At 46.3% G+C, this 57,671-nt stretch carries 47 protein-coding genes; 23 read left to right on the top strand and 24 right to left on the bottom strand.

Features of this window, described 5'->3' with window-relative positions; genetic code table 11:
• Positions 1-131: 131 nt before the first annotated feature.
• Positions 132-2,081 carry an ATP-dependent zinc metalloprotease FtsH gene (gene ftsH, locus ACXAH6_RS09755; protein WP_474876476.1) on the bottom strand — a complete coding sequence of 650 codons (1,950 nt, stop codon included), beginning with the start codon at positions 2,079-2,081 and terminating at the stop codon, positions 132-134.
• Positions 2,082-2,401: 320 nt separating this feature from the next.
• On the opposite strand from ftsH, the gene yhbY reads away from it, so the two are divergent.
• On the top strand, positions 2,402-2,695 hold the full coding sequence (gene yhbY / locus ACXAH6_RS09750; protein WP_474876475.1) for a ribosome assembly RNA-binding protein YhbY: 294 nt from the start codon (positions 2,402-2,404) through the stop codon (positions 2,693-2,695).
• A gap of 81 nt (positions 2,696-2,776) precedes the next feature.
• Positions 2,777-3,553, top strand: coding sequence for an SDR family NAD(P)-dependent oxidoreductase (locus ACXAH6_RS09745; RefSeq protein WP_474876474.1), 777 nt, complete (start codon positions 2,777-2,779; stop codon positions 3,551-3,553).
• A 106-nt stretch (positions 3,554-3,659) separates the two neighbouring features.
• Here the strand turns inward: ACXAH6_RS09745 and ACXAH6_RS09740 are convergent, their stop codons facing one another.
• Positions 3,660-6,047 (bottom strand): Lon protease family protein, encoded by a 2,388-nt coding sequence (locus ACXAH6_RS09740; RefSeq protein ID WP_474876473.1) that lies wholly within the window; start codon positions 6,045-6,047, stop codon positions 3,660-3,662.
• A 234-nt stretch (positions 6,048-6,281) separates the two neighbouring features.
• Between ACXAH6_RS09740 and ACXAH6_RS09735 the strand changes: the two genes are divergently transcribed.
• From ACXAH6_RS09735 to lipA, 14 genes are all read left to right on the top strand, one after another.
• Positions 6,282-6,848, top strand: coding sequence for an SRPBCC domain-containing protein (locus ACXAH6_RS09735; protein WP_474876472.1), 567 nt, complete (start codon positions 6,282-6,284; stop codon positions 6,846-6,848).
• A gap of 127 nt (positions 6,849-6,975) precedes the next feature.
• Positions 6,976-9,573, top strand: a complete 2,598-nt coding sequence (leuS, locus tag ACXAH6_RS09730; RefSeq protein WP_474876471.1) for a leucine--tRNA ligase — start codon at positions 6,976-6,978, stop codon at positions 9,571-9,573.
• A complete protein-coding gene (locus tag ACXAH6_RS09725; RefSeq protein ID WP_474876470.1) occupies positions 9,573-10,079 on the top strand; it encodes an LPS-assembly lipoprotein LptE in 507 nt (168 codons plus the stop codon). The genes leuS and ACXAH6_RS09725 overlap by 1 nt, the downstream gene beginning before the upstream one ends.
• Positions 10,080-10,088: 9 nt before the next feature.
• Entirely contained in the window at positions 10,089-11,114 is a 1,026-nt protein-coding gene (gene holA, locus ACXAH6_RS09720; protein ID WP_474876469.1) for a DNA polymerase III subunit delta, read from the top strand.
• Complete coding sequence (gene nadD / locus ACXAH6_RS09715) at positions 11,111-11,773, top strand: nicotinate-nucleotide adenylyltransferase (RefSeq protein WP_474876468.1); 663 nt, start codon at positions 11,111-11,113, stop codon at positions 11,771-11,773. The genes holA and nadD overlap by 4 nt, the downstream gene beginning before the upstream one ends.
• Positions 11,774-11,794: 21 nt before the next feature.
• A complete protein-coding gene (gene rsfS, locus ACXAH6_RS09710) occupies positions 11,795-12,112 on the top strand; it encodes a ribosome silencing factor (RefSeq protein ID WP_474876467.1) in 318 nt (105 codons plus the stop codon).
• 46 nt (positions 12,113-12,158) lie between these two features.
• Positions 12,159-12,629 carry a 23S rRNA (pseudouridine(1915)-N(3))-methyltransferase RlmH gene (gene rlmH / locus ACXAH6_RS09705; RefSeq protein WP_474876466.1) on the top strand — a complete coding sequence of 157 codons (471 nt, stop codon included), beginning with the start codon at positions 12,159-12,161 and terminating at the stop codon, positions 12,627-12,629.
• A gap of 2 nt (positions 12,630-12,631) precedes the next feature.
• Positions 12,632-14,533, top strand: coding sequence for a penicillin-binding protein 2 (gene mrdA / locus ACXAH6_RS09700; protein ID WP_474876465.1), 1,902 nt, complete (start codon positions 12,632-12,634; stop codon positions 14,531-14,533).
• Entirely contained in the window at positions 14,530-15,645 is a 1,116-nt protein-coding gene (gene rodA, locus ACXAH6_RS09695; RefSeq protein WP_474876464.1) for a rod shape-determining protein RodA, read from the top strand. The genes mrdA and rodA overlap by 4 nt, the downstream gene beginning before the upstream one ends.
• A 2-nt stretch (positions 15,646-15,647) precedes the next feature.
• A complete protein-coding gene (locus ACXAH6_RS09690; RefSeq protein WP_474876463.1) occupies positions 15,648-16,481 on the top strand; it encodes a septal ring lytic transglycosylase RlpA family protein in 834 nt (277 codons plus the stop codon).
• Between the two features lie 162 nt (positions 16,482-16,643).
• Positions 16,644-17,837 carry a serine hydrolase gene (locus ACXAH6_RS09685; protein ID WP_474876462.1) on the top strand — a complete coding sequence of 398 codons (1,194 nt, stop codon included), beginning with the start codon at positions 16,644-16,646 and terminating at the stop codon, positions 17,835-17,837.
• A gap of 117 nt (positions 17,838-17,954) precedes the next feature.
• Positions 17,955-18,218, top strand: a complete 264-nt coding sequence (gene ybeD / locus ACXAH6_RS09680; protein WP_474876461.1) for a DUF493 family protein YbeD — start codon at positions 17,955-17,957, stop codon at positions 18,216-18,218.
• Between the two features lie 2 nt (positions 18,219-18,220).
• A complete protein-coding gene (gene lipB / locus ACXAH6_RS09675) occupies positions 18,221-18,877 on the top strand; it encodes a lipoyl(octanoyl) transferase LipB (RefSeq protein ID WP_474876460.1) in 657 nt (218 codons plus the stop codon).
• Entirely contained in the window at positions 18,870-19,832 is a 963-nt protein-coding gene (gene lipA, locus ACXAH6_RS09670) for a lipoyl synthase (protein WP_474876459.1), read from the top strand. The genes lipB and lipA overlap by 8 nt, the downstream gene beginning before the upstream one ends.
• Before the next feature lie 115 nt (positions 19,833-19,947).
• Here lipA and ACXAH6_RS09665 read toward each other — a convergent pair whose 3' ends face one another.
• The 5 genes from ACXAH6_RS09665 to ACXAH6_RS09645 form a co-directional block, all read right to left on the bottom strand.
• Positions 19,948-21,639 (bottom strand): GGDEF domain-containing protein, encoded by a 1,692-nt coding sequence (locus ACXAH6_RS09665; protein ID WP_474876458.1) that lies wholly within the window; start codon positions 21,637-21,639, stop codon positions 19,948-19,950.
• Between the two features lie 62 nt (positions 21,640-21,701).
• A complete protein-coding gene (locus ACXAH6_RS09660; RefSeq protein WP_474876457.1) occupies positions 21,702-23,450 on the bottom strand; it encodes a tetratricopeptide repeat-containing diguanylate cyclase in 1,749 nt (582 codons plus the stop codon).
• 26 nt (positions 23,451-23,476) lie between these two features.
• The gene (locus ACXAH6_RS09655) at positions 23,477-23,683 is read right to left on the bottom strand and encodes a hypothetical protein (RefSeq protein ID WP_474876456.1); all 207 of its coding nucleotides are present in this window, start codon (positions 23,681-23,683) and stop codon (positions 23,477-23,479) included.
• 182 nt (positions 23,684-23,865) lie between these two features.
• Complete coding sequence (locus tag ACXAH6_RS09650) at positions 23,866-24,657, bottom strand: SAM-dependent methyltransferase (protein ID WP_474876455.1); 792 nt, start codon at positions 24,655-24,657, stop codon at positions 23,866-23,868.
• 1 nt (position 24,658) lies between these two features.
• Positions 24,659-26,452, bottom strand: a complete 1,794-nt coding sequence (locus ACXAH6_RS09645; protein WP_474876454.1) for a DUF885 domain-containing protein — start codon at positions 26,450-26,452, stop codon at positions 24,659-24,661.
• A 151-nt stretch (positions 26,453-26,603) separates the two neighbouring features.
• On the opposite strand from ACXAH6_RS09645, the gene ansA reads away from it, so the two are divergent.
• Entirely contained in the window at positions 26,604-27,614 is a 1,011-nt protein-coding gene (gene ansA / locus ACXAH6_RS09640; protein ID WP_474876453.1) for an asparaginase, read from the top strand.
• Positions 27,614-28,459, top strand: coding sequence for a DUF2797 domain-containing protein (locus ACXAH6_RS09635; protein WP_474876585.1), 846 nt, complete (start codon positions 27,614-27,616; stop codon positions 28,457-28,459). The genes ansA and ACXAH6_RS09635 overlap by 1 nt, the downstream gene beginning before the upstream one ends.
• A 105-nt stretch (positions 28,460-28,564) precedes the next feature.
• On the opposite strand, the gene ACXAH6_RS09630 is transcribed toward ACXAH6_RS09635, so the two are convergent.
• From ACXAH6_RS09630 to ACXAH6_RS09600, 7 genes are all read right to left on the bottom strand, one after another.
• Complete coding sequence (locus tag ACXAH6_RS09630; protein ID WP_474876452.1) at positions 28,565-28,783, bottom strand: hypothetical protein; 219 nt, start codon at positions 28,781-28,783, stop codon at positions 28,565-28,567.
• A gap of 2 nt (positions 28,784-28,785) precedes the next feature.
• Positions 28,786-31,587 (bottom strand): DUF349 domain-containing protein, encoded by a 2,802-nt coding sequence (locus tag ACXAH6_RS09625; protein ID WP_474876451.1) that lies wholly within the window; start codon positions 31,585-31,587, stop codon positions 28,786-28,788.
• The gene (locus tag ACXAH6_RS09620) at positions 31,577-31,870 is read right to left on the bottom strand and encodes a YeaC family protein (protein ID WP_474876450.1); all 294 of its coding nucleotides are present in this window, start codon (positions 31,868-31,870) and stop codon (positions 31,577-31,579) included. The genes ACXAH6_RS09625 and ACXAH6_RS09620 overlap by 11 nt, the downstream gene beginning before the upstream one ends.
• Positions 31,867-32,196, bottom strand: a complete 330-nt coding sequence (locus tag ACXAH6_RS09615) for a hypothetical protein (protein ID WP_474876449.1) — start codon at positions 32,194-32,196, stop codon at positions 31,867-31,869. Before ACXAH6_RS09615 ends, ACXAH6_RS09620 begins: the two co-directional genes overlap by 4 nt.
• A 159-nt stretch (positions 32,197-32,355) precedes the next feature.
• The gene (locus ACXAH6_RS09610) at positions 32,356-34,014 is read right to left on the bottom strand and encodes an alanine/glycine:cation symporter family protein (RefSeq protein WP_474876448.1); all 1,659 of its coding nucleotides are present in this window, start codon (positions 34,012-34,014) and stop codon (positions 32,356-32,358) included.
• Positions 34,015-34,054: 40 nt separating this feature from the next.
• Positions 34,055-35,182, bottom strand: a complete 1,128-nt coding sequence (locus tag ACXAH6_RS09605; RefSeq protein ID WP_474876447.1) for a M14 family metallopeptidase — start codon at positions 35,180-35,182, stop codon at positions 34,055-34,057.
• Positions 35,183-35,359: 177 nt separating this feature from the next.
• On the bottom strand, positions 35,360-36,805 hold the full coding sequence (locus ACXAH6_RS09600) for a glyceraldehyde-3-phosphate dehydrogenase (RefSeq protein WP_474876446.1): 1,446 nt from the start codon (positions 36,803-36,805) through the stop codon (positions 35,360-35,362).
• 177 nt (positions 36,806-36,982) lie between these two features.
• Between ACXAH6_RS09600 and ACXAH6_RS09595 the strand changes: the two genes are divergently transcribed.
• Positions 36,983-37,825, top strand: coding sequence for a DUF2989 domain-containing protein (locus tag ACXAH6_RS09595; RefSeq protein WP_474876445.1), 843 nt, complete (start codon positions 36,983-36,985; stop codon positions 37,823-37,825).
• A gap of 122 nt (positions 37,826-37,947) precedes the next feature.
• Here ACXAH6_RS09595 and msrB read toward each other — a convergent pair whose 3' ends face one another.
• The 5 genes from msrB to malQ form a co-directional block, all read right to left on the bottom strand.
• Complete coding sequence (gene msrB, locus ACXAH6_RS09590) at positions 37,948-38,355, bottom strand: peptide-methionine (R)-S-oxide reductase MsrB (RefSeq protein ID WP_474876444.1); 408 nt, start codon at positions 38,353-38,355, stop codon at positions 37,948-37,950.
• Positions 38,356-38,377: 22 nt separating this feature from the next.
• A complete protein-coding gene (gene gndA, locus ACXAH6_RS09585; RefSeq protein ID WP_474876443.1) occupies positions 38,378-39,925 on the bottom strand; it encodes an NADP-dependent phosphogluconate dehydrogenase in 1,548 nt (515 codons plus the stop codon).
• A 180-nt stretch (positions 39,926-40,105) separates the two neighbouring features.
• Positions 40,106-42,193, bottom strand: a complete 2,088-nt coding sequence (glgX, locus tag ACXAH6_RS09580) for a glycogen debranching protein GlgX (protein WP_474876442.1) — start codon at positions 42,191-42,193, stop codon at positions 40,106-40,108.
• A gap of 8 nt (positions 42,194-42,201) precedes the next feature.
• Positions 42,202-44,382, bottom strand: coding sequence for a 1,4-alpha-glucan branching protein GlgB (gene glgB, locus ACXAH6_RS09575; RefSeq protein ID WP_474876441.1), 2,181 nt, complete (start codon positions 44,380-44,382; stop codon positions 42,202-42,204).
• 60 nt (positions 44,383-44,442) lie between these two features.
• Entirely contained in the window at positions 44,443-46,644 is a 2,202-nt protein-coding gene (gene malQ, locus ACXAH6_RS09570; protein WP_474876440.1) for a 4-alpha-glucanotransferase, read from the bottom strand.
• 240 nt (positions 46,645-46,884) lie between these two features.
• On the opposite strand from malQ, the gene gap reads away from it, so the two are divergent.
• Together gap and ACXAH6_RS09560 are read left to right on the top strand one after the other, a co-directional pair.
• The gene (gap, locus tag ACXAH6_RS09565) at positions 46,885-47,880 is read left to right on the top strand and encodes a type I glyceraldehyde-3-phosphate dehydrogenase (protein ID WP_474876439.1); all 996 of its coding nucleotides are present in this window, start codon (positions 46,885-46,887) and stop codon (positions 47,878-47,880) included.
• A gap of 95 nt (positions 47,881-47,975) precedes the next feature.
• Positions 47,976-48,818 (top strand): D-hexose-6-phosphate mutarotase, encoded by an 843-nt coding sequence (locus ACXAH6_RS09560; protein WP_474876438.1) that lies wholly within the window; start codon positions 47,976-47,978, stop codon positions 48,816-48,818.
• Positions 48,819-48,911: 93 nt separating this feature from the next.
• On the opposite strand, the gene ACXAH6_RS09555 is transcribed toward ACXAH6_RS09560, so the two are convergent.
• Genes ACXAH6_RS09555 through zwf form a run of 5 tightly spaced genes read right to left on the bottom strand, consistent with a single transcriptional unit; the run spans position 48,912 to position 54,532 of the window.
• Entirely contained in the window at positions 48,912-49,550 is a 639-nt protein-coding gene (locus tag ACXAH6_RS09555; RefSeq protein WP_474876437.1) for a bifunctional 4-hydroxy-2-oxoglutarate aldolase/2-dehydro-3-deoxy-phosphogluconate aldolase, read from the bottom strand.
• A 3-nt stretch (positions 49,551-49,553) separates the two neighbouring features.
• Entirely contained in the window at positions 49,554-50,507 is a 954-nt protein-coding gene (locus tag ACXAH6_RS09550) for a glucokinase (RefSeq protein WP_474876436.1), read from the bottom strand.
• Positions 50,504-52,333, bottom strand: coding sequence for a phosphogluconate dehydratase (gene edd / locus ACXAH6_RS09545; RefSeq protein ID WP_474876435.1), 1,830 nt, complete (start codon positions 52,331-52,333; stop codon positions 50,504-50,506). The genes ACXAH6_RS09550 and edd overlap by 4 nt, the downstream gene beginning before the upstream one ends.
• A gap of 9 nt (positions 52,334-52,342) precedes the next feature.
• Positions 52,343-53,035, bottom strand: coding sequence for a 6-phosphogluconolactonase (gene pgl, locus ACXAH6_RS09540; RefSeq protein WP_474876434.1), 693 nt, complete (start codon positions 53,033-53,035; stop codon positions 52,343-52,345).
• 3 nt (positions 53,036-53,038) lie between these two features.
• The gene (gene zwf / locus ACXAH6_RS09535) at positions 53,039-54,532 is read right to left on the bottom strand and encodes a glucose-6-phosphate dehydrogenase (RefSeq protein ID WP_474876433.1); all 1,494 of its coding nucleotides are present in this window, start codon (positions 54,530-54,532) and stop codon (positions 53,039-53,041) included.
• Between the two features lie 278 nt (positions 54,533-54,810).
• Here zwf and ACXAH6_RS09530 point away from each other — a divergent pair, with 278 nt between their 5' ends.
• Both ACXAH6_RS09530 and pyk read left to right on the top strand, forming a co-directional pair.
• Positions 54,811-55,662, top strand: coding sequence for a MurR/RpiR family transcriptional regulator (locus ACXAH6_RS09530; RefSeq protein WP_474876432.1), 852 nt, complete (start codon positions 54,811-54,813; stop codon positions 55,660-55,662).
• A 412-nt stretch (positions 55,663-56,074) separates the two neighbouring features.
• Entirely contained in the window at positions 56,075-57,511 is a 1,437-nt protein-coding gene (gene pyk, locus ACXAH6_RS09525; RefSeq protein WP_474876431.1) for a pyruvate kinase, read from the top strand.
• Positions 57,512-57,671 lie beyond the last annotated feature (160 nt).

Genomic DNA, 57,671 nt, shown 5'->3' with positions numbered 1-57,671 from the left:
TTACGCTCACTGTTAAATACTGCGTTGTAACATGAAGATGATTTTACATTTGTTCCAACGCGAAAATGACGGATAAGACAACGAAAAAAGCGCCAGTGGTATGCTGGCGCTTTTATTTTAAACAAGGGTAATTAACTTGGCAGGTCGCCTGGTTTACCCACCGAGGGTTTATCTACACCATCGTTGGTAATTTCACCTTCGGTTACCGGTGTGCCGCCACTGGGCTTATCACCGTCTTTAGGTTTGCGATCGTCCCAATCAGAAGGTGGGCGCACATCTACACGAGCCATTAAATCGTCGATTTGCTTCGCATCGATAGTTTCGTACTTCATCAACGCGTCTTTCATTGCGTGCAGAATGTCGATGTTATCTTCGAGGATTTTTTGCGCTCGGTCGTAGTTGTTGTCGATCAACGTTTTAATCTCAGCATCGATGGCACGTGCTGTGTCATCAGACATATGAGACGCTTTAGACATGCTACGGCCCAAGAACACTTCGCCTTCTTCTTCCGCGTAAAGCATTGGACCCATTTTGCTCGACAAGCCCCATTGAGTCACCATCTTACGTGCAATGTCTGTAGCTCGCTCGATATCGTTCGATGCACCGGTAGTCACTTCATCGTCACCATAGATGATTGCTTCTGCAATACGGCCACCAAACAAGCTAGAAATCATACTTTCTAGGTGCTTTTTAGTATGGCTAACGCGATCTTGCTCTGGCAAATACATAGTCACACCCAATGCGCGACCACGTGGAATAATTGATACCTTATAGACAGGGTCATGCTCTGGCACCAAACGGCCAACAATTGCGTGCCCTGCTTCGTGGTATGCAGTCATTTCTTTCTCGTGCTCAGACATCACCATAGTCTTGCGCTCAGCGCCCATCATGATTTTATCTTTCGCTTTGTCAAACTCTTCCATGCCCACTAAGCGCTTGTTCGCACGTGCAGCAAACAATGCCGCTTCGTTAACAAGGTTCGCCAAGTCTGCACCAGAGAAGCCTGGCGTGCCACGCGCTATTACTGAAGGCTCAACATTATCACCCACTGGCACTTTGCGAATGTGCACTTTAAGAATTTGTTCACGACCACGAATATCTGGCAGACCCACGACTACTTGACGATCGAAACGGCCAGGACGCAACAACGCTGGGTCTAACACGTCTGGGCGGTTAGTAGCAGCAATCACGATAATGCCTTCATGACCTTCAAAACCGTCCATTTCGACTAGCATTTGGTTCAGAGTTTGTTCGCGCTCGTCGTGTCCACCACCTAAGCCTGCACCACGTTGGCGACCTACAGCATCGATTTCGTCGATAAAGATGATACATGGCGCTGATTTTTTCGCTTGTTCGAACATATCGCGAACACGTGATGCACCCACACCAACAAACATTTCAACAAAATCAGAACCCGAAATCGTAAAGAATGGTACTTTCGCTTCACCCGCTACTGCTTTCGCTAGCAAGGTTTTACCTGTACCAGGAGGACCAACCATTAATACGCCTTTAGGGATCTTACCGCCTAATTTCTGGAATTTTGATGGGTCGCGTAAGAAGTCTACCAACTCGGTAACGTCTTCTTTTGCTTCATCACAACCTGCGACATCCGCGAACGTGGTCTTAATCTGGTCTTCGCCAAGTAGGCGTGCTTTGCTCTTGCCGAATGACATCGCTCCGCGGCCACCGCCACCTTGCATTTGACGCATGAAGAATATCCATACCGCAATAAGTAGCAACATTGGGAACCAAGAAATGAAGATCGATGTAAGAATAGATGGTTCTTCTGGCGGCTCGCCGACCACGCGTACATCACTGTTTAATAAGTCTTTCATAAGACCGTCATCGTACATAGGAATGTAAGTGACGAACTGGTCGCCGTTACGTCGTGTACCAGTGATTTTGCGAGAACCGCTGTCAATGCGAGCTTCGCGTACATTGCCCTGGTTCACTTCTTTGATGAATGTATCGTAGGACGTTTGCGTTCGGCTTGAATCGCTAGGCGAAAAGCTCTGGAACACAGACATCAAAACTACGGCGATAACTAACCACAAGATTAAATTTTTTGCCATGTCGCTCAATGCTACTAACCTCTGTAAAAACCCAAATGGGTGATAACTGCACCCACGCTTAATCAGTGTATGGGGGCGCTATCCCAATTTGCAACGAAATTCGTTACTTAGAGAGTACTATACTTTGTATCCGCTAGCCACCATATCCCCCTCAGTAAAATGGGAATACGGTGAATGGTGCACACCCTTTATACGACCCAATAATATAAGTTGGATGTTTCTTTTTTTGTCATTCACTAATAATGTCATTAGGATTGTAGACTCAATGGCGTTAGAATACGTCATTTCAAGATGTATCTGATTATTTAATTGTAAGAAAAACTAACTAAATGAAGCTATCTACAAAACAAAAGCAGTTTCTGAAGGGCCTAGCCCATCCTCTAAAACCCGTTGTACAACTAGGTGCAAATGGCTTAACTGAAGGGGTGGTTGCAGAAATTGACAACGCATTGTCGCATCACGAACTGATTAAAGTAAAAGTGCCCAGTGATGACAGAGAAGAAAAAGCTTTGATCATGGATGCCATCATCCGTGAAACCAAAGCAGAAAAATTGCAAGTGATTGGGCACACACTGATCCTCTTCCGCCAAAGCGAAGAGCGTAAAATTCAGTTGCCAAAATAATCTGACAAATCTAACGGGTGACACCCGCTTTAGATCTGGGCTGGGTTACACTGCAAATGATAACAACAAAAAGGAATCATTATGCAGTTAACCCACTCTACCGCCATCGTCACCGGTGGCTGTTCAGGTTTAGGCCTGGCGACTGCGACACATCTACGTTCGTTGGGCTTTCGCGTTGCGCTTTTTGATATCAATCGAGAAGCAGGCGAACAACACGTTGCCAACCTTGGCTCTGCCGACACCCTCTTTTGCCATGTTAATGTATGTGATGAAGACTCTGTTAAAAAGGGCATTCAACACACAGTCGAACACTTCGGCGATATTTACGCTTGCATTAACTGTGCAGGGGTAGTGGCAGTTGACCGCACTCTGGACAAAGAAGGCAAGGCCGCGCCACTCGCTAACTTCCAACGCACTGTCGATATAAACTTAGTTGGTACGTTCAACGTTGCTCGCTTAGCCGCTGAGCAAATAGCCTCACAACAACCAATTGATGACGACAACCAACGCGGAGTTATCATCAATACCGCATCCATTGCGGGTTATGAAGGCCAAATTGGCCAAACCGCCTATGCAGCAAGTAAAGCGGGAATTATTGGTTTAACCTTGCCGATGGCGAGAGATCTTGCGCCATTAGGTATCCGTGTAAACACTATTGCGCCGGGGGTCATGGGCACCCCGTTATTGTTAGCGATGCCAGAGAAAGTACAGGCAGGTTTGGTGAGTCATGTGCAAAACCCTAAGCGTTTGGGTTTACCCGAAGAATTTGGCAAATTAGCCGCACATATTATTGCTAATACCTACCTAAATGGTGAAACGATTCGTCTCGATGGCGCATTGCGCATGACACCCAAATAAATCGTACAAAACACGGTTGTTTAACGATGACCCCGAACCATTCGGCATAGTCCATTCTGGGGTCATTTCAACGTTGTAGTTCTTGATGAGTCAGTGCACTAGTGTCTTACTCTTCACCACCGTTCACAATCATGGCGATGTTGTACAAACGATTTAACGCATGATAATTAATGGTGTTTTTCGGGTAACGCCCGCGACTGGATAACTGCCCCGCTTCTTGTTGCATAATCAAACTCAGTGCATCATCGACAGTCGCCACAGCATAAATGTGAAACTGCCCTTTTTTCACCGCTTCAACCACTGCTTTATCTAACACTAAATTGGTGACGTTTGATTTGGGGATCACCACCCCTTGTTGCCCTGTTAAGCCGCGGTGCTGACACAAAGCGAAAAACCCTTCGATTTTTTCATTAACGCCACCAACCGATTGCACTTCCCCGTATTGGTTGATTGAACCGGTGATCGCCAACGCCTGATTAGCCGGGATTTCTGTGAGCGCTGATATTAGCGCTACCAATTCCCCCAACGAGGCACTGTCGCCGTCAATGTGGCCGTAAGACTGCTCTAACGCAATATTGGCAGACAAGGTTAAAGGAAAGTGCTGGGCATATTTATGCCCCAAATACCCAGTGAGTAGCATAACGCCTTTTGAATGAATAGGCTGCCCTAGCTCAACTTCGCGTTCAATGTCTACTACCCCATTCGCGCCAGCATACACAGTAGAGGTAATGCGCGCTGGCGTACCGAAAATTGTGTCACCCACTTCCAGCACCGTTAAGCCATTCACATTCCCCACAGCTTTACCGGTGGTGTCGATTAACACTTGCCCTTCTTTTATATCGTCGAGCAAGGCTTGGCTTACACGCCCAGTTCGCCGCTTTTTAGCCAATAATGCCGCTTCGATATGCGACAGCGCTAATTCTTGGCTTTGTGCTTTCATACAGAAATAATGCGCTTCGTTAAGTAATTCAATTACATCAGCGAAACGAGCAGATATTTGCCCTTGGTGTTCCGCCATACGCAGCGAATACTCAACCAAACGACACATCGCATTACCGGATATCCCCGACAAGCCCAACTCCGCTATTTGACGCCTAACCCGCCCGACAAAATCAAATAAGGTTTGTTTTGTGAGGGGAATCTCGTGGTCGAAATCAACTAACACACGAAATAGTTCATCAAACTCGTTATCGTAATCTTGCAATGTGTAATAAAGCTCTCGAGAGCCCAACAAGATAATTTTAACTTTTAAATCCATACTTTGCGGCATCAGTGTTACCGCATTCACCATACCGATTTCCTGTTGGGGTATTTCCATTTTCAACTTGCCGAATTTCACCGCGAGTTTTAATGCTTCCCATACATAGGGTTGTTCAAGTAAGTGATCAGCGTCGAGCAGCAAATACCCGCCATTGGCTTTGTGCAACGCCCCTGGGCGAATCATGCGGTAGTTGGTATAAACCGCACCTTGAATGTGGGTATATTCAATTTTGCCAAACAGGTTTTGATAAGTCGGGTTAGGCTCATAAATTACTGGCGCGCCATCATCTAACTTGTTACCGATTAACACATTGGGGACAAAGTGACCTTCAAATACGGCTCGACGATCAATTTCGTCAGGTTTGTCGTCTTTGCTTTCCTCAGCGAGCAGTTCAATAATGGTATCGATAATACTCGGGCGCATTTGACGCAAATACTTGAGTACGCCTAAATCATCACTGTACTTGTGTTCTAAATCTTTCAGTAAGGGCCGAATCCCTTGCTCTGCTGTTTCTCGGTTGAGCGATCGCAACTGTTCAGAACTCTCTCGCTTCCACACCGGCAGCGCAATCAAGCTCTCTGACAAGCGATTTTCCAAATCATCTATGAGACTATAAAAATGTTCGCGTTCTTGAGATGAGCACTGAGCAAATTGCGCATCTGTGATAGGTTTGCCGTCAATAATTGGCGAAAAGCTAATAGCTCCACCCTCTTCATGCATGGCGACGCCATTTGCTAGGGCATATCGCTCCAAGGCATCGATTGCATCGTCATATTTCTGCTCAAACGAACGCTCAATAGCGGCTTTTTTTCTCTGGTATCCGGGGTTATCAAACGCGGCTGGAAAGGTGTCGATTAACTCATCAACCAGCTTATTCATATCAGCAGACAACTGTTTGGCACCGCCCGGCGGTAAGCGCAATAAGTTAGGTTCGCGCTCGTCTTCGAAATTATTGATGTAACACCAATCATCTGGGGTAGAAAGCTGCTTCACTTGCCGCTCTATATAGTCTTTAACCAGGGTAAATCTACCCGTGGCATGCTCACCCATTACATATAAGTTGTAGCCTACTGCGTTAATACCCAACCCAAAGGTAAGGGCTTCACGGGCACGTTCTTGGCCGATGAAAGTAGCATGAATGGCTTGTTCGTCTTTCAATGCTTGGTTGATGGCACGACGATTTAAACTTGGTGTTAGCTGGGAAGCCGCTAGCTCTTTCCAGGTTGCAGACATGGTTTGTTATACTCGTTATTTTAAATGACTGTAGGTCTACTTCGGCAGACCGTTTAATCCTACCGCTTTCGCCGTCACTATCACAGTGATTCACGCTATTAATCATCCGATTATTCTCAAAAATACGTTGAAACAGAAACACCGGCGTAAAAACTAACCAATATCAATATTGTAGTGTCATAATCAAAGTACCGTTACCGATTTTAACCGCACAAGGTTAAGAACGAGAATAAAATGAACAACACACTCACGAAACTGAACAACCTATCGCTTTTAACCGCCCTACTAAGTATTTTTATTGGCTTATCTATGCCCGCCTATTGTGAAGTTATCTCCGCATCAAAATCTGGTTTTATAGTAGAAAATACCATTACTACCAGTGCAACAAAGGAAGCAACCTGGCGCGCACTGGTCAACAACGTGAACGATTGGTGGCCCAAAGATCACACGTGGTGGGGCGAAACGAGTACGCTGAGTATCGACCCCACGGCAGGCGGATGTTTTTGCGAATTTAATGATGATAAATCTGCTGAGCATTTACGAGTGACCTTTGTCGACCCCAATCAATCTATGCGCTTAACCGGTGGCTTGGGGCCATTACAAGGGCTAGGCATGTATGGTGCGCTGAGTTTTACGCTCACCCAAGAGCAAGGGGTAACCAGCGTGGCTATGCGCTACCATGTGCAAGCCTATTATGAAGACGACCTGCCAGGGTTAGCGCGTATCGTCGACCAAGTTCAAGCGCTGCAATTAAATGGCTTAAAAAGCTTTTTAACGCCGAAGGATCAAGAATCCGATTAATTCTTCAACAATTGACGTGTTAAATGCGACCAAATCGCCTTATGCTATTGTGACTTAAGCCGCCGCTGGGGTATTCTATGCGGCTTATTGCTGTAATTAGAATTTAACACGCGGAAGCCCGATTTACATGGCCGAAAATCAATACAACCCTCAAGAAATTGAACAGGCTGTTCAACAGCACTGGGAAGAAAATCAGTCATTTAAGGTTAGCGAAGACGCTGACAAAGAAAAGTTTTACTGTTTATCAATGTTCCCTTACCCAAGTGGCCGACTCCACATGGGTCACGTTCGCAACTACACAATCGGTGATGTGATCAGCCGATTCCAACGCATGCAAGGCAAAAATGTCATGCAGCCTATGGGTTGGGATGCTTTCGGTCTTCCTGCAGAAAATGCCGCGATCAACAACAACACGGCTCCCGCTAACTGGACGTATTCCAACATCGATTACATGAAAGGCCAGTTGCGTTCACTCGGTTTTGGTTATGATTGGGACCGCGAAGTCACCACCTGTACGCCGGAATATTACCGTTGGGAGCAATGGTTCTTTACCCGCCTTTATGAAAAAGGTTTGGTATATAAAAAGAATTCAACCGTAAACTGGGACCCAGTTGATCAAACCGTATTAGCCAACGAGCAAGTCATCGACGGGCGCGGTTGGCGTTCAGGCGCATTGGTTGAGCAAAAAGAAATTCCACAGTGGTTTATCAAAATCACCGATTACGCTGAAGAATTGCTTTCTGATCTAGAGCAGCTTGAAGAATGGCCAGAGCAGGTTCGTGCCATGCAAGCGAACTGGATTGGTCGCTCTGAAGGTGCCGAAATCACCTTTAAACTTAGCGATACAGTCGCAGACACCGAAACACTTTCAGTTTATACCACTCGTCCAGACACACTTTACGGTGTGACTTATGTGGCAGTAGCTGCACAACACCCTATTGCTGAAGCAGCCGCTAAAAACAATCCTGAATTAGCCAGCTTTATCGATGAGTGTAAAAACACCAAAGTTGCCGAAGCCGACATGGCAACAATGGAGAAAAAAGGTTTTGCTACAGGCTATACAGTTATTCACCCACTCACGGGCGAAGCCTTGCCTGTGTGGGCTGCTAACTTTGTATTGATGGATTATGGCTCTGGTGCCGTGATGTCAGTACCGGGTCACGACCAACGTGACTGGGAATTTGCAACCAAATATGATTTACCCATCAAGCAAGTTGTTACACCGAGCGATGACGCAGAGTTTGATTTAACCCAAGCTGCACTCACCGAAAAAGGCGAGCTAGTGAACTCTGGGGAGTTTGACGGACTTAATTTTGAAGCCGCATTCGACGCCATTACTGCGAAGCTTGTTGAACTAGGCCAAGGCGAGCGCAAAGTCAATTATCGTCTACGCGATTGGGGTGTAAGCCGCCAACGTTATTGGGGGGCGCCTATCCCTATGTTGAATTTGGAAAACGGCGAGTCTGTGCCCGTCCCTGCTGACGAGTTACCCGTTGTATTGCCAGAAGACGTAGAAATGAACGGCGTAACATCGCCGATTAAGGCAGACCCAGAGTGGGCAAAAACCACTTACAACGGCGAAGCAGCGTTAAGAGAAACCGACACCTTCGATACCTTTATGGAATCGTCTTGGTATTACGCCCGTTACGCTTGTGCGCAAAACGGCGAAGCCATGCTAGACCCAACACAAGCCAACTATTGGTTGCCGGTTGACCAGTACATCGGCGGGATTGAACACGCCATCTTGCACTTGTTGTATTCGCGTTTCTACCACAAACTCCTTCGCGATGAAGGCTTAGTGAGCTCTGACGAGCCGTACAAACGCCTATTGTGTCAAGGAATGGTACTGGCCGATTCTTACTACAGTGAAGATGAAGCTGGCAAGAAAACTTGGTATTCACCTGCTGACGTGAGTGTTGAGCGTGATGAAAAAGGTCGCATTACCAAATCATGGCTAACCTCTGACGGTACACCGGTTGTTCACGGCGGCATGACCAAAATGTCAAAATCGAAGAACAACGGTATCGATCCGCAACAAGTGATTGACCAATATGGTGCCGACACTGTGCGCTTGTTCACCATGTTCGCTGCGCCACCAGAGCAAACACTCGAGTGGGTAGATTCAGGTGTTGAAGGTGCCAACCGTTTCTTACGTCGTATTTGGAAACTAGTACAAGATCACATTGCAGCAGGTGAAGCGACTGCCCTCGATGCAAGTGCGCTGAACAAAGACCAACAAGCGTTGCGTCGTGAAGTGCACAAGACCATCGCTAAAGTCACTGATGACCTAGGCCGCCGTCAAACCTTTAATACTGCGATTGCGGCGATCATGGAGTTGCTAAATCATCTTCAAAAAGCACCTCAGGAGAGCGAATCAGACATTGCACTCATGCGTGAAGCTGTAGAAGCGGTGCTGAAAATGCTTAACCCAATTACACCACACATTAGCTATACGTTGTGGAAAGCATTGGGTCACAGCTCTGAAATTGAAAGTACGCCTTGGCCAGAAGTTGATCAAAAAGCCTTGGTTGAAGATGAAAAGCTCATCATTGTTCAGGTTAATGGCAAAGTACGTGCAAAAATTACTGTTGCCGCTGATGCAAGCAAAGATGCTGTGGAAGAAGCAGCCAAGTCACAACCTAACGTACAACAATTTACTGAAGGTAAAACTATCCGTAAGGTTATTGTCGTACCCGGTAAACTTGTGAACATCGTGGCAAACTAATGAAGCTATTCAAGACGTTACTCGTTCTTGTTACCACACTCAGTGTTGCTGGGTGTGGTTTTCACTTGCGTGGCAGCCAAACGCTGCCACAAGGTGTGGAATACGTGGCGCTGATTGCCGCCAGTGAACATTCAGACCTAGTAAGAGCCGTAGACAAGCGTTTAGACTTATATGAAATTCACGGCGGCTTTGGCTTGCCTGATTCATACAAAAAAACAGCAATTGTCATGCAGCTCGCGCCTGAAAAGCTTGATCGTCGATTACTTTCTGTTTTTTCAACCGGTCAGGTAGCTGAATACCAGTTAGTTTATACCGTAAAATACACGGTCACCTTCCCCGATGGAAAGCATGTGCCCGCCACAATCGAAGTGTTGAGAGAGTATCAAGACGACCCAGATCAAGTGTTGGCTAAATCAAGAGAACTCAATTTGGTTCTTGACGAGATGCGTGTTGAAGCAGCCGACCGAATGATCCGCTTACTCTCTAGTCAAGCTTCAACGCTTTAATCCAACGCTATGCAGGTCTATCCCAATCGATTCACAACAGAAATAGCGGGAGGCTTGAAATCCTGCTATCTCATTTTTGGTGATGAGCCACAACAAAAGTTTGAGATCCTCAACACTATTCGCGCCCATGCTAAACAGCAGGGCTTCGACGAACGCACCGTTCTAGTCGCCGACGGCGACTTTAGCTGGAATAGTTTGATTGAAGCCACTCAAGCTCTGTCGTTGTTTTCCAGCAAACAGCTCATTGAACTTGAATTACCTACGGGCAAACCCGGTAAAGAAGGCGGTGCAGTGCTGTCGGAGTTAGCTGGGCAACTGTCTGCAGACACCCTTTTGGTCGTGCACGGGCCACGCATTGGCAAAGACGTACAAAAAGCAAAGTGGTTTAAAGCCCTTGATGCTATTGGTGTTCACAGTATTTGTTACCCACTCGAAGGTAAACAGCTCCACAGCTGGATTCAAAGCCAGTTAGACGCCCATCAATTGCGTTACACCCAAGGCAGCGTTAAGTTTATTGCTGATTTTTGCGAAGGAAACCTGCTCGCGGCTCATCAAGAAATTGAAAAGTTGAGTTTGCTTTTCGCGGATACACAAATCGATGAAGCGAAACTAGAATCAGCCTTAGTCGATCAGTCGCGCTTCAACGTGTTTCAATTAATGGATGTGATGTTAGAAGGCAACGCTCAGCGATGCGTTAAGATGCTGTATCGCTTAGAAAGTGAAGGTATTGAGCCGAACATTGTCATTTGGGCGCTGATTAGAGAATGGCAAAACCTAGTTACCTTGAAGCAACAGCAACAAGACGGCAATATCCAGTGGCAAAAACTGGGGATATGGCGCAACCGACAAGGGTTTTACCAAGCCGCTATGCAACGACTTAGCGACGCCCATTTGCGTGACATTCAACACGCTCTCAGCGCAGCGGACCTCGCATTTAAACAAACCACCATTCAGCGTCCTTTTGTTAAATTGTGCCATTTGTGCATGTTGTTTTTAGCGATGCCGGTCGCCCATTTTTCTGTTTCTGATTCATGAGTAACGCCATAGCACTATTAGGCGGGACGTTTAATCCCCCTCACTTGGGCCATATCCAACCAGCTTTAGAAGTTACAGAATTGCTCAATGTAGCGCAGTTAGGGCTAATGCCGTGCAAATTGCCGCCGCATAAAAGCACCAATGGCATCGATGAAACACATCGGGTTGCGATGACCCAACTGATGTGTGCGCTAGATCCACGCTTGTATGTTGAAACCATCGAGCTTAGCTTGCCATCGCCCTCATACACGGTAAAAACCTTGCGTGAATTGCGTCGGCGTAACCCGAAAACGAGAATACACTTTCTGATTGGCGACGATTCACTGTATAATCTACCCACTTGGTATGAATGGAAGGCATTATTGGATTATTGCCACCTGGTTGTCATGAAACGTGACACCGGGCCGTTAAAGCCCGATCCGGCTTTGCATTCTTGGTTATCGCAACACCGCGTTGATCATGTTTCGCAACTTGCAGCATCGTCTCACGGACATGTCTTTCTCGCGAATACGACACTCACCACAGTGTCATCCACTGAGATAAGACAAACCATTGCACAACACAATGTGCAACACCTAACAAGTCACGCCAACGGTATTATTGATTCCGTAGCAGACTATATCAGACGCCATCACCTGTATGGCAGCAATACTGATTAAAATAAAATTTGAGGAGAACTTTTGGACCACGCAACACTCAAAGCGTTTATCGTTGACAAAATCGACGATATGAAAGGCAGAGACATAGTAGAACTCGACGTACAAGGCAAATCTAGCATTGCAGATACCCTTGTGATCTGTTCGGGCAACTCGAAGCGTCACGTTTCGTCCATTGCAGAGCACGTTATTGTTGAAGCAAAGCACGCAGGCCACCCACATTTAAATGTAGATGGCAAAGCCGCTGGAGAATGGGTACTCGTTGATTTTGGCGACATTATTCTTCACGTGATGCAGGATGAAACCCGAGATTTCTATCAGTTAGAAAAACTCTGGGGCTAAGTGCGTTAGCCGTACCGACCACTCAGCAGTAAGGACGTTTATACCCGTGCGAATACAGATTGTAGCCGTTGGAACAAAAATGCCAGATTGGGTTACCACTGGCGTGAACGAGTTCCTACGTCGATTTCCCGCTGACATGCCTGTGTCATTTGTCGAGATTCCCGCCGGTAAACGAGGTAAGAACGCGGATATAAAGCGAATACTGCAAAAGGAAGGTGAGCAAATGATTGCCGCGATTGGTAAAAACCATCGCGTTGTCACCTTAGAGGTGTTGGGACGCCCGTGGGATACCCCAACACTGGCTAAACACCTGGATAACTGGAAAATGGACGGCCGAGATGTGAGCTTGTTGATTGGCGGTCCTGAAGGCCTGGCGCCTGAATGTTGCGCCTTAGCAGAGCAACGTTGGTCGTTGTCACCACTTACTCTCCCCCACCCTCTGGTGCGTATTATCGTTGCTGAAGGCTTGTATAGAGCCTGGTCTGTTACCCAAAACCACCCCTACCATCGAGAATAAGCATGGCCAGAAAACGCCAAGCCATTCGCGATCATTCTGCTGAAGCCAACTTATTTGCTCGAAGAGCAATAGTTGCCATGCTATTTGTGCTGTTTGCGTTGGGTTTAGTCGTACACAACTTATACGTGCTGCAAGTTGAAAAATTTACCGACTACCAAACCCGTTCAAACGGCAACCGAATTAAAGTACTCCCCGTCGCCCCCAACCGTGGCTTGATATACGACCGCAACGGCGTGTTGTTAGCTGAAAATAGGCCTGTTTTTAGTTTGGAATTGGTGCCTGAGCAAATTGAAGATTTGCCACTGACTTTGCATCACCTAAAAACACTGATGGGGATCACAGATGAAGAAATTGACGATTTCTACGACGACCTAAAGGGCCAACGACGCTTCAAACCTGTGGCTTTACGCACCCGGTTAACGGAACAAGAAGTGGCGCTGTTTTCTGCACGCGCTCATCAATTTCCTGGGGTGAGTATTGAAGCACGCCTATCACGGTTTTACCCTTATGGTGAATTGCTCACCCACGCGTTAGGCTACGTAGCAAAAATCAATAAAAAAGACCTGCAAAAGCTTAACGAAGCGGGGCAAGAAGCCAATTATGCCGCTACCTACGACATTGGTAAGCTCGGTATAGAAAAATATCACGAAGAATTACTCCATGGCCAAGTGGGCTATCAGCAAGTTGAGGTGAACAGCCAAGGCCGTATTATTCGTACGCTGAGTGTTGATCCTCCTGTTCCGGGTAAAGACATCGTATTGAATATCGACATTCGCTTGCAAATTGCGGCGAAAAAAGCGCTCGAAGGTTCTCGTGGTACCGTGGTGATGGTGTCGCCCAAAACAGGCGGCGTGTTGGCCATGTACTCGAATCCAAGTTACGACCCCAATCTTTTTGTTCATGGTATTAGTAATAAAGATTACTCACGCTTGCTGAATTCACCCGACCGCCCGCTGATCAACCGTGCAACCCAAGGTCAGTATCCCCCCGCGTCGACCATCAAGCCTCACCTTGCATGGTTAGGGCTGGAAGAACAAGAAATTACCCCTGAATCCACCGTTTATGACAATGGTCGTTATCAACTCCCCAATGTGAAGCATGTTTGGCGAGACTGGAAACGCGGTGGCCATGGAAAAGTGAATGTCACCCAGTCTATTGAACAATCCTGTGACACCTTTTTTTATGACCTCGCCTACAAGTTGGGTATTGACCGTATTAGCGACGCAATGTCTGAATTTGGGTTTGGTGATTACACCGGTATTGATTTATACGAAGAATCAGACGGTAACATGCCCAGTCGAGGCTGGAAACGTGCAAGGTTCAATCAACCTTGGTATATCGGCGATACTATTCCGGTTGGGATCGGGCAGAGTTTCTGGACCGCCACGCCCATACAACTAGTGCATTCAGTTACCGCGCTGATTAATCATGGTGAACGCGCCGTACCACAGATCTTGCGAGGCTACTGGCACAATGGCAATGTTGAGTTTGAAGCGCCCAAAACACTGCGCCCCATCGTCGCAAAAGATGACAAAAACTGGCTGACGGTACTAGACGCTATGTACGGCACAGTGAACCGCTCCCACGGCACAGCTCGGCACGCATTTCACAATGCAGAGTATATTTCTGCTGGTAAAACAGGTACCGCGCAGCTTTTTTCTGTGGGTCAAAATGAAAAGTACGTTGCTGAAGACGTTGAAGAGCGCCTAAGAGATAACGCTATGTACGTGGGTTTTGCGCCCTACGACAACCCGCAAGTTGCCATTGTGGTCGTGCTTGAAAACGCCGGCGGTGGTAGCTCTAACGCAGCGCCTGTGGCGCGTACCATGCTGGACCAGTATTTTGCTACTTTTCCAAAAGAACCAACCACTGATGAAGTCAGTATGTCAGGGGCCAGTCGGTGAAAAAACAACAACTACACACCAATAAAACCACACTGCTTCAAAAGCTGCACATTGACGGCGTGTTATTGCTCGGCTTACTCACGTTAATGGGAGTGGGGTTAATTACCATTTATTCTGCCGGAGGCCAAGATATGGCCTTGGTCGAACGCCAAGTCATCCGCTTGGGCATCGCAACTTCAGTGATGTTTGCACTGGCACAAGTGTCTCCGCTTACTCTACGCGGTGTCTCCATTTACGTGTTCAGTAGTGGCGTTATTATGCTAATGGCCGTACTTTTGTTTGGAGACGTCGGCAAGGGCGCACAGCGCTGGCTCGACCTCTACTTCATTCGATTCCAACCCTCAGAAATCATGAAACTCGCGGTTTCAATGGCGGTGGCTTGGTACATCAGCAAATACACTCTCCCACCGACGTTAGGGCAGATTGTAATGGGCTTTATGATTGTTGTTGTACCGACCTTGCTTATTGCGAAACAACCCGATTTGGGTACCTCATTATTAGTTGCCAGCGCTGGTATTTTTGCGTTATTCCTGGCGGGAATGAGTTGGAAGTTGATCGGTACGGTAGGCGTACTGGGCTGCTGCTTCTTACCCATTATGTGGCTCTTTTTAATGCAAGATTACCAAAAGCAGCGGGTGTTAACTTTCTTAAACCCAGAGAGTGACCCGCTAGGTTCAGGTTATCACATTATCCAATCACAAATTGCCATTGGCTCAGGCGGGTTAGAAGGCAAAGGCTGGCTAGCAGGCACGCAGTCACAACTTGAATTTTTGCCAGAGCGCCATACAGACTTTATCTTCGCCGTATTCAGTGAAGAATTTGGTTTACTGGGCGTATTAGGTTTATTGTCGATTTATATTTTTATTATCGGCCGAGGCATGATCATCGCCGCCCGCGCTCAAGACCCCTACAGCAAGTTACTCGCGGGAAGCATTACCCTTACCTTCTTTGTTTACGTTTTTGTGAATATGGGCATGGTTTCGGGTATTTTACCTGTAGTCGGCGTACCCCTGCCGTTAGTGAGTTACGGGGGCACTTCAATGGTGACATTAATGGCCGGTTTTGGCATGCTGATGTCTATCAGTACTCAGAAACGGTTTTTGGCTCGGTAACCATGCGTTTATTTGCTCTTGCTATCGCTTTATTCTTGCTAATTGGTTGTACCAACTCCAGCCGCTATACACAAAAAACGGATTCTGCGCCAAACTTTACCTACCCCACACTTGCTCTGGTTGACGCCATCCCCAAATACGAGCCATATCGCCCGTTTAATTTGCGACGATACGAAGTATTGGGCAAAACTTATACGCCGTTAAAAACCGGAAAAGGCTTCGTGCAAGAAGGATATGCGTCTTGGTATGGACAAAAATTTCATGGTCACCTCACCTCGATTGGTGACACCTATGATATGTTCGCCATGACCGCGGCTCATAAAACATTGCCGCTTCCGTCGTACGTTAAAGTCACCAATCAAGATAACGGTAAAACCGCCATTGTGAGAGTAAACGACCGCGGACCATTTCACTCCAATCGCATTATCGATTTGTCCTATGCGGCGGCGAAAAAGCTCGGTTTTCATCAACACGGCACAACCAAAGTTAAACTCGAAGTGATTCACTTTGACGAAGACAACCAGGTTACCGTAGGTAACAATCCAACCGTTCCTTACGACGTATATGCGGGCATTGCACCGGCGGAGCCAGTTGAGGTGGTCACTATCCCTGGCTATTACATTCAAGTCGCCGCACTATCAGATAAATCACAAGCCGAGTCCATCTCTTCTGGTTTGTCATCGCTCTATCAAGTACCCAGTGAAACACCGCTTATCGACAATATCTATAAGTTGCGTTTAGGCCCCTTAAAAGACCGTTTTAAAGCCAAAATGTTGCTCGACGAATTACGTCAAAATGGTTACCCCGGCGCGTACACTGTTGAAGTCAATTTATAGGTGATGAAAAAACCGCCGTTACCAAGCGCTATTTTCCCTTATCCCAACTTATCTGGCTTGCAAAAGAAACTTTTGAAGCCAACCCTAGTCCTACGTTGATGGTTACGTTAAACTTTCGACGTATAAAGATTTCTTTTTAGTAATACAAACACGGTAATACCAATGCATAATAATTCAAACTGCGCTAAACCGTCGACATGGGCAGCCTGGCTCACTGTTTTCACTTTCTTGCTTTCAGCGCTCACATTCAGTGCGCGGGCGGCGGTGGTCATTCCCCCTTCACCCAATGTTGCAGCCAAAGGCTTTGTGCTTATGGATGACGCAACAGGGCACGTCATTGCGTCACAAAACGCCGATATGCAGCTGGCACCAGCTAGCTTAACGAAAATCATGACCATTTATGTTATTGGTAAAGAACTTCAAGCGGGCAATATCACCCTAGACGACGAAGTGACCGTGTCTGAAAATGCATGGGCTAAAAACTTCCCCGACTCGTCAAAAATGTTTATCGAAGTTGGTACCAAAGTAAAGGTTTCTGACCTACTACAAGGTATTGTGGTGCAATCGGGCAACGACGCCTGTGTTGCCATGGCAGAACACGTAGCTGGCTCTGAAAGTGCTTTCGCAGCAATGATGAACGCGCATGCTGCAAATTTAGGCATGACAGCGACACACTTTATGAATGCTCATGGTTTGCACGACCCAGACCATTACACCTCTCCTCGAGATATGGCTATTTTGTCTCGTGCGCTTATCGACGAAACGCCGGAGATGTACAAAATTTACAGCCAGAAAGAATTCACTTACAACGGTATTAAACAATACAACCGCAATAGCCTATTGTGGGATCAAAGCCTAAACGTAGATGGTATTAAAACAGGCCATACATCTGATGCGGGCTACAGCTTAATCACGTCAGCTAAACAAGGTGATATGCGTTTAATTTCTGTTGTTATGGGCACAGAAAGTGAGCGAGCGCGTAAAGTAGAAAACAAAAAGCTGCTTCGCTATGGCTTCCGCTTCTATGAAACGGTCACCCCTTACAAAGCCGGCGACAGTTTTGTTTCTCACCGCATTTATATGGGTGATCGCGAAACTGTAGACCTTGGAATTAATCAATCTACCCCCATTACCATTCCTCGTGGTCAAGCTGGCAACCTTGAAGCGAACTTCGAGTTAGACGAAAAGCTAGAAGCACCGTTGGCGAAAGGTCAGGTTGTCGGTACGCTCTACCTACAATTGGATGGTGAAGACGTTGCACAATATCCACTGGTCACACTTCAGGAAGTGAAAGAAGGTGGATTTTTTGACCGAATGATTGATTACTTGATGTTAAAAGTAGGCATGGATGACTAAATAGTCTCAAAATCTACAAACATCACGGCCAGTACGATAACAGTACTGGCTCAGGGACGGCCAGATTTGTTACAATCCGGCCGTTTTTATTTTTATAGCTTGTTTAAAGGATATCTCATGGATACCCGTTTCGACGAATTACTCGACTTCCCCACTTTCCAAACATTTAAAGTGATGGGCATTGCGCACGAAGATTTACCCACTCACGTAGTAACGTGTTTGCAAGAGCATGCGCCCGGTGATTATTCGCCAACTGTAAAGCCAAGTACCAAAGGCAACTACCACTCTGTATCAGTTAGTGTGCGCGTAACGAGCAAAGAACACATGGAGCTGATATACACCGAACTTGCTAAACTTGAACTAGTTCGGGTTGTATTGTAAACATGACCGACGCCTCTTACCCTGTGATCATACGTCAGCTTGGGTTGCAAGATTACGAGCCAATATGGCAAAAAATGCAGTCGTTCACCGATGAACGCGACGCCAATGTCGATGACGAAATCTGGTTAGTTGAACACAATAAAGTGTTTACCCAAGGGCAAGCAGGCAAAGCTGAACATATCTTGATGCCGGGGGATATTCCCGTGGTCAATGTCGATCGCGGTGGTCAAGTCACTTATCATGGGCCAGGGCAACAAGTAATCTACTTGATGCTGAATATTAAAAGGCGCAAACTAGGCGTAAGAAACTTAGTTACAGCGATGGAAAACGCTGTAGTCAGTACCATGGCCGACTTGGGTATCAGCGCCTACGCGAAACCCGACGCGCCAGGCGTCTACATTGATGAGCGCAAAGTTTGCTCATTGGGCTTAAGAATTCGAAAAGGCTGCTCATTCCATGGGTTAGCCCTTAACGTTGATATGGACCTTGCGCCGTTTCAACGCATTAATCCATGCGGTTATGCCGGCATGGAAATGACAGATTGTATTCGAGAAGGTGCCAACACCACCCTCTCAGCAGCTGGTGAGCTTTTAGTGAAACATCTGCTCGTCGAGTTGTCTATCGCACACACACAACGCAAAGAAGGTTTTGATGAGTAACGCACGACCGAAAGCGGGGATAAAACTCCGTGACGATGAAAAAGTCAAACACATTCCTATTACGATCATTCCGACCGAAAAGGAAGAGATGCTTCGTAAACCTGAGTGGATTAAAATTAAGTTACCGCGTACCACAGATCGCATTGATCACATAAAGCAGACATTGCGCAAAAACAAACTTCACTCTGTGTGTGAAGAGGCCAGTTGCCCTAACCTCGCAGAATGTTTTAATCACGGTACAGCCACCTTTATGATCTTGGGTGATATTTGTACCCGCCGTTGTCCTTTCTGTGATGTTGCCCATGGTAAACCACTTCCACCAAGCGCAGAAGAGCCTGAAAAGCTGGGTAAAACGATCAAAGAAATGGCGCTTAAGTATGTGGTCATTACCTCTGTAGACCGCGACGACCTGCGAGACGGTGGCGCGCAACACTTTGTTGATTGTATCAATGCCATTCGCGAACACAGCCCATCTACCACCATTGAAGTGCTGGTACCTGATTTTCGTGGCCGTATGGACCGAGCATTAGAGATATTTAAAGCTGGGCCACCAGATGTATTCAACCACAACTTGGAAACCATTCCTCGCTTGTATCGCGAATGTCGCCCCGGTGCGAATTATCAATGGTCGCTTGATCTGTTGAAGAAATTTAAAGAACAACACCCCACTATTCCAACAAAATCAGGTTTGATGATGGGAATGGGTGAAAACAAAGATGAGATTGCCGGTGTGTTACGCGATTTACGCGCACACAACGTCGATATGCTGACTTTGGGGCAGTACTTACAGCCAAGTAAGCATCACTTCCCATTGAAGCGCTATGTGCACCCGAACGAATTTGATGAACTCGGTGATTACGCTAAATCTATTGGGTTTACCCATGCCGCATGTGGCCCAATGGTACGTTCTAGCTATCACGCTGACCGTCAGGCCGCTGGTCACGAAGTGAAATAAGCTGACCCAGCCAATAATAGATAACAAAAAGCGCAGCCTGTTCAGGTACTGCGCTTTTTTATTGCCTATTACATCAATTATCCGTCTGTAAGGCTTTTTTCATCAGGCTTAGAGATTACGCAGACTGTAAATATTGATAACAATGCACTTGGTTCCTACCGCCAGATTTTGACTGATACAACGCTAAATCTGCACCCTTGAGCAAATTTTCCAATGCGTACCCCACGTGCTTAGTATTCGCTAAGCCAAAACTCGCCGATAATGTAAAACTGTGACCAGTTTCAGCAGTGCTTATCCCTTGTATTCGTTGTCGACAAACACTGGCCACCACATCGCCGTCGTCAATCTCACCGCGAATTAATACCACAAACTCCTCGCCACCTATCCTAGCCACGATGGGCTCCATATCTTCACATAGATGACCCAAGGATTCCGCCACAGCACATAATGCCCAATCACCTGTCGCTTGCCCAAAGGCTTCATTAATTTGGCTAAACAGGTCTAGGTCGAACAACATCAAGGTATAATGTTGGTCTTTTTGTTTACCTTGCACAAGCCTTTTGGTCACGTGATAAACAAACGCGCGCCGATTGTATAACCCAGTTAATGGGTCGTGCTGACTGGTATGGCGCAACTCGCGGTTGTGTTTCAGTTGCAGATACACACTAACAGACACAATCACACTAAGCACTATGACCAACAAAGTACCTAATACGCCGTTATTACTGTTGATTTGCGCTAACGCCACCTTAGTTTTTAGATTTTGATTGTGTGTGTTTAATGACGCTATCGCTTGCTTCTGCTTACGCAGTTCACCTTGAACCCGCGAAATAGCGAGTTGTTGGATCACATTATTGCTTTGGTCCTTTGCTTCCAGTTCACTGACAATCTCACCCCATTTTAGCGCAGCCTTTAAATTACCTGTATCGTGAGCAATATCTCTTTTTAGTCGAGATACCTTTAAATACGCTTCCAAATATTGTTTGGCATTGGGTGTTGATAAGATTTTATCGGATAGCGCATCTGCGGCTTCCCATTCGCCTAAAAACCACAACGCTTGTGCCTTGATGGTCTCCAGCGCTATGGTTTGATGAACATATTGGAGCGGTGCAATAGTAAGTATTGCCTTATCGATGAAAGGGAGCACGGCTTTGTATCGCTCACTCGCCAACAGATGCTCAGCATAGTAATAATCCGCATGCCGTGTAAACGCCGACACGGGCAAGGTATCGCAAAGCTCGGTCGCCCGTTTATAGTCGTTATCAGTGATAACTTCAGACTGGGTAGTCACATGTATAGAGAACACAGTAGACAACAACATACAGCGCTGCTCGGGGGTAGCAAACTCGTTAATCGAGCGCAATGCCATCTGTTCGGCTTTGTCATAGAGCTTTAAGTGGAAATAAAAAAATACTAACCCCATGCCGGCTTGAACGGTTGTCTCACTTTCAGGGTAGCGCGTAATATCTTTTTGCAACGTATTCGCTGTTCTCAACCCCGCTAACCAGTCTTTGCTTCCAGCTTGCAAGCTTAAAATCGTCGACATAATTCGGATCCGTAACCGTGCATTTAACACCACGGGTAGCATCATAGTTAGGTCTGATAACGCACTTTGTATATCACCACTAAACGCCGTATTTACAGCGAGTAGATAGCGTTTTTCATGGGCTTGAGCTGAGGTTAATTGACTATCGAGAAGAGAATCCAGCAAAGCTTTCGACCCTGCTGCGTCTGAAATTCTGATGCGGTCTGCCCTTGCGAGCACGTCGCCAACATCTTGAGCAAATAACGGTCCCTGAATACTCATTAAAGTCATCCCTAACAACACCAATGGTATTAATGACTTTTTCATATTTGTGCTAAAACTATTCAGGTTACTTTACCGTTGTATTCGTACACCTTATTGCGGCCGAATTGCTTCGACTGATACAGCGCTAAATCAGACGCCGAAAACAAGTTATCAAGCGTATAACCAACGCTCGCTGTATCGCTCACACCAAAACTTGCCGTTAACGACATTTGATGCCCTGAGGCTGAAGTATCAATACTTTCAATACGTTTGCGGCATAGTTCGGCTAACGCTTTCGCTTGTTCGCATGTGGCATGGTTCACTATTACCCCAAACTCTTCGCCGCCAATGCGCGCAACGGTGCATTCAGTCGTACAGGTTTTTAACAACAATCTTGATACTTCTCGTAACACCCAATCGCCCACCTGATGACCGAAGCTGTCGTTGATCCGCTTGAAATAATCAAGATCGAGTAATATTAGTGCCACCGGGTGGTTTTGCTCTTTGGCCACTTTAAGAATGCGCCGACCATTTTCGGTAAAATAACCGCGATTAAACAACTCGGTTAATGAGTCGGTTCGCGCCAATGCGGTTAGTTTGCGTTGAATTTTTCGCCCTCTGTATGCCCAAAATAGCAACGCCGCCAATAGCAAAGAAGCGAGGCTGAGTGCCAATAGAGAGTTTTGCAGTTGCTTAGACGACAATTCCCGCTCTGTCTTTAGCAACGCGTTTTCTTTATCCAGCAGCGTGATTTCACTCTCTTTACTCGATAATTCATAACGTGCTTGTTGAACCGCTAATTCCTTCGCCACTTTTTCATCAAAGTACGACATTTTCTCAATACTGATTAACGACAAATAGTGATAAGCGCGGGCGTAATCTTGATGGCGTTTCGCTACATCTAACAATACTTCGTAGGCTCGAATATGCGCATCAGGGTACTCGCCATTTTCGTCTTGTACCCATGTCTCAACACGAGAGGCATAATCAAAAGCATCTTCTTCATTGCCGTTTTCCAGTAACACTTTCGCGTACAGAGAATAGAAACTGTATAGATGAGGAGCAAATTGCAATTTTTCGGCGAGGGTTACGCCTGTTTGCGCAACGCTTAGCGCTTCTTGATATTTCTCGACGGCAAATAAATATTGGATCAGATAATAGGTGATGCTGGACACATAGATTTCGAGGCCATTTTGTTCACAATACGTGATGGCATCATCAAACTGTGCATATCCTATTTGTTCAAACAGCTTTTGTTCCGTCTTAGTCGCAATGTTTAACATTCTTGCGCCGCAACGGGTTTGTACACTAGCGTTGTTCGAGTCAATAATCTTTTGCGAATAAGACAGCACTAACTCACTGTAGCCTAAATTGTGATAGAAACTGGTGAGTGCGAGGTAAATGTCGTTCGTCACGTCATTGTCTGAGCGGTCGTCTACGGCTTCTTGAACAGAATCTGCCAGCAACAAGCCTTTGTCCCAATTTCGGGTAGCGCCGTACAAATTTAACAACGACAACATCACGCGCAGTCGCAATTCGGGATTGCTCACGTCTGGCAACAACTGTTCGTAGTGGGATACCACCGTGTTTACGTCGCTGTCGAATGTAGACACAACAGTATTGATATATCGATAAAGGTTTTTTTCGTAGTACGACAGCTGTTCTTGCGGAATATCCGCAAGTATGGCTTTCGCTTTAGCAGGATCGCGAATACGCAGATCATCCGCCTCAGATAACTGTGCTTGAAATGCCCCACCCAATACATTACTGCTTAACAGCAGTATCAGACACAGCGCTACACCTCGGTTCATTATCGCTAACCACTTCATAGCAATCTGAAATTAAACGTTACCGTTTATGCCACTGACTCGGGTACCGGCTCTTCTTCTGGCTCTCGGTTTGGCTCATCAGGATCACTCGGCTCAATCACAATCATTGTGGTATTTTCAATCCGCAACGACTTAGTTAATGCGTCGACGTCTGCAATTTCTTGTGATGATAGGTCATCGATGCTGGCTGAAGGATCAACCCCAAGCTTCTCAAGTAATGAAATAGCGGTCATTATCGGGTTCCTTGTCGGAATATTATTATTTTACGTCTTACAACGCTGTTTTTGCGTTCAACATGGGTTTTTCACACTGAAATTCCAGTGAATAGCCCTTCGGTAAACTAATTTATAACAGAAATCGTGCGTATAAACAGTGTTTTGTACCCACGAAAATAAGATAAATACAGATTATTCAGCTATTGCACTATTTTTGCCGCTAGTTTGAGCTTTTCAACAAGGTCGTGATTTGGCTTCAAACGTTGAGACGGCGGTACCACTAATGTGGTTATTGGCGTCAAATTTGCGCTGTCTAACTCTTTCAGTAATACCCATTCAATTCGCGTTTTATCCGTCATTAAGAATGGGCATTCGTAAAGCGCGACCTTATGTTCTGGTGGATACCATTGCTGCAAATGTTCCACCAACACCTTTCTCTCAGCAGCGCTGCTTACCGTTTTAGACAGAGAAATATCACCTGCTAACCCAACCTGCCACAGTATTAAATACGCAGAGGGGTCGAGTTGTCTTTGGTAAAACAACAACTGACTGGCTTCGTAGTGCTGGCAACCGTATGCGCCAGGATCGATCCCCATATCGGCGTACAAACAATCTTCGGCTGAAATACCCGGTTCCATATGGGCGCTGTAGCCCTCTTCTTTGGCAGTTTGAATAACCTGATGGGGCACTTGCGCAAACACACCCGGATGACCATAAAACACACCGACGACTTTTTTCCCTGCACGCACTTCGTCCATTATCAAGGTGTGCATTTGTCGGTAAGTCTGGCGTCGGTCCTTACCCTTTTCATACAGGTGTTGTAGCGAGCGCACATCACTATTCATCGTGGCAATCCACTGCTCCATCACAGGGTGGCAATTACTAAATACCACCTCAGCTTGGGCAATGTGATTACGGCAACGTTGTGAAATATGAGCACCGAGTGTCATTCCCGGGCCCACACACACTAAAGAGCCATGTTTTTCAGCCATACTACTTTGTCTCTGCGATCCAATGATTGATTTTTTCACTCAAAATCGGCATCGGCATTGAGCCATCTATCAGAATTTGACGATGGAATGCTTTGATATCGAACTTGTCGCCCAACGCCGCTTTGGCTTTCTCTCTCAAACCTCGAATATGACGCTCACCCGACTTGTAGGCCAATGCCTGACCGGGCATAGCAATGTAGCGTTCGACTTCCGCAATAACGTCTGATTCTGCCATAGACGAATTAGCCAGCATGTATTCTATGGCCTGTTCTCGTGACCAACCAAATGCGTGAAGACCGGTATCGACCACCAACCGCATTGCTCGTAGTTGTTCATCAGACAAGCGGCCGTACCACATATAAGGGTCGCTAAATAAACCTAGCTCTTTGCCTAAACTTTCGGCATATAAGGCCCAACCTTCAGCAAATACCGTATACCCGCCAAACTTACGAAAACGCGGCATGCCCTCTACTTCTTGTTGTATCGCAATTTGAAAGTGATGACCGGGCGCCGCCTCGTGTACGCTCAAGGTTTCCATTAAGTATTTGGGCTGTGCCTTCAGGTTATAGGTATTAATGTAGAAAATTCCTGGGCGTGAACCATCAACCGCTGGCGGCATATAACTGGCGCCCGCGGCAGATTGCGCCCGATACGCCTCAACCGGCTTAACGACATAATCGGCTTTAGGAAAAACAGAAAACAGCGTGGGCAAACGACGATCGATATCGGCTTTGATATTAGTGTAAGCATCAATCACCGCTTGTTCGTTATCAAAGAAAAACCGATCATCTGTACGCAAATATTCAAAAAACGCCGCTAGGTCGCCGTTAAAGCCGACTTGCGCTTTCACTTGTTTCATTTCATCTAAAATTCGCGCGACTTCACTCAATCCATACTCGTGCAAAGCTGTGGCTGTCAGAGGCAAGGTTGTATGCGTTTTTATCATATACTCGTACCACGCTTTGCCATTTGGCAATGCTGATAAGCCAACCGTGTCTCTCGCGTTTTTTAAATAATCAGTTGCCATGTATTGATAAACACGCTGATACGATGGGATGATCACCCTTTCAATCATATTGATATATTGCGGTTTTATGCGCGCTTTATCTTGCGCCGAAATACCGTCGTTCGTATCAAGTGCAGCAACCGGACCATAAAACAAACTTTGAGTGGGGTCGTCAACGATTTGCGCCTGCAATTGCGGTAATACTTTTTTCACCAATACTTTTGGTAGCACAATGCCTTTCGTTACCCCTTCTTGCATGGCGGCAATAGTACTGCGCATATACACCGCAAACCCTTGTGCTCTGCGCATAAAGTTGTCGTAGTCTTGCGCGGTATTAAAAGGTTGTGCAGACTGGCCTGAACCTAAACTTGCAAAGTAGCTTGGCACACCGCCAAACTGGTCAATCGGCATCAACTCACCGTGAAATTGAAAACCTTGCAAATCGTGCTGTAAGCTCGATTTTAAAATGGCGTAGTTAAGCCAATCTTGTCCGTGTAGCGAGTCAGCATCAATAACAGCGAGTAAATCTAAATATTTGCGGTAGTACGCTTGCTGTTGAGCAAGGCTTGCCTCTCCAATGGGAGCATTAAATTGCCCATTATACTGAGATGCACCGACAAACGTTGCCATTAAAGGGTTAAGGGCTAAACCATCATCAAAATAGCTGCGGGTAATCGAACTCAATTGTTCCGCTGCGCTGGGTTCTGGCACTTCGATTTCTGTTTTATTTGATGAACATCCCATCACTAATGTGGTGGATAAAGCCCAGATAATTAGCCCACGTTTCATGTTTTTTCTCGTTATTTCCATTGTGAGGGCAAATTAAAGCACGCCCGTGCATCCGGCACAACTTGTTGTCATTGCCGATGAGACACGCATAGCGGTATCGGACGGCACGAGGGACTGCTAGAATACGCTCTAAAAAATAAGGCCGTTTGCTATGAGAAAACACATTTACATTGCCTACACAGGTGGCACCATTGGTATGCAACCTTCGGATCACGGATATATCCCTGTATCCGGATTTTTAGGCGAAACACTGGACAATATGCCAGAATTTCACCGAGAAGAAATGCCGTTGTATACCTTGCACGAGTACGACAACCTCATCGACTCTTCTGATATGAACCCTTCTGATTGGCAGCGCATTGCTGATGACATTGCCAGTGTTTATGATCAGTACGACGGTTTCATCATCTTGCACGGCACAGATACAATGGCGTACACCGCGTCTGCGCTCAGCTTTATGTTAGAAAACTTGTCGAAGCCTGTGATTGTGACAGGTTCGCAAATTCCCCTCGCAGAACTGCGTTCTGATGGACAGGTTAATTTACTTAACGCTCTGTATATCGCTGCCAACTACCCCATTGCCGAAGTTGGGTTGTTTTTCAATAATCGCCTACTTCGTGGTAACCGCAGTCGTAAAGTAGATGCGGACGGGTTTAATGCCTTTGATTCTCCCAACTTTCCACCGCTTCTAGAAGCAGGCATTAATATCCGATTAAAAGCCGGTAAATTGGCCGAGCCGAATCACCAGCCTTTGCAAGTGAGTCCGGTAAAAGCTCAGCCCATCGGTTTGGTGAGCCTGTACCCTGGAATAGCACCTGAAGTAATTAAAAACACACTTCAGCAACCGGTGAACGCGTTAATTTTACTGAGCTACGGTGTGGGGAATGCACCACAACAGCCTGCGTTGCTAGAACAGCTCCGCTACGCTGAATCCCGAGAAATTGTGGTACTCAACTGCACACAATGCCTGCGAGGCCGTGTCAACATGGGCGGTTATGCCACTGGGCACGGCTTACAAGAAGTTGGAGTGATTTCAGGCAGCGACATGACGCCCGAAGCCGCATTAGCAAAACTTCATTATTTGTTGAGTAAGTCGTTACCGTTCGACACCCTTAAGCAACAACTCACACAAGACTTACGTGGAGAGATGAGCAGCTTATGATGACAGAATATCAGGGGAACTTGGCCAAAATGCAGGTAGAGATGAATGACCAAGGCGTGGCTAGCTACCGTTTACCCATCGGTGAATCTCGTGTTGATATGAACGCGCTTGTGGGCCAATCGGTTTCCGTTGTTTACAACAATACCATTCACTGCGGGCACTGCGGTAGACTCACGAAAAAGAGCTTCAATCAAGGCTATTGCTACCCTTGCTTAATGAAGCTGGCCCAATGCGATACTTGTATCATTAAGCCTGAACTATGCCATTACCATGAAGGCACCTGTAGAGAGCCGGAATGGGGCGAAACACACTGTTTAAGCGATCATTTTGTATATTTGTCAAATACAGGCACCACCAAAGTCGGCATTACCCGCCATGTCACTGACGGGGTATCCAGCCGTTGGATTGACCAAGGTGCAACCCAGGCGATTGTTGTGATGCGCGTGCCGGATCGCTTGACCAGTGGAGAAGTGGAAACCATTTTTAAAGGCCACATCGGCGATAAAACCAACTGGCGAACTATGCTCAAAGGCCAGATTGATACCATTGATATGGCTGAATTACGTGACATTCTGTTTGAAAAAGTTGCCGCAGATCTTGATGAACTGGCGAATAAAAAAGGATTGCAAGCTTTCACTAAGGTCGATACCCCAGCGTTAACGATCGATTATCCTGTTGATACCTATCCGATAAAGATCAAGTCAATTAATCTAGATAAAACACCAGAATTTTCGGGCACGTTAACCGGAATAAAAGGCCAATACTGGATGTTGGATGGTGATAGAGTGATCAATATCAGAAAATACGCGGGTTACGACGTTACCCTGTCAGTGCAGTCACAGTGAAATAACAGAGTTTAAGTAATAAAAAAGCCAACTGCGCTCACCAAAGGTGACAACGATGTTGGCTTTTATGAGAAGTGGTGCATATGTTGTTGCCGGTTTGGCAGGTTAATGTACCTCTTCTCCTTCCATCTCACTGGCTAAGTCATCAAGCCGCGCTAACATGTCATCAAAACCGTCTTCTCTGATTTTGTATCGCACACGCACATGATAATTATCACGGCCGTATTTCACTGATAGCTGTTCGGCCTCTAAGTGACTCGCGGTATTTAGAAACCGATAGGCTTGAGGCTGTGTTAGAAACACATATTCAACACTATTAAACACGGTTAACGCTCCAACGCATGACGTACAATACGCTCAAAGCGATCTTGAAAACGCTGTTGTTCACTGGTTAACGGGCCACACCCGAGCCATTGCAACACCAACTCGTCGACAGAAGCCGCCTCGCCTTGCTCCATTTTGGCAGTTAACAACGCCAACTGACGAGTTTGACGCAGAGAATAATCCTGCTCTGGACTGTCTAATCCAAGCAATATTTCTAACTCAACCGTTAATTGATGGCGTAAATCTGCGTTTCCTTGTCCATTGGCGATGGCTTGCTGCCATACACGAGGGATTTCTGCCCAGTACTTTCCGTCTTCAACCTGGTCGGCGGGCTGTGATTCAGTCCAATTTGCCAACAGGTTAATCAAAGCGCCAAGGTGCAAATCTAGCTTTCTTTGTTCCGCTTCAGCAATACGCACATTCAGTGTTTTGGCTATGCCTTTGAGCTTGCCATCAACGCCCGTGGTTTTTGTGTTTTTCAGCGTGCGTTGGAGGTTTTTCCACTCGTCTTGTAAATCATCTAATTGCACACTTACTTCACCAATAGGCGCTGTTTTAGCTGTCTGTGCAAGTTGCGTTACCTTGTCGATGAAAGCGTCTAACTCAGTTTTTTCAGACTGTCGTTGAGCAACCCGATTGGCCTTTGCTTGCGCAAAAATGTCGTCGTTTGCTTGTTTGAATTGCTGCCACAACCGCCCTTCATAACGGCGACCTGCATGTCCAATTTCCTTCCATTGAGCCTGTAATTGCTGAGCTGAAGCAACCACATTATTATCGTCTTGCGCTTGGTTGAGCTGCTTAGCTTTGTCTATTAGTGTTTGTTTCGCCGCGCGATTTTCTTGATGCCACTGGTTCACAACCACCATGACACTCGCAAGTGCACTATCCCACTGAGCACGAAGTTCGGCATAAGCTGTACGGTCAACTTGCCCCGCATTGCGCCACGCCTGTTTTAGCGTTTCACTCGCTTTATACACTTCTTCCGGCTGTTGAGTAAGATCTAGCGCCTCGAGCTGCTGAATCAGCATTTGACGCTCACTTTTTGCCGTCTCTCTTTGTTTTTCTTGTTCAGCGAAAAACAATCGACACGGCTCAAATGCGTGCTCCAGCGCCTCATCAAAAGCTTGGTTTAACGCATTATCCTCTGCGTCGTCAGTTGCCCCTAAACTCTGCCACTGCTTACGCAAATATTTAATTTGCCTTACTCGAGCTGGAATATCGTCAGCGGGTTCAGACAACAAGCGTTTCGCATCTTCCAATAACGCAGGCTTGCGCGGCGCAGCAAGATAACTCTGCCAGCCCTCTAACCGACTGATTTGTTCTTTGGTTTGGTCAAAACGTCGTTGCAATAACGCCTGTGAGCTTTCGGGCAAGGTAGAAAAATCTTGCTCTAAGCGTGTGAAGCGTGCCATTGCACCGCGAAACTTTCCTTGCTCAACCATAGAACCAATAATATTGAGGTGCTTGCGACAGTGCTTTAAATGCTGCTGTTGCTCTGCCTTGCGCTGTTGATTAAGGTCGCGCCATTGCGACTTTAATTTCTTCCAACGACTCAACAAGTTCTCAGGTAACGATGGCATTGCATCGGTGAGATCTCGCCACTGTGTTTGCAGTAAATCCCACTCATTTTTAGTTGCGAGAATCTGTTCTGGGTCTTGCTTATCAAATAGCGCTTCCGCCTGCTCTACAATCACTTGTAGCTTTTGAGCTTGCTGCTGACAAGCCGGAAAACTATCTAGCGCACGCTGGCACTGAGTAAGTTGTTCTGAAAACCGTACATCAACATGCTCGTGTTCTTTTAACGCAGTTACAACTGCCTCGGCTTCCTGAGAAATCTCAACAACATTTTGTACATCAGCTAATGTAGCGCTAAACAACTTGTGCTCAAACAACACATCGAGTTCACTGCGCAATTGCTCGACCTTGTTTTTCACTTCGGCGAGCAAGCTCTCGCGAATCTGAGCCTTTTCTTGTTCGTGCCAATGAGGTTTTAGTCGCGCTAGATGCCTCTGTATTCGGGTAGATAACGCCTCAGCCTTATCGTTAAAAGACGTGGCTAACTGGGGGTCGAGACAATCAAACTCTCTACTCGCCTTCATGAACGATTGAGACAGCTCATTGAATTGCGCTTCAACGCTTGGAAAATCCGACTTATCAAGTAAAGCTTTGATCTTCGCCAAGATAAGTGTGACGTCTTTTTCAATTTGTATTGGTTTTTGCTTTGCGATATCAATAGCGGCAATCCGTTGATTTGCCAATTGCACGAGCGCTTCATCAGCGGCTTTCTTCGCAATTTTTTGCAGTAAATCGACGTCTTGTGTGCTGGTGATAATCTGTGACGCTAACTCGCTGTTATCATAATTCAAGCACACGTGTACTACCGTTGCTTGACGCCCAACCTTGTCTAACAGCTGAATCACGAGCTGGGTGTGCTGTGTTAGATCTTGCCCCTGCATCAACACACTGTGCACTAAATCTGACGAAGCCGAATTAAGTAGGAAATCAGTACGTTCACGTTCTGAAATATCAGCCGTATCCGATAGTATCGCTTCGTTAACCCATTTTTGTGCGCGCTGTTTCACCTGTGCATCAGACGCAATCTGTGACATCTTTTGCCACAACGCGAATGAATTGAGCTTTTCTAGCGCCGCAAGGCTGACTTCACGGTTATCATCATTAAATGCAAGTTCATGCAAAATGCGTTTTTCATTAATCGAATCTGGTGAAAGCTTTGCGATAGATTCAATACGTGTTTGAGGATTTTCGCTGGCGTGTGCCGGGGTGAAAAAACGACTAAATATCATCCTGTTTAAACCGTGCAATAGGTTGACTTGAAAGCTGTTGCTCGCGTAACTCTTCTCGAAATTCGCGTTTGCTCTTATGAACAATGTCGCCGTCTTCGTTTACCGTCATGTGTTCATTAGATTTGGCAACTTTCGCTTGATACAAAAGCACAGCTTGCATGCTGTTTTCTTTTTGTTCTTCGGTCAACGGCGTACCGTCAGGCCACTTGCCTGTTTCAACTGCCTGACGTAACCGTTCATATACGTCGGGGGTCATTGCTGCTAAAAGCGCATCTACATTCATGAGGAAAACCGTTTGATATACAATATGCGTACGCGATTGACTACGTACCAAACAAAACCAACAACAGCGCCAAGAATGGCTAAGTTGTGTTGCATTTCGCCTGCGCTCACACCGCCCCAAGACATAACCCCAAAGCTCGCGATAAAAATCAGCATCGCCAACATTGATTGGTTTTGAATACCGTGTAGCTTTTTGTGACGATTTAAATTTTCTTTGCGCTGAATATCTTCGGCTGACGCCTCACCAATTGCGAACTCGCAATGCTGGCACACTTCCGCTTTATCAGAAATTTTCTTTTTACAGGCAGGACAATCGATTAATGCCATATTTTGCTCCCGTTTTTTACTACTCGACTCACTAACTGGGTAGCCTTTTATTATACCCTTTGAGAAGGTGTTTTAGATCAGAATGCCAGATACAAAAAAGCGGTGCCCACTGACTCACTAATACAGCGAGAAAGCTGACACCGTTTCCTTTGAAGAGCCTTACTTGTTTACTTTATCCCAGTACTCGTTCATGGTCTCTTTCATTTCTTTACAGAGTAACATAATCCCGAACAAGTTTGGCAGTGTCATCACAACAATTGCAACTGCTGACAATGCCCAAACCAAAGTGGTGTCTGAGAATGCTGCCCAAATAAAGCCTGCCACATAAAAAACGCGGTATGGCATAACAGAGCGAGGGCCGAATAAATAGGTCATGGCGCGGTCACCGTAGTAAGACCATGCAATTGCCGTTGAAAAAGCAAACAGCAGCAAACCTACACTGACAATATATTGCCCGAAGTCACCAAACCAGCCACGGGTAAAGGCGATAGTGGTTAATGACGCAGAATGCACCAATGACTTACCTTTGATAATAATACTGTCTTTAACAGGCTTACCGTCTTTCACTTTTAACGTACCGGTGAACAAGTCGTCGTCACCAACCATGTAGGTCACGTCTTCTGCAACTGAGCGCGCATTAATCAACGTAAAGCCACCACTCACTGCAGTACCATTCACAATAGAAATTTCACCGTTGAATTCTTCAACTTTGTGGCCTTCTTGCTCATTGAGATACTGAAACAACGCAGTCTTGTCGGCTTCGTTAGCGTCTGAATAGGTACCAACAACAAATTCCATATCTGAACGGTCAAACACGTTTTCGTGTTTTTCTTTCCACACACCTGAAGACAAAATTACCAAGCCTGTCACCGTACAAATTAAAATGGTATCGATGAAAGGTTCGAGCAATGACACCATACCTTCTGATGCCGGCTCTTTCGTTTTGGCAGCTGCGTGAGCAATAGGCGCAGAACCTTGACCAGCCTCGTTTGAGAACAAACCACGGTTTACGCCTCGGTTAAAGGCATAGGCCAACGATGCACCTAAGAAGCCGCCAGCCGCTGCAGAACCGGTAAAGGCATCGCCAATTACCGCAGCAAAGGAAGGTAGAATATTTTCAGCGTTAGCCAAAATAACAGCAAGGGCGCCAATTAGATAAATAACCGCCATGAAAGGTACGATTTTAGAGGTCACTGCAGCAATGCGCTGAATACCACCTAAGATCACCAACGCCAGTAAAATCCCTAGCACGCCGCCCACAATCATTGGGTCGAAACCGAAGGTCGCTTCAATACTAGTAGCAATACCGTTACTTTGCGGCAAGTTACCAGTACCAAACGAACTGATTACCGTTGCCACTGCAAACGCCACCGCCAACCACTTCATGTTCAAACGACGGTCCATGTAATACATGGGGCCACCTGCCATAGTGCCATCTTCGGTTTGCACGCGATATTTATGCGACAAGGTCACCTCAACAAACTTGGTAGTCATACCAAAGAATGCTGTTGCCCACATCCAAAACAACGCAGCAGGACCACCCAAGTAAATAGCAAAGGCCACACCACTGATGTTACCCGTACCAACCGTACCCGAGAGGGCCGTGGTTAATGCTCTGAAATGAGTAGTATCACCAGGGTCGTTATCGTGATCGTACTTTCCTGTCACGATTTTCCAAGCGTGCTTAAAAAAGCGGATCTGTGGGAATTTTAAATAGATCGTAAAAAACAAACCCACACCCAGCAGCGCGAACGGGAACCAACCGGCTCCCCCTAGCATGCCATCCAATGACACTAAAAAGTTATGTAAAGCTTCCAAAAATGTTCCCCTTTGTTCTTATTATCGCTTGTTATTGTTGTTAGCGTAACTTTGATACTACGGCACGGGTTGCGACCAGTAAATCCTCACCAAGTTGCAAACAGCGCTGTACAGACCAGCCGTAAACGGGGTCTGGTAGATTATTATTATCTTTAAATGGCATTTCGAAGGTGTACGCTAAGCAATCGAATTGTTGCCCCACTGCATTAGAAGCAACGGTTAAATTCGCTTTGCCCGGTTCGTCCTTAGCGTAACCAAATTCATCTTGAAACTCTGGTGTCACTGCAAGTAAGGTTTGTTTAAACAAATCTTCTAGCGATTGAAGGCGCGGAGAATAAGCAGGAATACCTTCACTGCCTGCCACGAAGTTGTATGGTAGAGCCTCGTCGCCGTGTAAGTCGAGGTACATATCCACGCCAGTCTCTTTCATCTTATTCAATACGAAAAATACTTCTGGGCTTTTTTCCAAACTCGGCGTCGCCCACTCGCGATTCAGGTTCACCCCGACAGCATTAGTGCGCAAGTGACCGCGTGCTGACCCATCTGGGTTCATATTGGGGACGATATAAAAAACGGCTTGTTCGAGTAGTTCTCTGCTCAAACCGTCTTGAGTGTCGAGTAATCGGTTAATTAAACCTTCTGCACACCACTCAGCCATGGTTTCACCAGGATGCTGACGAGCTGTTATCCAAATTGCCTTTTTCTCTTCTGATGGCTCACCCACCACCAATAAATGCATGTCTCGGCCGTCTAGGGTTTGCCCTAACAATTCAACGTTACAATCAGGTGCCATTTGCGCATCACTGACCAAATCAAGGTGGCGTTCGTAGCTGTAGGGAATAAAGTAGGCGAAGTAAACAATGGGTTGTTCGAGGGTGAGCGAGAAAGAGAGGTCGTTTCCGGTAAAGTCGCTGTCGACTCTGAACCATTCTTTTCTGTCGTAGGAGGCGAGTACATCGTACCCTTCCCACCCTTTTGGATACGCTGACTTTTCTAGGTCAGTGATAGTTAATTTGTGCTCTACAAAAGCTTCACTGTAGAGGCGGAAATGAAACCATTGATAAAAGTCAGACTGGTTGTCTTTATTAATCGTAAGTTGGATGTCGGTTGGATCTGTCGCGCGCACAACTTGGATGTTGCCACTGTCAAATTGACTGGATATCTGCATCGTTCGTGAGTTCGTGTTGTTATTTGCGGGTTAATTTATCATAACCAATAGGGCAAATTCTATTGTACTTCGGAGCGTTTAATCAGTTAATTGTCGAAATTGGTAACAAAGCCTGTACAAAAAAGCCGGCACCCACAAGGATACCGGCTCACAACCTAGCGAAAGATTGTATAAACCTTACACAGGCAAGCTTGGGAAAGTTACCCCAGCCATATCTCGCACAACGCGCATTACCTGGCAACTATAACCAAACTCATTGTCGTACCACACATACAAGGTCATGCGGTTGTCTGCCGCAATCGTTGCTTGAGAGTCAACGATAGATGCAGCTCGAGAGCCAACCAAATCTGTAGATACAATTTCCTTCGACGAGGTATAGTCAATTTGGTGCTGCAATTCAGAAAAGAGTGCTTTATCACGCAAAAACTCATTAATGGTGAGTTTATCGACCGGTTTACCCACATTCAGATTCAATATGGCCAACGACACGTTCGGGGTGGGTACGCGAATTGCGTTGCCCGTAAGTTTACCCGCTAACTGTGGATAGGCCTTTGATACCGCTTTCGCCGCCCCTGTTTCAGTAATTACCATATTCAACGGTGCACTGCGTCCGCGACGATCAGCTTTGTGATAATTATCAATGAGGTTTTGGTCGTTGGTGAATGAGTGTACGGTCTCAACGTGGCCACTTTCAATGCCATATTCTTCATCCAGCGCCTTCAGCACAGGTGTAATGGCATTCGTAGTACAACTAGCCGCCGACAGAATCTTGTCTTCAGGTGATATATCGCCGTGATTAACACCATGTACAATATTTTTGATATCGCCTTTACCGGGTGCGGTCAAAAGTACTTTGCTGGTTCCTTTGGCTTTTAAGTGCTGTGACAAACCGGCTTCATCACGCCACATACCCGTGTTATCAACCACAATGGCGTTGTCGATGCCATACTGAGTATAGTCAACCTCATCAGGACTGTTCGCGTAAATCACTTGAATAAAAGAGCCATTGGCTTTGAGCGCGTTTTGCTCGTGGTCAACCGTGATACTGCCATTAAATGGGCCATGAACAGAATCTCGGCGCAATAAACTCGCGCGCTTTTCAAGGTCGCCATCTTTACCACCACGCACCACGATCGCACGTAAACGCAGCTTGTTTTGTTTGCCTTGGCGCTCAATCATCAAACGAGCCAACAGACGTCCAATTCGACCGAAACCATAAAGTACAACGTCTTGTGGCGCCTGTTCATCGGCTTTGTTTGCCACCATTGCTAGTTTGTCATCTAGGTAAGCTTGCAGATCTGTTTGGTCAACCGCCGCCCCGTAATGAAAATCGAAAGCGAGTTTGCCTATATCAATTTGGGCTGGCGCTAAATTCATTTTGCTCAGCGCTTCTAAAATTGGATAGCTCTCGCGCAAACGAAGTTTGATCCCTTCGTGTAATCGTACTTTACGATGAGCTTTGATTACGTCGATCGCACTTGCATTCAACAATTCGCGACCATACACAGAGATTTCTACCGCATGATTTCGATATAATTTACCGATCAGTGGTAGCATCATTTCTGCGTATTCTTGGCGTTCTTGCCAGCTACTTTGCAATTCTTGCTCAAACGTTTGGTTCATGCTTTTGCCTTCAATGTTTCATAGGGTTTTCATTTGAGTGCGTCATGATGGGCCAAGTTAGGGTACACTAGGTGAGCATATGGCTCCTCAGACTTGTCGGGCGCCATTCTAAAAGAACAATAAGGGAACACCAAATTGTTGAAAACTTTCAGAAAATCAATTTTGAGCGGTAATAAAATGCGATTATTTGGTAATTTTTCCACAACTATTGCAAAAGCGTGTGTGTTGGGAGTAACACTCAGTCAGCTGGCAGGATGTGGTGATTGGTTTGAGCCGAGCGTAGCTGAAATCTGTAATAAAAATAGTGAGATGTGTACTGATTTAAACCCCGACAACTGGTGTCGGGCAGAAAAAGCAGAGATCATCAAACATCGATATCGATACGAAGGCGATGACGACCCTGATGCCACCTATCGCATGATGTTGCTCTGGGAAACCTACGAAACCTGTATCGTCAAAGCGTCGGGTATTCGCCACATTAAATACCGAGAAAAAGAAGGCGGTCGTATGAAAGGCGTGTTGACCGCTCAGCGAGAACTGCACAAACTTGCCTTAGCTACTCGCCAGTCTACCTATCCGCTATTAGCGTATTATCAATGGTCGCGATTTGGTCATAAGGATGCCCTTAAGCTGTTCTTAAACGCCGCTAATACAGGTAAATTAAACACCCCGGAAGAGCTTATCGCACTGGCGAGTATTCAATACAAGCAAGACTATCAGCGTACTCAAAATACCTTGTTTAAAGCCCTTTCGCTTTACCAAGATTCTGACGACATAGATAAAGAAATATTCACCAGTTTGACGACGGTAAACATAGATAAAGAAAATTACAAAATGGCTTACGTGTGGTCTGCTGTAGCGAATCATTTTGACAGCAGTGTAGACGAACAAACACAGGTTTATTTAGCCAACAAATATGCGCTACCTGTCGACTTGTTGGACGAGCTTGCAGCCGATATTGTCAGTGCACTAGAGAGTGAAGATTTTGATGCAAAGCAGTTAGGTATTGACCGTTTGTAGGCCCAAACTGAAATTTTGTTTCAACAAAAAAAGTCGTATTTTTTTTCAAAAATACGACTTTTTTCATTATAAGCAGCAGAAATGCCCATTAGCTCGGTGATAAATCAGCCGATTGAACAGGGTTAACCTTTGATGAGTGTCGCCTCGCCTTCCGGCTTGAAAGACAATGACACTGAATTAACGCAATAACGCTGCCCTGTCGGTGCAGGCCCATCGTTAAATACATGCCCCAAATGAGCTTCGCATTGCTTACAGTATATTTCTATACGCTGCATGCCGTGACTGTTATCGTGACGATAGCCCACGTTGTCATGATCAGTTTGTGAATGGAAGGAAGGCCACCCACAATGAGACTCGAACTTGGCGTCCGCACCAAACAACGGCGCTTCGCAGCATTTACACACGTACTCACCGGAACGAGCTTCGTCGAGTAATATTCCAGTAAACGGACGCTCAGTCCCCGATAAACGACAAACGCGATACTCTTCGTCAGACAGTGTCTGTTGCCAATTTTTATCCGTTGTCGTCATCGAATTCCCCTCGTTAGCCTTGTTACTTGATAGTGACAAGCGGACGCGCTGGATCACTCCATTCTACGTGATACTTTTCGTCAGCTGCTTTGTCTAAGCGCGCAAACGTGTGAGCGCCGAAGAAGTCACGCTGACCTTGTAAAAGGTTAGCCGGTAATACTGCTGTGCGATAAGCGTCAAAATAACTCAATGAAGCCATCATTGCAGGCACGGGAATACCCGCGATCGTTGCCTGCGCAACAGATTGACGCCAATCAGCTTGGTACTTAGCAATCTGCTCGACAAAATAAGGGTCAACCAACAAATTATCGAGTGAAGGATTGTTTTGATAAGCCTGAGTGATCGACTGTAAAAATACAGCACGAATAATACACCCTGCGCGCCAAATTTTGGCGATTTCGGCAAAATCAAGATCCCAGCCTTGCTCTTTTGCTGCAATATCCATCAATTGGAAGCCTTGCGCATAAGCACAAATCTTTGAGCAATACAGAGCATTTTCAAGCTGTTTGATTGCCGTTGCCTTGTCGGCATCAGACATCTCAACACGAGCTGGCCCAGCTAATTTTTCGCTGGCTTTCACGCGTTCGTCTTTGAGGCTAGACAACGAACGGGCAAACACGGCGGCTGCGATAGTTTGAGCAGGGCTGCCCACTTGCAACGCACTCACGGCCGTCCACAAGCCTGTACCTTTTTGACCCGCTTTATCCACGATGACATCAACAAGTGGCACTTTTGTCTCTGGATCTAGCTGCTCTAACACCTCAGCACTAATTTCAATCAAATAGCTGTTGAGCGGCCCTTTGTTCCAATTACGAAATACTTGAGCAATGTCAGCTGGCGCCATACCCAACGCATCACGCATAACCTGATAGGTTTCGCAAATCAATTGCATATCGGCATATTCAATACCGTTGTGTACCATTTTTACATAATGGCCAGCACCAATAGGACCAATGTAGGTTGCGCAAGGCTCCCCTTCCGTTACCGGCTGACCAGGCGTACTAGATTCGATTGGCAAACCTGTTTCAGGGTCAACTTTAGCGGCAATAGCAGTAAGAACAGGCTCAATACGAGACCACGCAGCCTTGTCGCCTGACGGCATCAGTGACGGTCCAAAACGCGCGCCCACTTCACCACCAGATACGGCTGTTGAAAAGAATATAAAGTTGTCTTTGTATTGGGCTTCTCGTTCAACCGAGTCAGTCCATAGGCTGTTACCAGTATCAATAACAACATCGTCTTTGCTAATACCTGCATCAATCAAGTTTTGACATACAATTTCAACAGGCTTACCCGCAGGCACCGAAAGAATGATAATAGAAGGGCCGTCTAGCTGCTCAAGCAAAGCTTGATATGTAGAACACGGAACGACGCGAGCGGGTTTGTCACCGCGCTCTTTTTCATCTTGAGTGACGATGGCATCAATCTTTTCCTGGTCGAGATCGAAACAAGCGATCTTGTATCCATTATCGGCTAAGTTCAGTGTTAGGTTTTTACCCATCACACCCAAACCAATAAAACCAATATCGCAAGGCTTGTTTGCCCCAACGTTGCCATCTTCTCTTTGCATGAAAGTACACCTTATTATTTGATGGTCGCGAATAATACCACTCGCTAATACAATGAAAAGTCCTTATCAGGAATTTTTTCAAAGGATGAGAATAGAATGCGAAAAAACGCGTTAAATTACCTATTTGTACGACAAATAGATAGTCATGAATGCGCCACTTACAACAGTAAGTGGCGAAAATTAGAACGAATACTCACTATATCGGAACACAGCTATACTCTGTGATGCCTGCATAAACATGTGTTGCATGCATATTTGAGGCTGGTCATCTACCGACGGGTAACGGGTGTCCAACACCAATTCCCACCCTCCTCTCGGTGACAACACGGGAATGTGGAAACGCACATCGTTCTCGCTGGCATTGAAACACAACAACCAGTGTTCTTTCTCAGTGCCCGCATCTGCAACACCACGAATTTCCAGCGCAAAAGCCTGATTGTGTTGTTCCTGCCAATCTTTTGATGCCTTATATGAACCGTCCGCCTTGTACCAATGCACCGAAGCAACATTGGGCGTTAACACAAAACTGTCGTCTTCAAGCAATAAATTAGACAACAATTGACTCTCTTGGCGCAGCGCGATCACCCGTTGACAGAATGTCAGGAAATCCTGTTTTCGTTTGTCCATTCGCCAATCGACCCAGCTCATTTCATTGTCTTGGCAATAGGCATTGTTATTGCCTTGCTGAGATCGACTTAACTCATCTCCACCTAACACATGGGGCGTGCCCTGCGATAGAATCAGCGTGGTGAACAAATTGCGCTTTTGACGTTCTCGAACGGCAATAATTTTCGTGTCTTTGGTGTCACCTTCTTCACCGTAATTCCGCGATAAGTTGTGACCATGACCATCGCGATTGTTTTCACCATTGGCCTCATTATGACGTTGTTCATAGCTAACTAAATCTTGCAACGTGAAACCGTCGTGGTAAGTAACATTGTTAACCGACGTATTCGGATGTCTACGCTTCTTCGGAAACACATCGCGCGAGCCCATCAAACGCGTGGCAAAATCAGCCGTTAACCCGTGATCACCACGCCAAAAAGCGCGCACGGTATCGCGATATTTATCGTTGCATTCTAACCAACTGATGGGAAACGCCCCTAACTGATATCCACCTGGGCCTATATCCCAAGGCTCAGCAACCAGCACCCGATGTCGCAATACTGGGTCTTGGTCGATTGCGCGAAGCAACCCCGCGTTGCTATTAAACTGTTGTGGGTCACGCCCAAGGCAAGGCGCAAGGTCAAAACGGAATCCATCAACGCCAATCACTTCTACCCAATAACGCATGGCGTCCATGATAAGGGTCATCATCACAGGCTGTGCGGTGTGGAAAGTATTGCCACATCCCGAGTGATTACTATAAGCCAACGAACCGTCAGAGGCTTGTTCCATCAAATACGCTCTAAATGGGGTCAAGCCTTTAAATGATAATATTGGGCCGCCTTTACCGCCTTCGGCAGTGTGGTTAAACACAACATCAACGATCACTTCCAGTCCTGCTTCATGAAAGCCTTCGACCATTTGAATACATTCTTCTATGGCGTCTTTCTCTGCATAGCGAGGCTCTGGCGCAAAGAAGTTTATGGGGTTGTAGCCCCAATAGTTGGTCATGCCTTTACCCGTAATGTAGGGCTCGGGCATAAAAGCCGCAATCGGCATTAGTTGCACTGTCGTTATACCTAAGTCTGTTAGGTGTTTAACAACACTGGCGTGAGACGCGCCCAGATATTTTCCTTGCTGCGCTTTTGGCACATCCGGGTGTAATTTAGTGAGACCTTTGACATGGGTTTCGTAAATAATACGCTGGTGTTTTTCTATTACCGGTCTGGGATGACGGGGTCGAGCATAGGCCGCTTCATCAACCACTACGCTTTTTGCCACCATAAATTGGCTGTCACCGTGGTATTGGCGTTCATTCCAACACAGTGGACGACTGAGCTTTTTAGCATAAGGGTCGATGAGTAGTTTATCTGTGGGTACGCTGAGTAATTGGCTTTCACCCCGCTCTACGCGATAACCATAAAGCTGACCGGGCTTCACCCCTTTCACATACGCATGCCATACATAGCCTGTTTTGGCTGGTAACACGAACTCTTCGAGGGTTTCTTCGGTATCGGAATGAAAAAGACAAAGGATAACAGCCCTCGCATCAGGACTGTACACAGAAAAATTGCAGCCATTGTCATCAATAGTAGCGCCTAGAGGATAAGGCGCACCGTTAGTAACAGTCAGGCTAGTTGACAAATTGGCTTGCGTATCCACGCAATCTCCTATTCATGAATAATGAACAGCGTTGCCAATGGTGGTAGATTCAAGACAATTGAATCTGGTTGATGATTCCATGGCTTGGCTGTTGATGAGACACGCTCAGATACAGGATAACCACTCCCCCAATACTGTTTGTCGTCAGTATTAAGCAATAAGCGATAGTTGCCGGCATCTTGCACGCCCATACGGAAGTGTTCTCTCGGCACGGGTGTCAGGTTGCAAATGACGTACACCTTTTGACGTTGATCTTTTGATTTACGCACAAAGGAAATAACACTTTGCTCTGCGTTTTCGTGATCAATCCAACCAAAACCGTCCTGACTATGGTCGAGCTCGTGTAGCGCTGGGTACTTAACATAACACTGATTCAACGCTTTATACAACGATTGCACGCCTTTGTGTTTATCATATTCCAAAAGGTGCCAATCTAAACTTGCATCATGGTTCCACTCACGAGATTGCGCAAGTTCATTACCCATAAAATTCAATTTTTTACCCGGGTGCCCATACATGAAACCCGCATACGCACGAAGATTAGCGGCTTGTTGCCATTCGTCACCCGGCATTTTACCAATTAAACTGCCTTTTCCGTGCACCACTTCATCGTGCGAAATCGGTAACACAAAATTTTCATCAAAGGCATAAACCATACTAAATGTCATTTCACCATGATGATAATGCCGGTATGCGGGGTCTTTTTGAATATAGTGCAATGAGTCATGCATCCACCCCATATTCCACTTGAACCCAAAGCCTAAACCGCCGTCAAAAACGGGGCGAGACACTTTCGGAAACGACGTGGACTCTTCCGCAATCGTCATCGCATGGGGGAAGTGTTTGTACACTTCTTCGTTCATCCAGCGCAGCAGGCTAATGGCTTCGTAATTTTCGTTACCACCGTCGACATTGGGGATCCATTCTCCGTCATTGCGGGAATAATCGAGGTATAGCATCGAAGCGACAGCATCTACGCGTAAGCCATCGATATGAAAATGCTCTAGCCAAAACAGCGCATTAGCGACCAAAAACTGTCGAACCGTTTGTTTGCCAAAGTCGTAAATGCACGAATTCCAATCAGGATGCCATCCCTTGCGCGGGTCGTCGTATTCATACACGTGGCTACCATCAAAGCGTGCCAAACCATGGCCATCTTCAGGAAAGTGTGCTGGAACCCAATCAATAATCACACCGATTCCAGCTTGGTGGCATTGATCCACAAAGTGCTTAAATTCATCAGGGTCACCGTATCGGCTCGTGGGCGCGAATAGCCCAACCGGTTGATAGCCCCAAGAGCCGTCAAATGGATACTCAGATACAGGCATGAGTTCGAGGTGTGTGTACCCCATCTCTTTCACATAAGGGATAAGGTCATCGGCCAATTCACGGTAGCTCAAATATCGCTGTTCTGCATCAGCCTCTGGACGTTTCCAAGAGCCAAGATGTACCTCATAAATTGCCATTGGCTGTTGATACACTTGTGTCTGCTCTCGCTGCATCCACGCAGCATCGTGCCACTGATACACCGAGTGGTCATAGACTTTGGATGCGTGAGACGGATATTGCTCAGCGTGAAACCCGAGCGGGTCGGCCTTATGAGGTAAATCATGGCCTTGAGCATCTTTTATTTGATACTTGTATCGTTCGCCAGCACCTAACTCTGGCACCACCAACACCCAAAACCCTAGGTCAGTCTTTTGCATGGGATGACTGCGGCCGTCCCATTGATTGAAGTCGCCGATAAGAGAAACGGCGGCTGCATTCGGCGCGTAAACTGCAAATCGCGTCGCGGCGATCGCCTCCCCTTCTGCTTCCAGCGTGATCAATTGAGCACCGCCTTGGCGATACAAATTTTGCGGTTGATGATCAATAAAATGCACAGCGTGAAACGCTTGCTCACTAAATTGATAGGGGTCTATAACCTCGTGCCATTCATTGTTAACTTGCACATTGAGAACGTAAATGCTCGCTTCGCTTAACCCTGGTACAGCGCCAGAAAAAAGACCTTCGTCAGATTGCAACGCGAGTTCAGCGAGTATTTCATCACGCCCACGCAATTTCACTTGTACACGAGACGCAGTCGGATGCCAACTGGTAACCACTGCCCCTTGTTCTGAATGGTGAGCGCCTAAAATTGAAAAAGGTGAAGCGCAGCGAGCTTCAGCTAGTTCCCATTTACTGTGCATGGTGTACTCCTACATCTTGGTAGCCACGGGAGCGTGGCTACCAGCACGACATCGAGGGGGTTACTGACTGGCTTGTTGACGGCGAGAGGTCAATTGATGTGCCAATTGCATAATTTCTTGGTCTGCAAATATCTCTTCTAGGTTGCGACTTAACTTGCGTCGCCAGTTAGGATATTCAGTAAACGTACCCGGAATATTGACTGGTTTGTCCATCTGCAACCAATCTTCTAACTGCAAGCTTAGCAGAGCACTAGAGCCTCCTGCCATATGTATTTGCATGCCATAGTTAAGATTTTTGCTCATTCCGGTATAGTTTACGTCTCTGCCCACACTGTCATCAACAGAGTGATGGCCGTGCAAAGTGTCGAGTATCGCTTGTTTATTTTCGTGGCGATCTTGATACAGCACACTGAGTATTTCATCAGTGGGATAAAGTCCAAGCTCTTTGCCCAACTCCAAATCCAGACAATGCCAAAACCCGATTAACGTTGGCATATCATGGGTTGTCAGTGTCGACATAGACTGAACCGGATAATGGCTCGGCGAGTAAAAACCGCCGTCTTCCGCTTGCTCAAAAAAGAACACGCGATAGGAGTACACGCCGTTATCCGCCAATTGTTCTCGAATTTCGTCGGGAACCGTGCCTAAATCTTCGCCAATGACTAAACTCTGGTGACGATGACTTTCCAGCGCCAAAATAGCTAGCAGATCATCAACTGGGTAATACACATATCCACCGTCTTTGGCATGGTCACCTTTCACCACCCACCACAAACGCAATAGCGCCATGACATGGTCAATACGCAGTGCACCAGACGACTCCATATTAGAAGCAAACAAATCAATAATGGGTTGATACTGCTGCTCATAAAGTTTTTTGGGGTCCATTGGAGGCAAGCCCCAATTTTGTCCCAAAGGACCAAGAATATCAGGTGGCGCTCCCACACTGGCATCGGTGCAATACAAGTCTCGATTACCCCAAATTTCTGCACTGCCTTCACTTACGCCTACCGCTAAATCGCGGTACAAACCTATTTGCATGCCCGCTGCATCAGCTTTATCGCTGGCTTGCTTTAACTGCTCTGCGGCTTGCCATTGTAGAAATTGATAAAAACGCACGCGATCGGCGTTGGCCTTAGCAAAGGCTTTTACGTCTGGCTTATGGTATTCGTTGAGTGATTCAGGGAAGACAGGCCAGCCCCAGGCAGGTTTATCTTCTACTTTTAACGACGCTTGGATAGCATCGTAAACACAAAGCATATCTAAGCTCTCTCCGCCTGCTTCAACAAATTGTTCGAATGCGGCTTTTTCAGGAGTGTCCGCGACAAAGTATTGTTGCGAGTACACTTCAAACACCGCGTTGAGTGCGGCTAACTTAAGTTCAGCTACGGTGGCGTAATCTACGTACTCAACCGCGCGGGCGTGCTGTAACTTTTGTTGAAACTCGTCGGCGTTTACTACGGCTTGTACAGATTTAGCGTTAAAACCCGCGATGTTGGCAACGTCAATGTACAAATAATTCAACCAGCGACGCGACGAAGGGCCATAAGGGCTACATGTATCTGCATTAGCAGGATACAAGGCGTGAATAGGGTTCAAGCCAATGAAATCAGCACCTTCTGCGGCGGCTTTCTCTACCAGTAAACTCAAATCGGAGAAGTCACCAATTCCCCAGTTGTTTTCACTGCGTACGCAGTATAACTGAACACTGAGACCCCAGATTTTTTTACCTTGGGCAATAGTCTCTGGAATATAACAAGCTTTAGGCGCAACAATGAGCCGCGAAGAAGCCAATGGCTTCTTACCTCTAGCTTTAGTGAGCACCAAGTCGTGATAGCCTAACTCAAGTTCAAAAGGCAGTGTAATTAGGTATTCCTGAAACTCAACACCCTCGAGTTCACCCGCATTCACTAGGTTTTCATCAACTGGCACGAAAGTGTGCTTAAACACCTCGTTTTGCTCAGTTGTAACCGTTAACGCAAACTTGTCGTTTGCTAGTTCAATCGGTAAACGCAAGGCAATGTGTTGTTCATCGCCAGTGCGAAACACACTCACTGGATCGAGTTTAGATACCCAAAAGTGCTCTGCTTCTACGGCAAGTTGAGCTGCCATTGCAGCCTCGTTGCTCGTGTCGTAGCCCAACACTTCAAGTAGTTTCGCTTTACTTGTTTCTGCAATTGTCGCTGGCTTGCCCCACGCGTCAACGTAGTGAGTTTCGATGCCTCGCATTTCCACAAGCTTTTGCAGCACGTTATTCGTCATTCACTGGTTCCTGCTTATTAAATAGTTGCAAATGAGATCGTCATTCGCCTGTAACCGAACAAATTTTTAACATTATTGTTTAACTATCGACTTTGCGAAACTGAATACGTTTGCAATAGACGTTTTTTGTAATTTTGCAACATAAAGTGGATTAAGCTTTGCCAATTATGCCATTTTGATCCATACTTTACGTAATATTTTTTCATTTCTATCACACACAACACGATTACGAGGCATGTTATGACAATTCGCATCGGTATCAACGGCTTTGGACGTATCGGCCGACTGGTAATGCGCGCTGCAGCAACTCGCTCAGACCTAGAAGTGGTTGCTATCAATGACCTGTTAGACCCAGATTATATTGCATATTTGTTAAAGTACGATTCAACTCACGGCACCTTTGATGCTGATATCAAAGTTGACAACGGAGCGTTGATCGTAGACGGCAAAACCATTCGTGTCACTTCTGAGCGCGACCCTGCTAACTTAAAATGGAACGAAGTTGACGTAGACGTAGTTGTTGAATCAACTGGCTTGTTCCTAACTAAAGAAACAGCAAGCAAGCACCTTGAAGCTGGTGCGAAAAAAGTCGTCATGTCTGCTCCATCTAAAGACGACACACCAATGTTCGTTATGGGTGTGAACCACGATAGCTACGAAGGTCAAACCATCGTATCTAACGCGTCATGTACCACTAACTGTCTTGCACCACTGGCGAAAGTACTAAACGACAACTTCGGTATCGTTGATGGCTTGATGACCACTGTTCACGCAACAACTGCAACACAGAAAACCGTTGACGGTCCATCTGTTAAAGATTGGCGTGGTGGTCGTGGTGCTGGCCAGAATATCATTCCTTCATCAACAGGCGCGGCTAAAGCAGTGGGTAAAGTTATCCCTGCCCTAAACGGCAAGTTGACAGGTATGGCTTTCCGCGTACCTACGCCAAACGTTTCTGTTGTTGACCTAACAGTTAACCTAGCAAAACCTGCTAAGTACGAAGAAATTTGTGCAGCAATGAAAGCTGCGTCTGAAGGCGAGCTTAAAGGCATTTTAGGTTACACTGAAGATGCGGTTGTTTCTAATGACTTTATTGGCGAATCAAAGACCAGCATCTTTGATGCTACCGCTGGTATCGCACTCACTGACACCTTCATTAAAGTTGTGTCTTGGTACGATAACGAGTGGGGCTACTCAAATAAAGTATTGGATCTGGTACAACATATCAGTAAATAATACGTTTAGCACATCAGTATTATTATAAGGTGCACAAAAGTGCACCTTTTTTTTATCTGTAAGGTCGATACTGTGTGATTATTCAGGGAGATACTATGACCTTTCCTTCATCAATTACCAAATACCAAAAAGAAGGCATTGAAGTCCTTCTTATTGACAATGAAAAAGCGACCTGTGAAATCAGTTTGTTTGGCGCGCATGTCTTATCTTTCAAACCTAAAAAAGACAACCGAGAGCGTCTCTGGGTAAGCCCTCATGCCATTTTAACAGGGAAGAAACCCATTCGAGGGGGTATTCCGTTGTGTTGGCCGTGGTTCAGTGATGATCACGGTCAGGAAAAAGGCGCTTTGCCCTCTCACGGCTTTTTACGCACGCAAACATGGACAATCGGGGCTGCGACAGAGAACCAGGGTACAACAGCAATTACCCTGCACCCAGAAACCAGCAAAGGCGACGGTTTTGAGTACGACACCGACGTTAGTCTCACGTTGCTGGTTGGCGATACGTTAAGTGTGTCGTTAGAAACCACAAACCTCGGAGACGCCCCAATAACCTTTAACAGTGCTCTTCATACTTATTTTAACGTGGCAGATATCCATCACACTACCCTCATTGGCGTAGATGGCCCCTATAAAGATAAGCTTGATCGTTGGTTAGAAAAGTCAGCCCCTGTGCCTTATACATTCCATACAGAGACTGATCGCATTCACCAATGTGCGCCTGCGCGCGTTGAAATTGAGCAGGCAGAGGGTAAAACTGTCGTTGATTCTCTTGGACATGACAGCATGGTGGTATGGAACCCTTGGCAAAGTGCGGCGAACATTGCAGATATGGACCCATTTGGCTATCGACATATGCTGTGTGTTGAAACTGCTATCACGAATGGTTGTACGCTTGAGCCTAAAGCCACACACACGCTTACCCAAGTCATAGGTTAGAGCACCACACCATACGACACAAAAAAAGCCGGTAACGTGAGCCCACACAGTGAGCACATTTACCGGCTTTTTAGCAAGCGAGGTTAACTGGCTTTATTTTACGCCAGCAACTGCCTCTTTCGCTAATTGCGTGATGCGGTCCCAATCGCCCGCAGCAATGGCATCATCTGGTGCCAACCATGAACCACCCACACAACGCACACTGTTAAGCGCTAGATAGTCATTGTAGTTAGCTGGGCTAATGCCGCCTGTAGGACAAAATACGGTATCAGGGAAAGGACCACTGATCGATTTAATCGCTTTTACGCCGCCAGAAGCTTCAGCAGGGAAGAACTTAAGGTGCGTATAACCTGCGTCTTTCGCTTTCATCAGATCAGAGATTGAAGAAATACCTGGAATTAGCGGAATGTCAGCCTCTGCGCCTGCTTTCAACAAGTCATCGGTCATACCAGGACTGATAGCAAATTTAGCACCCGCTTCGATCACAGCTTTTAACTGCTGTGCGTTGGTTACTGTACCTGCGCCAATTAACGCGTCAGGCACTTCTTGAGCAATCTTCTTAATTACGTCTAAAGCAACTGGAGTACGTAAGGTCACTTCCAATACCTTGATACCGCCAGCCATTAAGGCTTTAGCTAAAGGAACAGCAGCGTCTAAATCGTCTATTACAAGTACGGGTACTACTGGACCTGCAGCAAAAATTTCGGCGGGTGAATATTTCCAATTCGTCATGTTTTAACTCGCAGTCTGTTGTTTCAAATACGCTGCAGCCCCTAATAATCCGTGATCAGGCTCAGCGATTAAATAAGTTGGGATATCTTTTACGTAGTGTTTCATTCGGCCTTTCGCATCGAAACGCGCTCTAAAATCACTGTGCAACAAGAAATCAGTAAAACGGCTGGCGATGCCACCACCCACAAAAACACCACCCGTTGTGGCAAGGTTGAGTGCTAAATTACCAGCAAAACTACCCATTATGCGGCAGAACTGATTTAGCGCAGCAACACAGATTTCGCACTCTCCTGATAACGCATTCGCGGTAATATCAGCAGGGTCAGAAAACTTAACTGCTTGGCCCGCGTGTTCACTCAAAGCCAAGTAAATATTAAGTAAGCCACGGCCACTCATCACATCTTCGGCAGAAGCGCGATCATGGTGCTTTTGCAGGTAACGCCAAATCACAATTTCAGTTTCATCAACTGGGGCAAAGTCAACATGCCCACCCTCACCATCGAGGGTTTGCCAGCCTTTGTCTGTGATTGTCATGTGTTCAACGCCTAGGCCTGTACCTGGGCCAAACACAACAACATTACCGCCTTCTTGGCTAGTTCCATGACCAATTTGAATTAATTGATCGTCCTTTAACACAGGGAGTGAGTGCGCCACCGCAGTGAAATCGTTGATGACGTATAAGCTTTCTAGCTTCAATTGTTCTTTTAATGCTTGTTGCGAAAATGCCCAACTGTGGTTGGTCATTGACACTTCGTCGCCCGTTACCGGACAAGCAATAGCAATGCAGCCAGCAGTGAAAGACTTTACAGCGCTATCGCGAAAGTATTGTAAAAGCGCAAGGTCAATGCTGGCGTAATCCGCACACAAATATTTGCGAATATCAGACAATCCATCTTCAGTAATTGTGGCTACACGGATGTTCGTGCCGCCAACATCTGCAACGAAGTATGCACTCATGCACTATGCTCCTGCGTATAAAATAACGTACACGCACCTTCTTCAGCGCCCGTAATCACACCGCGCATGCCACCAAACATTTCTCGGCCCATGCCGTTTTGATGTTGGCTAAGATTGGCAACAGCAGCTTCTCGAGAATCTAGCTCTGCGTCATCTACCCACAGTTTTAACGACCCGGTTGACGTGTCTAGCTCGACAATGTCACCCGTTTTTACTTTGGCTAGTAGACCGCCTTTATAGGCTTCCGGTGTTACGTGAATAGCAGCCGGTACACGACCAGATGCCCCTGACATTCGACCGTCGGTAACGAGCGCCACTTTGTATCCACGATCTTGTAATACACCTAGAGGTGGCGTTAATCGATGCAGTTCCGGCATACCAACAGCGGCCGGCCCTTGGAAGCGCACAACAACGATACAATCCTTGTCTAGCTCACCTGACTTAAACGCTACGTCAAGCTCAAACTGGTCTTCAAATACAACCGCGGGCGCTTTAATGTGACAATTAGGCTCAGGAAGAGATGATGTTTTGATCACTGCACGACCTAAGTTGCCATTGAGTACACTCAGGCCACCATCTGGTTTAAACGGTGTCGCAACACTGGCAACGACTTCTTTGTCGAGTGATTCTGTTGGACCATCGCGCCACTCCAACTCGCCGTCGCGTAGTACGGGTTCTTTGGTATAGCGCTCAAGGCCGTCACCACAAATCGTTTTAACGTCGTTGTGCACCAAACCTGCATCTAACAACTCTTTGAACAACAACGACATACCGCCTGCAGCGACAAAATGGTTAATATCAGCAGAGCCATTAGGGTAAATACGCGTAAGTAAAGGAACGGCGTTTGAAATATCTGAGAAATCGTCCCAAGTCACGATGTAACCAGCCGCTCTAGCCACCGCAATTAAGTGCATAGTGTGGTTAGTAGAACCACCTGTAGCGAGTAACGCTACCAAGCCATTTACTATTGATTTAGCGTCAACCACATGACCAATTGGCGTATAGTTGTCACCCAAATCGGTTAAACGTGTGGCTTGAACCGCCGCAGCCTTGGTCAATGCGTCTCGAAGCTCAGTACCGGGGTTAACAAACGAAGAACCCGGTAAGTGTAGGCCCATGACTTCAACAACAAGTTGGTTACTGTTAGCAGTACCGTAGAAAGTACATGTACCCGCAGAGTGATAAGACTGTGATTCTGCTTCTAACAGCTCTTTGCGCCCTACTTTTCCTTGCGCATACTCTTGACGCACACGGGCTTTTTCTTTGTTAGGCAAGCCAGAAGGCATAGGTCCAGCAGGAACAAAAACAGTGGGCAAATGGCCGAAACTCAAAGAGCCAATCAGTAATCCGGGGACAATTTTGTCACAGATACCGAGCATTAGCGCACTATCAAACATATTGTGTGACAAGCCAACCGCGGTGCTCATGGCGATAACATCACGACTCAATAAGCTCAAGTCCATACCTGGCGTACCTTGCGTTACACCGTCACACATTGCAGGTACACCGCCAGCAAACTGTGCAACACTGCCAACTTCACGTACCGCTTGTCGAATAATGTCAGGGTAAGTTTCGTAAGGTTGGTGCGCTGACAACATATCGTTGTAGGCTGAAATAATCGCCACATTCGCTTTGGTCATGCTGCGCAAGTCAGCTTTGTCTTCGCTTCCGCACGCCGCAAAACCATGCGCCAAGTTACCGCATGACAACACACCTCGGTGTGGCCCTTGGGCACGCGCACTCTCTATTTTATCAAGGTATGCCTTACGGGTGTCACGACTGCGCTCAATAATACGCTGAGTAACTTCTTGTATCTGTGAATTCATCTTGGCCTCCTAGGGTGCCCACATCAGTGTAACCGGCGCTCGGTTAATCACTGCTGTAATCGGCTTCTCTGTCTCTGCGGCATTGGCCACCGCATCGTCGAGTACCTGCATCTTCTTTTCGCCTGTTAGGTGCAGGAAAATATTTTTACTGTTTAACAACGCAGGCAATGTCAAAGACATGCGTTGATGGGGCGCAGTAGTGGGTTGAGTAGCGATACACGTGCGCCCGCTTTCCATATCCAATCCCGCAACTAATTGCGCTGAACAAGGAAATAAAGAGGCTGTGTGCCCGTCTTCGCCCATCCCAAGAATGAGCGCGTCAAATGGCTGCGCCATCCCAGCAATTAAGGCTTCTACTTCTTCGACTGCGTTTTCGGCGTTGTCTTGTGGGGTTTTCATGACAACAAAATTCGCGGCCGCTGCCTTATTTTGGATCAAATGTGTTTTCACTAACTTGGTGTTACTTGCATCGTCGGTTTCGTCAACCCAACGCTCATCAGCAAGCGTAACATCCACTTTAGCCCACTCTACATCTGCATTGCTCAGTTGTTGGAACAAAGCAACCGGTGTACGGCCGCCGCTTACAACTAAACTTGCACGTCCGTTTTCCGCTATCCCGTTTTCAAGGATTGCGACTAACTTTTCAGCAAATGCAGACGTCAACGCGTCTGCATTTTCATAAATAGATTTGATGAGTGCCATCAGTTACTTCTTCTTCGTTGTACGACTTTCATACCAGCTACGGTCAGCGCGCGCCAGCAAACCAATAGAGTCGACTGGACCCCAAGTACCTGCCTGGTAAGGCTCAGGTGCTTCATTGGTGGCTTTCCATGCTTCGAGAATTGAGTCTACCCAAGTCCATGCTTGTTCAATTTCATCGCGACGTACGAACAACGCTTGGTTACCCAACATCACTTCTAGCAACAACTTCTCGTATGCATCTGGAATACGCTCTTCGTTAAACGCTTCAGAGAAACTCAAGTTAAGCTTAGATTTCTGCAAGTCCATTGAACCAGAGCTGGTTAAACCTGGTACTTTGTTCATTACGGTAACTTCTACGCCTTCATCAGGCTGTAGGCGAATAACCAATTTATTTGGTGGCAAGTTTTTAAAGCTGTCGCCGAATAAGTTATGCGGCTGACGCTTGAAGTAGATTACCACTTCACTCACTTTGGTTGGCAAACGCTTACCGGTGCGAAGATAGAAAGGCACACCCGCCCAACGCCAGTTATCGATATCTGCACGTATAGAAACAAACGTTTCTGTTTTACTACGCGTGTTCGCATCTTCTTCTTCGAGGTATCCAGGCACTTCTTTGCCCTTCACGAATCCAGACGTGTATTGACCGCGCACTGTTTTCTCAGCGATATTACTTGAGTTAATTGGGCGCAGAGCACGCAATACTTTCAGCTTTTCGTCTCGAATAGAGTCGGCATTCAGGTTTGCAGGCGGTTCCATTGCTACCAAACTCAAAATTTGTAGCAAGTGGTTTTGAACCATGTCGCGCATTTGACCTGCATCGTCAAAATAGCCCCAACGCCCTTCAATACCTACAGACTCTGCAACCGTAATTTGCACGTGGTCGATGCAGTTGTGATCCCAGTTAGTTGCGAAAATAGAGTTAGCGAAACGCAACGCAATTAGGTTGAGAACCGTCTCTTTACCTAAATAGTGGTCAATACGATAAATTTGGCTCTCGTGGAAGTACTCAGCAACTTGGTTATTGATCACCATAGACGACTGCAAGTCGTGACCGATTGGTTTTTCAAGTACCAAACGCACGCTTGAATCAATAATGTTGCAACTGTGCAAGCCACGACAAATGTCACCATAAATAGAGGGAGGCGTAGCTAAGTAGCACACCATAGTGCGGTCAGGATTAACCGCTTGCTCTAATACAGCGTAGCTGCTTTGGTCTTTCATATCGATTTGCGCATACTTAAGGCGAGCAGATAAACGCTCCCATGTAGCTTCGCAAATTGTCTCGCCGGCAAACTCTTCCAAGTTACCGCGCACTTCAGTGACATATTCTTCGTCACTCAATGCTTGACGAGCAACACCAATAATTTGTGTGTCTGCATGAATCAGTTCAGCTTTTTCTAACTGATAAAGAGAGGGTAAAAGTTTGCGTCGAGACAGATCCCCCTTGGTTCCGAATAGTACGAAATCACAGGGTTCAAAAGAATTGTCCATTACCATTTTTGTCGACCTTCTTAGCTTATAGGTAGCTGGTGTATGGATTGAGTTGAGGCATCAACACCAAATCCGGCCTTGTTGTTACCAATAGTTAACAACAAATGTAGTAAAATTACAACTTCTGTATGCCCTATATTTGCTATTCATGAGGCTAATTTACACCCCAGACGAATATGACGGGCATATGTCAAAAAATTACATTTTTCTTGTTACTTGCGTCACTTTAAGTAGTATATTTACCGAGCGGTACCCTCAGTAATTTAGAAAACACTATTATCTCTATGAATATACTTGAAAAAATAACGCAAAATAAAACAGCATTCAGCAAATCAGAACGTAAAGTTGCGGAAGTCATTCTCGCAAATCCTCAGACTGCGATCCATTCGAGTATAGCAACCTTGGCGAAAATGTCGGATGTCAGTGAACCCACGGTGAATCGTTTCTGCCGACGGTTAGACACGAAAGGCTTTCCTGACTTCAAATTGCACTTAGCGCAAAGCCTTGCAAATGGTACGCCTTACGTTAACCGGCATGTGGATGAAAGCGACGGTCCAGAGGAATACACAAACAAAATTTTCGAATCGACCATGGCCTCACTGGAAGTGGCACGCCAATCGATTTGTGTAACCTCAGTCAATCGCGTAGTCGATCTATTAACACAGGCTCAACGCATTTCATTTTTTGGCTTAGGCGCATCGGCTTCAGTTGCTCACGATGCTTTGAATAAGTTCTTTAGATTCAACGTTCCCGTTGTGTATTTTGAAGATATTCTAATGCAACGTATGAGCTGTATGAACTGTGGTTCTGGCGATGTAGTGGTGCTGATTTCTCATACCGGGCGTACCAAAAGTTTGGTCGAAATTGCACAAATTGCGCGTGGTAACGACGCCACTGTCGTCGGCATTACGTCTGCAGACAGCCCCTTGTCTCGTGAATGCAACTACGTGTTGTCGCTAGAAGTACCGGAAGATACCGACATGTACATGCCAATGGCGTCGCGTATCGCGCAATTGACCTTGATCGATATTCTCGCCACAGGGTTTACATTGAGACGAGGCAACAAGTTCCGCGAAAACCTCAAGCGCGTTAAAGACACGCTCAGAGGCTCGCGTTTTGAAAAACGCGGCGATTAATTAAAAATCTCTATACGTTGGCTGCAAATTAGGCAGCCAACCCGCCCAACTGGTCTGAACAGTTAAAAAACTCACACGGCTTCTCACTCCAATTTGTATGACAATTCGTTGTAAACTTTCAAAATTACCACAGTGACTTTCACTGTACTCACCCACATAAATCAAGGTCTATAGCGACATAGGCTAATTTTTACGGTAAATATTATGTTAAAATTAGTTTGCCTTAACGTAAGGTTTCAAAAAAAATTACAGTTTAGCTTCGCCATTATTTTTTAATCGGGCATTCACAATTTTGTCAATTTAGACTAGTATTTTGTAATAAAATTACGAAACGTAATTACAAGCAAAAATATTGTTATATAAATGCCATTTTGGCGACAAAACTCCTCTACCTGATTAAGCGACAATCATTATGACACGACGAACTAAAATTTTGGCGACACTGGGGCCAGCAACCGACTCACTAGAACGGATTGAAGCAATCATCCGCGCTGGTGCAAACGTAGTGCGAATGAACTTTTCACATGGTCAAGCTGAAGACCATATCGAACGCGCTAAGCGCGTACGCCAAGCAGCAAAGAACGCAGGAAAGTACGTAGCCATTTTAGGCGATTTGCAAGGCCCTAAAATTCGCGTTGCGCGTTTTCAAGACAACGCAGTGCATCTTGATGTTGGCGCTCCTTTTACTCTAGACGCGGAACTTGACCGTGACGCGGGTGACACAACTCAGGTAGGTATCGATTACAAAGCGTTGCCTGACGACGTAGCTGAAGGCGATATTCTGTTGTTAGACGACGGTCGTATTCAACTACAGGTAACAGGTGTTGAAGGCCGTAAAGTACTAACGAAAGTGACTGTTGGCGGCAAATTGTCGAACAACAAAGGAATTAACCGCTTAGGTGGTGGCCTTTCAGCCGAAGCGCTGACTGAAAAAGACAAGCGCGACATCATTACTGCTGCTGAAATTGGCGTAGACTATTTAGCTGTGTCTTTCCCTCGCAGTGGCGCCGACCTTGACTACGCTCGTGAACTGGCTGTTGCCGCTGGTTGCCATGCCAAGATTTGTGCAAAAGTAGAGCGTGCGGAAGCGGTAGCAACTGACGACGCGATCGACGATATCATCAGAGCTTCTGATGCAGTAATGGTAGCACGTGGTGACCTTGGCGTAGAGATCGGCGATGCCGAGCTAGTTGGCGTACAGAAGAAGTTGATTGCACGCTCTCGTCAGCTAAACCGTGTTGTTATTACAGCAACACAAATGATGGAGTCGATGATCGACAGCCCAATGCCAACTCGTGCCGAAGTAATGGACGTGGCAAACGCCGTATTAGACGGTACTGATGCGGTAATGCTGTCAGCAGAAACAGCAGCAGGTAACTTCCCAGTTGAAACCGTTGCAGCAATGGCGCGCGTATGTGAAGGTGCAGAAACTCACCCAAGCATTAAAATGTCGAAGCACCGTATGGACGATTTATTCTCGTCTGTCAGTGAAACGGTTGCATTGTCTGCTGTTTATGCGGCTAACCACTTGCCAGGTGTTAAAGCGATTGTTGGTTTAACAGAGAGCGGTAACACTCCACAATTGATGTCTCGTATTACTACCTCGTTGCCTATTATCGCCCTATCACGCCATGAAGATACGCTAAACTCTATGGCGCTATACCGCGGTGTTAAGCCTATCTACTTTGATTCTCAAAACGTTGCGGCCGGCGAGCTGAAAAACGATGTCATCGCGACGTTGAAAGAGCATAATCAAGTTGAATCTGGCGACATCATTATTTTGACTCACGGTGAGCGCATGGAAACAATCGGTGCGACTAACTCATTTAAAATTGTAGAAGTCGAATAAGCAAACGGTATTTGCTCACGCTTTATGAAAAGGCCCATATGATATGGGCCTCAGACTGTTGAAAAAGCCCTAGACGAAAGTCTGGGGCTTTGATCTAATAGGCATAGTGAAATTCGGAGTGTTCACCATGCTAACCCCAAAATCCCCACAACAATACGAG

The sequence above is a fragment of the Alteromonas sp. ABE4_545 genome (assembly GCF_056161325.1).
Note: the sequence above shows the minus strand (reverse complement) of the source record. Positions and strands in the feature narration are given on the sequence as shown.

Excerpts from the sequence above, each read along its gene's own strand:
- msrB (WP_474876444.1), bottom strand. The coding sequence starts at position 38,355 with ATGACGACAACGGATAAAAATTGGCAACAGACACTGTCTGACGAAGAG.
- ACXAH6_RS09555 (WP_474876437.1), bottom strand. The coding sequence starts at position 49,550 with ATGACGAATTGGAAATATTCACCCGCCGAAATTTTTGCTGCAGGTCCA.
- lipA (WP_474876459.1), top strand. The coding sequence starts at position 18,870 with ATGAGTAACGCACGACCGAAAGCGGGGATAAAACTCCGTGACGATGAA.
- pgl (WP_474876434.1), bottom strand. The coding sequence starts at position 53,035 with ATGGCACTCATCAAATCTATTTATGAAAATGCAGACGCGTTGACGTCT.
- ansA (WP_474876453.1), top strand. The coding sequence starts at position 26,604 with ATGAGAAAACACATTTACATTGCCTACACAGGTGGCACCATTGGTATG.
- ACXAH6_RS09560 (WP_474876438.1), top strand. The coding sequence starts at position 47,976 with ATGACCTTTCCTTCATCAATTACCAAATACCAAAAAGAAGGCATTGAA.
- ACXAH6_RS09655 (WP_474876456.1), bottom strand. The coding sequence starts at position 23,683 with ATGACCGCTATTTCATTACTTGAGAAGCTTGGGGTTGATCCTTCAGCC.
- ACXAH6_RS09600 (WP_474876446.1), bottom strand. The coding sequence starts at position 36,805 with ATGAACCAAACGTTTGAGCAAGAATTGCAAAGTAGCTGGCAAGAACGC.
- ACXAH6_RS09650 (WP_474876455.1), bottom strand. The coding sequence starts at position 24,657 with ATGGCTGAAAAACATGGCTCTTTAGTGTGTGTGGGCCCGGGAATGACA.
- holA (WP_474876469.1), top strand. The coding sequence starts at position 10,089 with ATGCAGGTCTATCCCAATCGATTCACAACAGAAATAGCGGGAGGCTTG.
- ACXAH6_RS09605 (WP_474876447.1), bottom strand. The coding sequence starts at position 35,182 with ATGCAGATATCCAGTCAATTTGACAGTGGCAACATCCAAGTTGTGCGC.
- ACXAH6_RS09690 (WP_474876463.1), top strand. The coding sequence starts at position 15,648 with ATGCGTTTATTTGCTCTTGCTATCGCTTTATTCTTGCTAATTGGTTGT.
- glgB (WP_474876441.1), bottom strand. The coding sequence starts at position 44,382 with ATGCACAGTAAATGGGAACTAGCTGAAGCTCGCTGCGCTTCACCTTTT.
- ACXAH6_RS09660 (WP_474876457.1), bottom strand. The coding sequence starts at position 23,450 with ATGAAGTGGTTAGCGATAATGAACCGAGGTGTAGCGCTGTGTCTGATA.
- edd (WP_474876435.1), bottom strand. The coding sequence starts at position 52,333 with ATGAATTCACAGATACAAGAAGTTACTCAGCGTATTATTGAGCGCAGT.
- gndA (WP_474876443.1), bottom strand. The coding sequence starts at position 39,925 with ATGCAAAGAGAAGATGGCAACGTTGGGGCAAACAAGCCTTGCGATATT.
- ACXAH6_RS09635 (WP_474876585.1), top strand. The coding sequence starts at position 27,614 with ATGACAGAATATCAGGGGAACTTGGCCAAAATGCAGGTAGAGATGAAT.
- ACXAH6_RS09595 (WP_474876445.1), top strand. The coding sequence starts at position 36,983 with ATGCGATTATTTGGTAATTTTTCCACAACTATTGCAAAAGCGTGTGTG.
- ACXAH6_RS09740 (WP_474876473.1), bottom strand. The coding sequence starts at position 6,047 with ATGTCTGCAACCTGGAAAGAGCTAGCGGCTTCCCAGCTAACACCAAGT.
- zwf (WP_474876433.1), bottom strand. The coding sequence starts at position 54,532 with ATGGTAATGGACAATTCTTTTGAACCCTGTGATTTCGTACTATTCGGA.
- pyk (WP_474876431.1), top strand. The coding sequence starts at position 56,075 with ATGACACGACGAACTAAAATTTTGGCGACACTGGGGCCAGCAACCGAC.
- ACXAH6_RS09530 (WP_474876432.1), top strand. The coding sequence starts at position 54,811 with ATGAATATACTTGAAAAAATAACGCAAAATAAAACAGCATTCAGCAAA.
- leuS (WP_474876471.1), top strand. The coding sequence starts at position 6,976 with ATGGCCGAAAATCAATACAACCCTCAAGAAATTGAACAGGCTGTTCAA.
- lipB (WP_474876460.1), top strand. The coding sequence starts at position 18,221 with ATGACCGACGCCTCTTACCCTGTGATCATACGTCAGCTTGGGTTGCAA.
- ybeD (WP_474876461.1), top strand. The coding sequence starts at position 17,955 with ATGGATACCCGTTTCGACGAATTACTCGACTTCCCCACTTTCCAAACA.
- ACXAH6_RS09685 (WP_474876462.1), top strand. The coding sequence starts at position 16,644 with ATGCATAATAATTCAAACTGCGCTAAACCGTCGACATGGGCAGCCTGG.
- ACXAH6_RS09615 (WP_474876449.1), bottom strand. The coding sequence starts at position 32,196 with ATGGCATTAATCGATTGTCCTGCCTGTAAAAAGAAAATTTCTGATAAA.
- ACXAH6_RS09665 (WP_474876458.1), bottom strand. The coding sequence starts at position 21,639 with ATGAGTATTCAGGGACCGTTATTTGCTCAAGATGTTGGCGACGTGCTC.
- mrdA (WP_474876465.1), top strand. The coding sequence starts at position 12,632 with ATGGCCAGAAAACGCCAAGCCATTCGCGATCATTCTGCTGAAGCCAAC.
- yhbY (WP_474876475.1), top strand. The coding sequence starts at position 2,402 with ATGAAGCTATCTACAAAACAAAAGCAGTTTCTGAAGGGCCTAGCCCAT.
- nadD (WP_474876468.1), top strand. The coding sequence starts at position 11,111 with ATGAGTAACGCCATAGCACTATTAGGCGGGACGTTTAATCCCCCTCAC.
- ACXAH6_RS09625 (WP_474876451.1), bottom strand. The coding sequence starts at position 31,587 with ATGATATTTAGTCGTTTTTTCACCCCGGCACACGCCAGCGAAAATCCT.
- malQ (WP_474876440.1), bottom strand. The coding sequence starts at position 46,644 with ATGACGAATAACGTGCTGCAAAAGCTTGTGGAAATGCGAGGCATCGAA.
- ACXAH6_RS09645 (WP_474876454.1), bottom strand. The coding sequence starts at position 26,452 with ATGAAACGTGGGCTAATTATCTGGGCTTTATCCACCACATTAGTGATG.
- ACXAH6_RS09745 (WP_474876474.1), top strand. The coding sequence starts at position 2,777 with ATGCAGTTAACCCACTCTACCGCCATCGTCACCGGTGGCTGTTCAGGT.
- ACXAH6_RS09620 (WP_474876450.1), bottom strand. The coding sequence starts at position 31,870 with ATGAATGTAGATGCGCTTTTAGCAGCAATGACCCCCGACGTATATGAA.
- ACXAH6_RS09725 (WP_474876470.1), top strand. The coding sequence starts at position 9,573 with ATGAAGCTATTCAAGACGTTACTCGTTCTTGTTACCACACTCAGTGTT.
- ACXAH6_RS09550 (WP_474876436.1), bottom strand. The coding sequence starts at position 50,507 with ATGAGTGCATACTTCGTTGCAGATGTTGGCGGCACGAACATCCGTGTA.
- gap (WP_474876439.1), top strand. The coding sequence starts at position 46,885 with ATGACAATTCGCATCGGTATCAACGGCTTTGGACGTATCGGCCGACTG.
- ACXAH6_RS09735 (WP_474876472.1), top strand. The coding sequence starts at position 6,282 with ATGAACAACACACTCACGAAACTGAACAACCTATCGCTTTTAACCGCC.